At 61.1% G+C, this 55,793-nt stretch carries 54 protein-coding genes and 1 tRNA gene (2 of these 55 cut by a window edge); 34 read left to right on the forward strand and 21 right to left on the reverse strand.

Going from position 1 to position 55,793, the window contains the following annotated elements; all coding sequences use genetic code 11:
* Positions 1-205, forward strand: partial view of a type II toxin-antitoxin system RatA family toxin gene (locus ACLBKR_RS08130; RefSeq protein ID WP_113339521.1) — the 3' portion only. Its footprint begins 245 nt before the window's first position; 205 of the gene's 450 nt are visible here — the last part of the coding sequence; its start codon lies off the left edge, out of view; the stop codon is at positions 203-205.
* Positions 206-309: 104 nt separating this feature from the next.
* Here ACLBKR_RS08130 and ACLBKR_RS08135 read toward each other — a convergent pair whose 3' ends face one another.
* Both ACLBKR_RS08135 and ACLBKR_RS08140 read right to left on the reverse strand, forming a co-directional pair.
* Positions 310-807, reverse strand: a complete 498-nt coding sequence (locus ACLBKR_RS08135; protein ID WP_113448444.1) for a CinA family protein — start codon at positions 805-807, stop codon at positions 310-312.
* The gene (locus ACLBKR_RS08140; RefSeq protein ID WP_113448445.1) at positions 804-2,012 is read right to left on the reverse strand and encodes a bifunctional 2-C-methyl-D-erythritol 4-phosphate cytidylyltransferase/2-C-methyl-D-erythritol 2,4-cyclodiphosphate synthase; all 1,209 of its coding nucleotides are present in this window, start codon (positions 2,010-2,012) and stop codon (positions 804-806) included. The genes ACLBKR_RS08135 and ACLBKR_RS08140 overlap by 4 nt, the downstream gene beginning before the upstream one ends.
* Positions 2,013-2,198: 186 nt before the next feature.
* Here ACLBKR_RS08140 and dusB point away from each other — a divergent pair, with 186 nt between their 5' ends.
* The 9 genes from dusB (at position 2,199) to hflX (ending at position 13,683) form a co-directional block, all read left to right on the forward strand.
* Complete coding sequence (gene dusB / locus ACLBKR_RS08145) at positions 2,199-3,203, forward strand: tRNA dihydrouridine synthase DusB (RefSeq protein ID WP_113448446.1); 1,005 nt, start codon at positions 2,199-2,201, stop codon at positions 3,201-3,203.
* Positions 3,200-4,333 (forward strand): two-component system sensor histidine kinase NtrB, encoded by a 1,134-nt coding sequence (locus tag ACLBKR_RS08150; RefSeq protein ID WP_113339517.1) that lies wholly within the window; start codon positions 3,200-3,202, stop codon positions 4,331-4,333. Before dusB ends, ACLBKR_RS08150 begins: the two co-directional genes overlap by 4 nt.
* Positions 4,333-5,784: a nitrogen regulation protein NR(I) gene (gene ntrC, locus ACLBKR_RS08155; protein WP_112830076.1), complete on the forward strand. Its 1,452-nt coding sequence runs from the start codon at positions 4,333-4,335 to the stop codon at positions 5,782-5,784. The genes ACLBKR_RS08150 and ntrC overlap by 1 nt, the downstream gene beginning before the upstream one ends.
* A gap of 191 nt (positions 5,785-5,975) precedes the next feature.
* Positions 5,976-8,246, forward strand: a complete 2,271-nt coding sequence (locus tag ACLBKR_RS08160) for a sensor histidine kinase (protein ID WP_113448447.1) — start codon at positions 5,976-5,978, stop codon at positions 8,244-8,246.
* Positions 8,236-9,600, forward strand: coding sequence for a sigma-54-dependent transcriptional regulator (locus tag ACLBKR_RS08165; protein ID WP_112830074.1), 1,365 nt, complete (start codon positions 8,236-8,238; stop codon positions 9,598-9,600). Before ACLBKR_RS08160 ends, ACLBKR_RS08165 begins: the two co-directional genes overlap by 11 nt.
* 59 nt (positions 9,601-9,659) lie before the next feature.
* Positions 9,660-11,036 carry a Trk system potassium transporter TrkA gene (gene trkA, locus ACLBKR_RS08170; RefSeq protein WP_112830073.1) on the forward strand — a complete coding sequence of 459 codons (1,377 nt, stop codon included), beginning with the start codon at positions 9,660-9,662 and terminating at the stop codon, positions 11,034-11,036.
* Between the two features lie 30 nt (positions 11,037-11,066).
* Positions 11,067-11,930 carry a D-amino-acid transaminase gene (locus ACLBKR_RS08175; RefSeq protein WP_113339515.1) on the forward strand — a complete coding sequence of 288 codons (864 nt, stop codon included), beginning with the start codon at positions 11,067-11,069 and terminating at the stop codon, positions 11,928-11,930.
* Positions 11,931-12,035: 105 nt separating this feature from the next.
* On the forward strand, positions 12,036-12,287 hold the full coding sequence (gene hfq, locus ACLBKR_RS08180; RefSeq protein ID WP_099057781.1) for an RNA chaperone Hfq: 252 nt from the start codon (positions 12,036-12,038) through the stop codon (positions 12,285-12,287).
* On the forward strand, positions 12,283-13,683 hold the full coding sequence (gene hflX, locus ACLBKR_RS08185; RefSeq protein WP_414901751.1) for a GTPase HflX: 1,401 nt from the start codon (positions 12,283-12,285) through the stop codon (positions 13,681-13,683). The genes hfq and hflX overlap by 5 nt, the downstream gene beginning before the upstream one ends.
* A 30-nt stretch (positions 13,684-13,713) precedes the next feature.
* Here the strand turns inward: hflX and mazG are convergent, their stop codons facing one another.
* Positions 13,714-14,550: a nucleoside triphosphate pyrophosphohydrolase gene (gene mazG / locus ACLBKR_RS08190; protein ID WP_113339513.1), complete on the reverse strand. Its 837-nt coding sequence runs from the start codon at positions 14,548-14,550 to the stop codon at positions 13,714-13,716.
* 17 nt (positions 14,551-14,567) lie between these two features.
* Entirely contained in the window at positions 14,568-15,149 is a 582-nt protein-coding gene (locus tag ACLBKR_RS08195) for a nucleoside deaminase (RefSeq protein WP_113448449.1), read from the reverse strand.
* A gap of 275 nt (positions 15,150-15,424) precedes the next feature.
* Here ACLBKR_RS08195 and cysG point away from each other — a divergent pair, with 275 nt between their 5' ends.
* From cysG to ACLBKR_RS08220, 5 genes are all read left to right on the forward strand, one after another.
* Positions 15,425-16,864: a siroheme synthase CysG gene (cysG, locus tag ACLBKR_RS08200; protein WP_113448450.1), complete on the forward strand. Its 1,440-nt coding sequence runs from the start codon at positions 15,425-15,427 to the stop codon at positions 16,862-16,864.
* 1 nt (position 16,865) lies between these two features.
* Positions 16,866-17,180 carry a DUF2849 domain-containing protein gene (locus ACLBKR_RS08205; RefSeq protein WP_113425784.1) on the forward strand — a complete coding sequence of 105 codons (315 nt, stop codon included), beginning with the start codon at positions 16,866-16,868 and terminating at the stop codon, positions 17,178-17,180.
* An 8-nt stretch (positions 17,181-17,188) separates the two neighbouring features.
* A complete protein-coding gene (locus tag ACLBKR_RS08210; protein ID WP_414901342.1) occupies positions 17,189-18,859 on the forward strand; it encodes a nitrite/sulfite reductase in 1,671 nt (556 codons plus the stop codon).
* 10 nt (positions 18,860-18,869) lie between these two features.
* Complete coding sequence (locus tag ACLBKR_RS08215; protein ID WP_113339648.1) at positions 18,870-19,382, forward strand: DUF934 domain-containing protein; 513 nt, start codon at positions 18,870-18,872, stop codon at positions 19,380-19,382.
* Between the two features lie 175 nt (positions 19,383-19,557).
* Positions 19,558-20,370 carry a ferredoxin--NADP reductase gene (locus ACLBKR_RS08220; protein WP_112830287.1) on the forward strand — a complete coding sequence of 271 codons (813 nt, stop codon included), beginning with the start codon at positions 19,558-19,560 and terminating at the stop codon, positions 20,368-20,370.
* A 62-nt stretch (positions 20,371-20,432) separates the two neighbouring features.
* Here the strand turns inward: ACLBKR_RS08220 and ACLBKR_RS08225 are convergent, their stop codons facing one another.
* From ACLBKR_RS08225 to ACLBKR_RS08240, 4 genes are all read right to left on the reverse strand, one after another.
* Positions 20,433-21,056 (reverse strand): GntR family transcriptional regulator, encoded by a 624-nt coding sequence (locus tag ACLBKR_RS08225; RefSeq protein ID WP_113442820.1) that lies wholly within the window; start codon positions 21,054-21,056, stop codon positions 20,433-20,435.
* A 234-nt stretch (positions 21,057-21,290) separates the two neighbouring features.
* Entirely contained in the window at positions 21,291-22,229 is a 939-nt protein-coding gene (locus ACLBKR_RS08230; RefSeq protein WP_113467293.1) for a DMT family transporter, read from the reverse strand.
* Positions 22,230-22,286: 57 nt separating this feature from the next.
* Positions 22,287-22,958 carry a DsbA family oxidoreductase gene (locus tag ACLBKR_RS08235; protein WP_113339509.1) on the reverse strand — a complete coding sequence of 224 codons (672 nt, stop codon included), beginning with the start codon at positions 22,956-22,958 and terminating at the stop codon, positions 22,287-22,289.
* A 111-nt stretch (positions 22,959-23,069) separates the two neighbouring features.
* Positions 23,070-24,872: an extracellular solute-binding protein gene (locus tag ACLBKR_RS08240; protein ID WP_414901345.1), complete on the reverse strand. Its 1,803-nt coding sequence runs from the start codon at positions 24,870-24,872 to the stop codon at positions 23,070-23,072.
* 269 nt (positions 24,873-25,141) lie between these two features.
* On the opposite strand from ACLBKR_RS08240, the gene ACLBKR_RS08245 reads away from it, so the two are divergent.
* The gene (locus ACLBKR_RS08245; protein ID WP_112830062.1) at positions 25,142-25,777 is read left to right on the forward strand and encodes an invasion associated locus B family protein; all 636 of its coding nucleotides are present in this window, start codon (positions 25,142-25,144) and stop codon (positions 25,775-25,777) included.
* 109 nt (positions 25,778-25,886) lie between these two features.
* Here ACLBKR_RS08245 and hspQ read toward each other — a convergent pair whose 3' ends face one another.
* Both hspQ and ACLBKR_RS08255 read right to left on the reverse strand, forming a co-directional pair.
* Positions 25,887-26,216 (reverse strand): heat shock protein HspQ, encoded by a 330-nt coding sequence (gene hspQ / locus ACLBKR_RS08250; protein ID WP_113439032.1) that lies wholly within the window; start codon positions 26,214-26,216, stop codon positions 25,887-25,889.
* A 75-nt stretch (positions 26,217-26,291) separates the two neighbouring features.
* Entirely contained in the window at positions 26,292-27,215 is a 924-nt protein-coding gene (locus ACLBKR_RS08255; protein WP_113485978.1) for a DMT family transporter, read from the reverse strand.
* Positions 27,216-27,480: 265 nt separating this feature from the next.
* Here ACLBKR_RS08255 and ACLBKR_RS08260 point away from each other — a divergent pair, with 265 nt between their 5' ends.
* Both ACLBKR_RS08260 and ACLBKR_RS08265 read left to right on the forward strand, forming a co-directional pair.
* Positions 27,481-28,539 carry a hypothetical protein gene (locus ACLBKR_RS08260; RefSeq protein WP_113485953.1) on the forward strand — a complete coding sequence of 353 codons (1,059 nt, stop codon included), beginning with the start codon at positions 27,481-27,483 and terminating at the stop codon, positions 28,537-28,539.
* 17 nt (positions 28,540-28,556) lie between these two features.
* A complete protein-coding gene (locus tag ACLBKR_RS08265; RefSeq protein WP_113485955.1) occupies positions 28,557-29,597 on the forward strand; it encodes a TAXI family TRAP transporter solute-binding subunit in 1,041 nt (346 codons plus the stop codon).
* Positions 29,598-29,724: 127 nt separating this feature from the next.
* Here ACLBKR_RS08265 and glnA read toward each other — a convergent pair whose 3' ends face one another.
* A complete protein-coding gene (gene glnA / locus ACLBKR_RS08270; RefSeq protein ID WP_112830058.1) occupies positions 29,725-31,134 on the reverse strand; it encodes a type I glutamate--ammonia ligase in 1,410 nt (469 codons plus the stop codon).
* A 59-nt stretch (positions 31,135-31,193) separates the two neighbouring features.
* On the reverse strand, positions 31,194-31,532 hold the full coding sequence (locus ACLBKR_RS08275; RefSeq protein WP_006727717.1) for a P-II family nitrogen regulator: 339 nt from the start codon (positions 31,530-31,532) through the stop codon (positions 31,194-31,196).
* Between the two features lie 347 nt (positions 31,533-31,879).
* Here ACLBKR_RS08275 and ACLBKR_RS08280 point away from each other — a divergent pair, with 347 nt between their 5' ends.
* Positions 31,880-33,370, forward strand: a complete 1,491-nt coding sequence (locus ACLBKR_RS08280; protein ID WP_414901350.1) for an NAD(P)H-hydrate dehydratase — start codon at positions 31,880-31,882, stop codon at positions 33,368-33,370.
* Here the strand turns inward: ACLBKR_RS08280 and ACLBKR_RS08285 are convergent.
* The 3 genes from ACLBKR_RS08285 to uvrA form a co-directional block, all read right to left on the reverse strand.
* Positions 33,311-34,993 carry a Na/Pi cotransporter family protein gene (locus ACLBKR_RS08285; protein ID WP_414901352.1) on the reverse strand — a complete coding sequence of 561 codons (1,683 nt, stop codon included), beginning with the start codon at positions 34,991-34,993 and terminating at the stop codon, positions 33,311-33,313. The two genes, ACLBKR_RS08280 and ACLBKR_RS08285, sit on opposite strands and share 60 nt — an antisense overlap.
* Positions 34,994-35,155: 162 nt before the next feature.
* The gene (locus ACLBKR_RS08290; RefSeq protein ID WP_113425792.1) at positions 35,156-35,956 is read right to left on the reverse strand and encodes a DUF72 domain-containing protein; all 801 of its coding nucleotides are present in this window, start codon (positions 35,954-35,956) and stop codon (positions 35,156-35,158) included.
* Between the two features lie 23 nt (positions 35,957-35,979).
* Entirely contained in the window at positions 35,980-38,901 is a 2,922-nt protein-coding gene (uvrA, locus tag ACLBKR_RS08295; protein ID WP_414901355.1) for an excinuclease ABC subunit UvrA, read from the reverse strand.
* Positions 38,902-39,164: 263 nt separating this feature from the next.
* Here uvrA and ACLBKR_RS08300 point away from each other — a divergent pair, with 263 nt between their 5' ends.
* Positions 39,165-39,689 carry a single-stranded DNA-binding protein gene (locus ACLBKR_RS08300; protein ID WP_112830053.1) on the forward strand — a complete coding sequence of 175 codons (525 nt, stop codon included), beginning with the start codon at positions 39,165-39,167 and terminating at the stop codon, positions 39,687-39,689.
* 441 nt (positions 39,690-40,130) lie between these two features.
* On the opposite strand, the gene ACLBKR_RS08305 is transcribed toward ACLBKR_RS08300, so the two are convergent.
* The 3 genes from ACLBKR_RS08305 to ACLBKR_RS08315 all read right to left on the reverse strand — a co-directional run bounded on the left by ACLBKR_RS08305 (position 40,131) and on the right by ACLBKR_RS08315 (position 40,729).
* On the reverse strand, positions 40,131-40,265 hold the full coding sequence (locus ACLBKR_RS08305; protein WP_280519998.1) for a hypothetical protein: 135 nt from the start codon (positions 40,263-40,265) through the stop codon (positions 40,131-40,133).
* 60 nt (positions 40,266-40,325) lie between these two features.
* Positions 40,326-40,475, reverse strand: a complete 150-nt coding sequence (locus ACLBKR_RS08310) for a hypothetical protein (protein ID WP_244710368.1) — start codon at positions 40,473-40,475, stop codon at positions 40,326-40,328.
* A gap of 80 nt (positions 40,476-40,555) precedes the next feature.
* Complete coding sequence (locus tag ACLBKR_RS08315) at positions 40,556-40,729, reverse strand: hypothetical protein (RefSeq protein WP_162757809.1); 174 nt, start codon at positions 40,727-40,729, stop codon at positions 40,556-40,558.
* A gap of 200 nt (positions 40,730-40,929) precedes the next feature.
* Here ACLBKR_RS08315 and coaD point away from each other — a divergent pair, with 200 nt between their 5' ends.
* The 8 genes from coaD (at position 40,930) to hpaI (ending at position 47,675) form a co-directional block, all read left to right on the forward strand.
* On the forward strand, positions 40,930-41,424 hold the full coding sequence (coaD, locus tag ACLBKR_RS08320) for a pantetheine-phosphate adenylyltransferase (RefSeq protein ID WP_112830284.1): 495 nt from the start codon (positions 40,930-40,932) through the stop codon (positions 41,422-41,424).
* 31 nt (positions 41,425-41,455) lie between these two features.
* Positions 41,456-42,025, forward strand: a complete 570-nt coding sequence (locus ACLBKR_RS08325) for a peptidylprolyl isomerase (RefSeq protein WP_113448455.1) — start codon at positions 41,456-41,458, stop codon at positions 42,023-42,025.
* A 30-nt stretch (positions 42,026-42,055) separates the two neighbouring features.
* Positions 42,056-42,565 carry a peptidylprolyl isomerase gene (locus ACLBKR_RS08330; RefSeq protein ID WP_112830051.1) on the forward strand — a complete coding sequence of 170 codons (510 nt, stop codon included), beginning with the start codon at positions 42,056-42,058 and terminating at the stop codon, positions 42,563-42,565.
* A gap of 75 nt (positions 42,566-42,640) precedes the next feature.
* A complete protein-coding gene (queA, locus tag ACLBKR_RS08335) occupies positions 42,641-43,726 on the forward strand; it encodes a tRNA preQ1(34) S-adenosylmethionine ribosyltransferase-isomerase QueA (RefSeq protein WP_113448456.1) in 1,086 nt (361 codons plus the stop codon).
* A gap of 4 nt (positions 43,727-43,730) precedes the next feature.
* A complete protein-coding gene (gene tgt / locus ACLBKR_RS08340; RefSeq protein WP_113442814.1) occupies positions 43,731-44,861 on the forward strand; it encodes a tRNA guanosine(34) transglycosylase Tgt in 1,131 nt (376 codons plus the stop codon).
* Between the two features lie 130 nt (positions 44,862-44,991).
* Entirely contained in the window at positions 44,992-46,209 is a 1,218-nt protein-coding gene (locus ACLBKR_RS08345) for an MFS transporter (protein ID WP_162758834.1), read from the forward strand.
* Entirely contained in the window at positions 46,206-46,769 is a 564-nt protein-coding gene (recX, locus tag ACLBKR_RS08350) for a recombination regulator RecX (RefSeq protein ID WP_113439027.1), read from the forward strand. The genes ACLBKR_RS08345 and recX overlap by 4 nt, the downstream gene beginning before the upstream one ends.
* A 99-nt stretch (positions 46,770-46,868) precedes the next feature.
* Positions 46,869-47,675 carry a 4-hydroxy-2-oxoheptanedioate aldolase gene (gene hpaI, locus ACLBKR_RS08355; RefSeq protein WP_113339495.1) on the forward strand — a complete coding sequence of 269 codons (807 nt, stop codon included), beginning with the start codon at positions 46,869-46,871 and terminating at the stop codon, positions 47,673-47,675.
* A 47-nt stretch (positions 47,676-47,722) separates the two neighbouring features.
* Here the strand turns inward: hpaI and ACLBKR_RS08360 are convergent, their stop codons facing one another.
* Positions 47,723-48,961 (reverse strand): MFS transporter, encoded by a 1,239-nt coding sequence (locus tag ACLBKR_RS08360; RefSeq protein ID WP_414901362.1) that lies wholly within the window; start codon positions 48,959-48,961, stop codon positions 47,723-47,725.
* Between the two features lie 69 nt (positions 48,962-49,030).
* Between ACLBKR_RS08360 and ACLBKR_RS08365 the strand changes: the two genes are divergently transcribed.
* Complete coding sequence (locus ACLBKR_RS08365) at positions 49,031-49,471, forward strand: helix-turn-helix domain-containing protein (protein WP_414901753.1); 441 nt, start codon at positions 49,031-49,033, stop codon at positions 49,469-49,471.
* 187 nt (positions 49,472-49,658) lie between these two features.
* Here the strand turns inward: ACLBKR_RS08365 and ACLBKR_RS08370 are convergent, their stop codons facing one another.
* A complete protein-coding gene (locus ACLBKR_RS08370) occupies positions 49,659-50,588 on the reverse strand; it encodes an AraC family transcriptional regulator N-terminal domain-containing protein (RefSeq protein WP_414901755.1) in 930 nt (309 codons plus the stop codon).
* A gap of 83 nt (positions 50,589-50,671) precedes the next feature.
* Between ACLBKR_RS08370 and ACLBKR_RS08375 the strand changes: the two genes are divergently transcribed.
* Positions 50,672-51,499 carry an oxidoreductase gene (locus ACLBKR_RS08375; RefSeq protein ID WP_414901364.1) on the forward strand — a complete coding sequence of 276 codons (828 nt, stop codon included), beginning with the start codon at positions 50,672-50,674 and terminating at the stop codon, positions 51,497-51,499.
* Between the two features lie 78 nt (positions 51,500-51,577).
* Here the strand turns inward: ACLBKR_RS08375 and ACLBKR_RS08380 are convergent.
* A tRNA-Ser gene (locus ACLBKR_RS08380) sits at positions 51,578-51,667 on the reverse strand.
* Between the two features lie 330 nt (positions 51,668-51,997).
* On the opposite strand from ACLBKR_RS08380, the gene ACLBKR_RS08385 reads away from it, so the two are divergent.
* From ACLBKR_RS08385 to ACLBKR_RS08400, 4 genes are all read left to right on the forward strand, one after another.
* The gene (locus ACLBKR_RS08385) at positions 51,998-53,044 is read left to right on the forward strand and encodes a septal ring lytic transglycosylase RlpA family protein (protein ID WP_112831453.1); all 1,047 of its coding nucleotides are present in this window, start codon (positions 51,998-52,000) and stop codon (positions 53,042-53,044) included.
* A 56-nt stretch (positions 53,045-53,100) separates the two neighbouring features.
* Positions 53,101-54,258 (forward strand): D-alanyl-D-alanine carboxypeptidase family protein, encoded by a 1,158-nt coding sequence (locus tag ACLBKR_RS08390; RefSeq protein ID WP_113438221.1) that lies wholly within the window; start codon positions 53,101-53,103, stop codon positions 54,256-54,258.
* 122 nt (positions 54,259-54,380) lie between these two features.
* Entirely contained in the window at positions 54,381-55,073 is a 693-nt protein-coding gene (gene tmk / locus ACLBKR_RS08395; protein WP_112831451.1) for a dTMP kinase, read from the forward strand.
* Positions 55,070-55,793, forward strand: partial view of a DNA polymerase III subunit delta' gene (locus ACLBKR_RS08400; protein ID WP_112831450.1) — the 5' portion only. 305 nt of this gene lie beyond the right edge of the window; the window shows 724 of its 1,029 coding nt (coding positions 1-724); the start codon lies at positions 55,070-55,072; the stop codon falls past the right edge of the window. Before tmk ends, ACLBKR_RS08400 begins: the two co-directional genes overlap by 4 nt.

Consider the following 55,793-nt stretch of genomic DNA (forward strand, 5'->3'; position numbering starts at 1 on the left):
GTATATCGAGGGACCCTTCCGGTATCTCGACAATCGCTGGCGTTTCGAACCGGCTGACGACGGAGGCTGTTCCGTCAACTTCTTCATCGACTACGAGTTCAAGAACCGCATTCTCGGTGCCCTGATGGGCTCGATGTTCGATCGGGCCTTCCGCATGTTCGCCGAAGCCTTCGAAGCCCGGGCCGACAAGATCTACGCCGTTTGACGCCTTTCAGGGCGTTCTCGCGCTCCGTCGCTCACGGCTTCCTGTGTCGATTGTCCCGGATGCGTTCATCATCGACAGGAAGATCCTTTGGCCTGCCGTCCGTGTCAGCCGGCGACCGCGACAAGCAGTTCTAAGGCCGTTCGAACCGTGGCAAGCCGTATTTCCGTCCGGCCGATATCGCCGTAACGCATCTCGCGATGGACCAGCAGCCCCGTCTGGTTCTTGGCCGCCAGATGCACGAGGCCGACCGGCTTGTCCGCCGTGCCGCCGCTCGGTCCGGCAATACCCGTAACGGCGACCGCAATATTGGCCCCCGACCGTCGCAGGGCGCCGTCCACCATCTGCAGCGCCGTCTCACGCGACACGGCGCCGAAACGTGACAGGACTTCTGGGGATACGCCGAGCATGTCGGTTTTCGCCTGATTGGAATAGGTGACGAAACCGCGGTCGACGACTGTCGAGGAGCCGGATACCTCCGTGAGGGCGCCGGCGATCAGCCCGCCCGTGCAGGATTCGGCTGTCGCAAGCGTCAGTCCGCGCGCCGAGAAATCGCCGATGAGGCGCGTGGCTGAAACTTCGATATCGTCGGGAAAGATCGTCATTTCGACTTTTCTCCGTAGACTACCGTTGCCGTGGCGATGGCGGCAATGCCTTCGCCGCGTCCGACGAAGCCGATCTTCTCGTTCGTCGTCGCCTTGACGGAACAACGGTCGAGCGAGATCCCAAGCATTTCCGAGAGCGTTTCGCGCATGGACTGCCTGTGCGGACCGACCTTGGGGGCTTCGGCAATGAGGGAGATATCGGCGTTCATGATCGTTCCGCCGTTCTCGCGAACGATGCGGGCCGCATGCTCCAGAAAGATCCGCGATGGCGCGCCCTTCCACCGGGGATCGGATGGCGGAAAGTGATCGCCGATATCGCCGGCCCCACAGGTGGCGAGCAATGCATCCGTCAGCGCATGCAGCGCCACGTCGGCATCGGAATGGCCCTTGAGCTTCTGGTCGTGCGGGATGAAGACGCCGCAGAGCGTCACCCCGTCGCCGGGCTCAAGTTGATGCACATCGTATCCGTTGCCGGTTCGAACGTCGGGCAGGGCACTCGAAAGCCTCGCATCGGCCATGGCGATATCCCTTTTCACGGTGAGTTTGACATTGTCGGGAGAGCCTTCCGCCAGAAGGACCGGGATGCCGGCCCATTCCGCGATCGAGGCGTCGTCGGTAAAATCGCTGCGTCCGTCTGCGGCGGCCCTCTCATGGGCGTCGAGAATCAGAGGTAGCGCGAAGGCCTGGGGAGTCTGGGCGGCAAAAAGACCTGCGCGGGAGACGGTTTCGACGACATGTTTGTCGGCACTGCCCCGCTTCAAGGTGTCGGTGACAGGCATGACCGGCAACACGCCGCTCTCTCCGGAATCGAGCAGGGTCGCCACACGGTTGAGAAGCGCATCGTCCAAAAATGGGCGTACCGCATCGTGGATCATCACGTGACTGGCCTGAAGTTCGGAGAGGGCGCGCAGGCCCGCCAGCACGGATTGCTGACGGGTGGCTCCGCCTGTCACCGCGTGGACGGTATCTCCCTTGCGAAGGGAAAGTCGCACGTTTTCAAAGAGTTCCTGGTCATCCGGATGGATGACGGCAATGATGGGACCCGATCTCTCCCAGGAAAGGAATTTTTCCAGCGTATGGGCTATGACCGGCCTGCCGCCGATCCTGCGATATTGTTTCGGCCCCTCGACCGAGGCGCCAGCCCGTTCGCCGCGTCCCGCTGCCACGACAATGATACCGATAGAGGCAACTTCGCGTTGTTGCATTGCAGCGACCGACCTGTGTAAAAGAAGAACGACACAAAAAATTCGCAAGCGTGGTCTATCGGCTGGCCTTCGTTTTTTCCAGCATTTGCCCGAATTTTTATCGCGGCCCCACGGATTTCTCTTGGCAAGCGTGCAAACTCTGTCTAAAAATAGTGCAAATTCGAAGCGTGCCCGAAAGATAGTCATTTGAGTTCTGTTGCGCTGCATACGCCATTCGAGATCGGGTCGGTCGCGATACGCAATCGCGTGATTCTGGCTCCGATGTCCGGCGTCAGCGATCTGCCTTTTCGCCAGCTGGCATGGCGAAGCGGGGCGGGGCTCGTCGTAACCGAGATGGTGGCGAGTCGCGAACTTGCCCACAACGCAGCCGAATCCTGGTCACGCCTTCAAGGCGCCGATATCGATCCGCACATGGTTCAGCTTGCCGGTCGTGAAGCCTACTGGATGGGCGAGGCGGCCCGCATCGCCGAAGCCAATGGCGCCGACATCATCGATATCAATATGGGTTGCCCGGCCAAGAAGGTGACGGGCGGATATTCCGGTTCGGCGTTGATGCGCGACCCGGATCACGCCCTGTCGCTGGTAGAGGCGACGGTGAGGGCGGTCAGGGTTCCCGTGACGTTGAAGATGCGGTTGGGCTGGGACGAAAATTCCATCAACGCGCCCGAGATCGCCCGCAGGGCGGAGGATATCGGCGTGAGGATGATTACCGTGCATGGCCGGACGCGCATGCAGTTCTACGAAGGCAGGGCCGATTGGGATGCGATAGCGCGGGTGCGCGAGGTCGTATCTGTTCCGCTGGTGGCCAATGGCGATGTGGAGACGCGTGCGGATGCCTTGGAAATCCTGCGCCGGTCCGGAGCGGATGCGGTGATGGTCGGCCGGGCGTGTCAGGGACGGCCCTGGCATGCCGGATGGCTCGCCGGCAATTCCGGCCCGGAGCCTGCCGCCATTCCCGCTATTGTCCGCGAGCACTACGAGGCGATGCTCGTTCATTACGGGCGTGACGTCGGCGTAAGGCATGCACGCAAACACGTCGGTTGGTATATCGAGCGCTTCGCGCCCGGGGTTTCCGCCGCCATCAAGGGAGAAATCATGACGTCGAAAGACGCCGGTTTCGTATCGGAAACGCTTTTCAGCGTGCTGTCCGACGGACTATCCACCTCTGCCCGCCGACAGGAGGCCGCATGAACGCGAACAATGGCGGCAACGGGCTTGCGATGGCCGTGCTCAACGCCATCCAGAATCCCGTCGTGATGGTCGATGCGGAAGGGTTGATCGCCTTCGCCAATTGGGAGGCGGAAGCCTTTTTCGGCGCCAGCGCGGCGCATCTTTCCCGTTATCGGCTTTCCACCTTCATTCCGTTCGGCAGTCCGCTTCTGTCGTTGATCGATCAGGTGCGCGAACGTCGCGCTCCGGTCAACGAGTACCGGGTGGATCTGAGTTCGCCCCGCCTGGGGCAGGACAAGCTGGTGGATCTTTATGTGGCGCCGGTGGTGAACCAGCCCGGAGACGTGGTGATCGTCTTCCAGGAGCGCTCCATGGCCGACAAGATCGACCGGCAGCTGACCCATCGTGCGGCTGCCCGTTCGGTCACCGGCCTGGCCTCGATGCTCGCGCATGAAATCAAGAACCCGCTGTCCGGCATCCGCGGTGCCGCCCAACTGCTCGAGAGTTCGGTCACTGATGAGGATCGCGCTCTGACGCGGCTGATCTGCGACGAGACGGACCGTATCGTCTCCCTGGTCGACCGCATGGAGGTGTTTTCCGACGAACGACCTGTCGACCGCGTATCGCTTAACATCCACTCCGTGCTGGACCATGTAAAGGCGATTGCAAGGGCCGGTTTTGCCCGCAATATCCGCATCACCGAAAACTATGACCCGTCATTGCCGCCGGTCTACGCCAATCGGGATCAACTGGTGCAGGTCTTCCTCAATCTCATCAAGAACGCCGCCGAGGCGATCGGAGACCGGCCGGATGGCGAGATTCAGCTCACCACGGCCTATCGGCCCGGTATCCGTCTTTCGGTCGCCGGCTCGCGCGAGAAAATCTCCCTGCCGCTCGAATTCTGTGTGCATGACAACGGTCCCGGCGTGCCGGCGGACCTCTTGCCCCATCTCTTTGACCCTTTCATTACCACCAAGACCAACGGTTCCGGCCTCGGGCTGGCGCTGGTCGCCAAGATCATCGGCGGCCATGGCGGCATCGTGGAATGCGATAGCCAGGCGAACCGTACCACTTTCCGCGTGCTGATGCCCGTTTCCAGGGACATCCCGCTTGATGAAGAAACCCCGGCGAAATCCACAGGAAGTCTCTGATGACTGCAACGATCCTTGTCGCTGATGACGACGCAGCCATTCGCACCGTATTGAACCAGGCCCTGACCCGTGCCGGTTACGAGGTCCGGATCACCTCCAATGCCGCCACCTTGTGGCGTTGGGTGTCCGCAGGCGAGGGAGATCTTGTCGTAACCGACGTCGTAATGCCCGACGAGAATGCTTTCGACCTTCTGCCGCGCATCAAGAAGGCGCGCCCGGACCTGCCTGTGCTGGTGATGAGTGCCCAGAACACCTTCATGACGGCCATCAAGGCCTCGGAAAAAGGTGCCTATGACTACCTGCCGAAGCCCTTCGATCTGACGGAACTGATCGCCATCATCGGCCGGGCGCTGGCCGAACCGAAGAAGAAACCGGCCCGCCTCGACGACGATATGCAGGACGGCATGCCGCTGGTCGGCCGGTCAGCCGCCATGCAGGAAATCTACCGCGTTCTCGCGCGCCTGATGCAAACCGACCTGACGCTGATGATTACCGGTGAATCCGGTACCGGCAAGGAACTTGTCGCGCGGGCGCTTCATGACTACGGCAAGCGCCGCAACGGTCCCTTCGTCGCCATCAATATGGCTGCGATCCCGCGGGATCTCATCGAATCGGAACTGTTCGGCCATGAAAAGGGCGCCTTTACGGGCGCGCAGACGCGCTCGACCGGCCGTTTCGAACAGGCCGAGGGCGGCACGCTTTTCCTCGACGAAATCGGCGACATGCCGATGGATGCGCAGACCCGTCTTCTGCGTGTCCTGCAGCAGGGCGAATACACGACGGTCGGCGGACGTACGCCGATCCGTACCGATGTCCGGATCGTCGCCGCGACCAACAAGGACCTGAAGCATTCCATCAATCAGGGCCTCTTCCGCGAGGACCTTTATTATCGCCTGAACGTGGTGCCGCTGCGCCTGCCCCCCCTTCGTGACCGCGCGGAGGATATTCCCGATCTGGTGCGCCACTTCATTCAGCAGGGCGAAAAGGAAGGGCTCGATTCCAAGCGATTCGACAACGAGGCGCTGGAAGTGATGAAAGCCTATGCCTGGCCGGGCAACGTGCGCGAACTCGAAAACGTCGTTCGCCGTCTCATGGCACTTTACCCGCAGGACGTGATTTCGCGCGAAATCGTCGAGCAGGAACTGCGGTCCGATATCGCCGACAGCCCGATCGCCAAGGTCGGCGTGCCCGCCGGTTCCATGACGATTTCGCAAGCCGTCGAGGAGAACATGCGAACTTATTTCGCAAGCTTCGGCGATGCTTTGCCGCCCTCCGGCCTCTATGAGCGCGTGCTCACCGAGATGGAATATCCCCTAATTCTTGCAGCACTCACAGCAACGCGCGGCAATCAGATCAAGGCCGCCGATCTTCTCGGACTGAACCGCAATACGTTGCGCAAGAAGATCAGGGAACTGGGGGTCTCGGTCTATCGCAGTTCCCGCTCGGCTTGACAAAGCTGCAAGGCCCGTTGCAATTTCGCCACATTGCGTTGCTCAAAAGTCACGAAGCCTCGGCGTGCTCCGGTCCTGCCGGTTTGACAGGATCGGGATATCGGGGCGACGCGATGAGGTGATCGGCCTTTCCGGGCCGGTCCAAGGCGCAGCATCGATTTGGGCTCTGCAGACAGGGCGCGGGAGTTTTCATGGTCGGTCGAATGGCCGCGTCCGTAACGGAGAACGACGCCGCGACGGCGCATGAGCGTCGGGCGTCCTTTGCCTTGCCGGGCCTCGTGGTTGCCGGCGGGGCGCTGGCCTGCGCCGTGTTCACGCTACCCGTTCTGCTGGGTCTGACGCCCATCGAGCCGACCTCCGAGGTTCTGATTGCCTCGGCGATCGTCAATTCGCTGTTCATCGTCGGTCTGATGTTTCTCATCGGCCGCGAGGTGACGCGGCTCTTTAAGGCCCGTACGCGCGGCCGCGCCGCAGCCCGCCTTCATGTCCGCATCGTGGTGCTGTTCTCGATCGTTGCCATCACGCCGGCGATTCTCGTCGCGATATTCGCGAGTATCACGCTGAACGTTGGCCTCGATCGCTGGTTTTCGCTACGAACCCAGTCGATCGTCTCGTCGTCGATGAACGTCGCCCAGGCCTACATGCTGGAAAACGCCAGCTACCTTCAGGGCCAGACCATTTCGATGGCCAACGACCTGGAGCGCAATCGCGCCCTCTATTATCTGGACCGAACCGGCTTCGTTCAGCTTCTGACACGGCAGACGAAGGGGCGGGGAATGCTGGGCGCCTTCCTCGTTCGCCAGGACGGTTCGGCGATCACGCAGGCCGATATTGCCACTGACAAGCCGCTGCCGGCCATTCCGAAGGACGCTCTGGAAAGTGCGGCTGCCGGTCAGCCGACGCTCATCCCGCCGGGCGTGACCAACCTTGTCGGTGCGATCATCAAGCTCGAATCGATTTCCGGCACCTTCCTCTACACGATCCGCGCGGTTGATCCGAAGGTCATGTCGGCGATGCGGCTGATGGAAGAAAACACCGCCGAATACAAGGCGATGGAGGATGGCCGCACCACGCTGCAGATCGCCTTCGCCATTCTTTATCTCGGTTTCGCGCTGATCGTGCTGCTCGCGGCAATCTGGACGGCGATTGCCGTTGCCGACCGCATCGTCCGGCCGATCCGGCTGTTGATCGGGGCGGCCGACAACGTCGCTTCGGGCAATATGAACGTGATCGTTCCGGTTCGCTCCGCAGACGGCGACGTCGGCAGTCTGTCGCGGACCTTTAACAAGATGATTACCCAGATCCGCAGCCAGCGTGACGAAATCCTGGAGGCCAAGGACGAGGTGGACGACCGGCGGCGTTTCATCGAGGCCGTGCTCTCGGGCGTGACGGCGGCGGTCATCGGTGTCGAGGACAACGGCGTCATAACCATCGTCAATCCCTCCGCCGAATATTTCCTGGCAACGGCTTCCGAGGAGTTGATCGGCCAGAAGCTGAGCCTGGTTGCGCCAGAAGTGGACCGGGTCTTGGCGGAAGCCGCCGTTCGCCATCGCGGCGAATATCGCGAGCAGATCAATCTGATGCGAGGCGGCAAGGAACGGACGCTGAACGTTCAGGTCACGCGCGAGGAAACCCGCGGGTCCGAGGATTCCTACGTCATCACGCTCGACGATATCACCGATCTGGTCATCGCCCAGCGTTCCACCGCATGGGCCGATGTGGCGCGTCGCATCGCGCATGAAATCAAGAACCCGCTTACTCCGATCCAGCTCTCCGCCGAACGCCTGAAGCGGCGCTACGGCAAGCAGATTGTCGAAGACGATCGCGCGGTCTTCGACCAGTGCACGGATACCATCGTCCGGCAGGTGGAGGATATCGGACGCATGGTTGACGAGTTTTCCGCCTTTGCCCGCATGCCGAAGCCAGCCAAGCAGAGTTCCGATCTTCGAGACGTCCTGCGCGACGCCGTCTTCTTGCGCGAGATGGGCACCCACGGTATCCGGTTCATCCGCGAATTCGGCGATGAGCCACTGCAGGGCAGCTTCGATGCCAGGATGCTGGCGCAGGCCGTCGGCAATCTCATCAAGAATGCCGTCGAGGCGATTGAGGCCGTGCCGAGCGAGGACCTGCCGGATGGCGGCAAGATCATGGTGCGCTCGTCTTTCGATCACCAACAGGACCGTTTCGTTGTCGACGTGATCGACAATGGCCGCGGCCTTCCGGTGGAAAACCGGCACCGCATTCTCGAGCCTTACATGACGATGCGCGAGAAGGGCACAGGCCTCGGCCTCGCCATCGTCAAGAAGATTATTGAAGAACATGGCGGTCAGTTGGAGCTGCATGACGCTCCCGCCGATTTCGACCGGGGTAGGGGCGCGATGATCCGCATCCTTCTGCCGCGGCTCGAAGCGACGACCGCCATGGACAATGAAAGCGATAAGGAAAAGGTCTATGGCCTCTGATATTCTGGTAGTCGACGACGAAGAGGATATCCGCGAAATCGTATCCGGCATCCTCAGCGACGAAGGGCATGAAACCCGCACCGCCCACGATGCCGACAGCGCACTTGCCGCGATTTCCGACCGTGTGCCGCGCCTTGTCTTCCTCGACATCTGGATGCAGGGCAGCCGGCTGGACGGCCTATCGCTTCTGGACGAGATCAAGACACGGCATCCGGATCTTCCCGTCGTGATGATTTCCGGTCACGGCAATATCGAGACTGCCGTTTCCGCGATCAAACGCGGTGCGTTCGACTTCATCGAAAAACCGTTCAAGGCGGACCGGTTGATCCTGATCGCGGAGCGGGCGCTGGAAAACTCCAAGCTCAAGCGGGAGGTCTCCGAACTGAAGAAACGCACGGGCGACGCGGTCGAACTGATCGGCACCTCCGTCGCGGTCTCGCAGCTTCGCCAGACCATCGAGAAGGTGGCGCCGACCAATAGCCGCATCATGATCTTCGGCCCCTCCGGTTCCGGCAAGGAGCTGGTCGCGCGCATGATCCATAAACGCTCCAGCCGTGCGGGCGGCCCTTTCGTGACGCTGAACGCAGCGGCGATCACGCCGGACCGGATGGAAATCGCACTCTTCGGAACCGAGGGCACGCCGGGCCAGCCGCGCCGGATCGGCGCGCTGGAGGAGGCGCATCGTGGCATCCTCTATCTTGACGAGATCGGCGAAATGCCGCGCGAGACCCAGAACAAGATTCTCCGGGTTCTGGTCGAGCAGCAGTTCGAGCGGGTCGGTGGCTCCAAGCGGGTCAAGGTCGATGTTCGCATCATCTCGTCCTCGGCCTACAACCTCGAGGGCATGATCGCCGAGGGCCGCTTCAGGGAAGATCTTTTCCACCGGCTTGCCGTGGTGCCGATCAAGGTTCCGGCCCTGGCGGAGAGGCGGGAGGACATTCCCTTCCTGGTCGATATGTTCATGCGCCAGATATCGGAACAGGCCGGCATTCGCCAGCGGCGGATCGGCGAAGACGCCATGGCCGTCCTGCAGGCTAACGACTGGCCCGGCAATATCCGGCAGCTTCGCAACAATATCGAACGGCTGATGATTCTCGTGCAGGGGGACAGCCCCGACACGCCGATCTCCGCCGAGATGCTGCCGCAGGATCTCTCCGATATGCTGCCGAAGGTTTCGGCGCGCAACGATACCCACATCATGACGCTGCCCTTGCGGGAGGCGCGCGAGATGTTCGAGCGCGACTACCTGATCGCGCAGATCAACCGCTTTGGCGGCAATATTTCGCGTACGGCCGAATTCGTGGGCATGGAGCGGTCGGCGCTTCATCGCAAACTGAAGTCGCTCGGCGTATAAGACATGCGGCGGGCGGTTCCGGCGGATTTCCCGCACATCCGATCGCTTGAAGGGGCATCATGAAGGTCATCATCTGCGGGGCGGGACAGGTCGGCTACGGCATCGCTGAGCGACTGTCCCAGGAGGACAACGACGTCTCCGTCATCGACACCTCCGCGTCGCTGGTCACGCATATCACCGAGACGCTGGATGTCCGCGGCTATGTCGGCCACGGCGCCCATCCGGATATGCTGGCAAGGGCCGGCGCCGACCAGGCCGACATGATTATCGCGGTCACGCTTTACGACGAGGTGAACATCGTCGCTTGCGAGGTCGCGCATGCGCTCTTCAACGTGCCGACGAAGATCGCGCGCATCCGGGCGCAGAACTACATGCAGCCGGAATATGCGGATCTCTTCAGCCGCAAGCACATCTCGATCGACGTGACGATTTCTCCCGAGATCGAGGTCGGCAAGATGGTCCTGCGGCGCATTTCCTTTCCGGGCGCCACCGATATCGTCCGCTTCGCCGACGACCATATCGCCATGGTGGCTATCGAGTGCATGGAGGATTGTCCGGTCCTCAACACGCCGCTGCACCAGTTGAGCCAGCTGTTTCCCGATCTGATGGCAACTGTCACCGCGATCTACCGCAATGGTAGGCTGCAGGTTGCACAGTCGAACGATCAGTTGCTCGTCGGCGACCTTGCCTATGTCATTTGCCAGCGCGACCATACGCGCCGGACGCTCAGCCTGTTTGGGCACGAGGAACAGGAGGCAGGCCGCATCGTCATCGCGGGCGGGGGCAATATCGGCCACTACGTCGCCCGCACCATCGAGCAGATGCAGCCCAGGACGAGGATCAAGATCCTCGAAAACGATCGTGACCGCGCGCTGGCCATATCCGAGCAGTTGAAGAATACGATCGTTCTTCACGGGTCCGCCCTCGATCAGGCCATTCTCCAGCAGGCCGATATCCAGGATGCCGATCTGATGGTGACCCTCACCAACAGCGACCAGGTCAATATCCTCGGAGCCGCCATGGCCAAGCGCATGGGCTGCCGCTCCAGCATGGCGCTTATCAACAATCCGGGGTTCCAGGAACTGGTTGCCGGCATCGGGATCGACGCCCACATCAATCCACGGGCGGTGACGATCTCTCGCGTCCTCCAGCATGTCCGTAAGGGACGCATTCGTTCCGTCTATGCCGTGCAGAAGGGCATGGCGGAAGTGATCGAAGCGGAGGCGCTCGAAACGTCGCCTCTGGTGGGGCGCCCTTTCCGCGATCTCGACCTCCCGCCGGGCCTGAGAATTGGAGCGATCTATCGCGACAAGGCGGTGATCCGGCCCAACGGAGACACAAGGATCAAGGCAAAGGACAGGGTCGTACTGTTCGCATCCGCCGAAGCCGTACGCGACGTCGAACAGATGTTTCGCGTTTCCATCCAGTACTTCTAATATTCAAGTCTGTTTTTCCGGAAGGCCGCCATGCCGAGAATTGCCTATGTCAACGGTCGCTATGTTCCGCACAGCAAAGCATGCGTTCATATCGAGGACCGCGGTTATCAGTTCGCCGATGGCGTCTATGAGGTCTGCGAAATTCGTCATGGAATGATCGTCGATCTCACGCGGCATCTCGACCGGCTCGACCGGTCGCTTTCCGAGATCGGCATTCGTTTTCCGATGTCCCGTGCAGCCCTGGTGCAGGTCATCCGTGAGGTTGCCCGCCGCAATCACGTGCGCAACGGATTGTTTTATCTGCAGGTGACGCGCGGTGTTGCAAGGCGCGATCACGTCTTCCCGTCGGCCGATACGCCTCCATCGCTCGTGGTGACGGCCAAAAGCACCGATCCGTCGGTCATCGCGCGCAAGAATGCCGCCGGCATCAAGGCGATCACGCTGCCGGACAATCGCTGGGATCGGGTGGATATCAAGACCGTCGGCCTGCTGCCCAACGCGCTCGCCCGCCAGTCGGCGAAGGAGGCCGGTGCGCAAGAGGCGATCTTCGTCGATACCCGCGGCATGGTGACCGAGGGGGCTGCCACCAATGTCTGGATCGTCGATGCCGACGGCCACCTCGTTACCCGCCCGGCGGAACACGGTATCCTGCGCGGTATCACCCGCACAACGCTGATGGACGTGGCCGCGGTTCTGGGAATCTCGATCCGCGAAAGAGAATTTTCGCGCGAGGAAATGCTAGGCGCGCGCGAGGTCTTCATTACGGCAGCGACGAGTATCTGCTTTCCTATCGTCGAAATCGACGGTTTTTCCATCGCAAACGGCCATCCCGGGACGGTTTCGGAGAAAATCCGGAGCGCCTTTTTCGAGATTGCGGAAAAGACGGCGATTTGATACCAACTTCACGGTAAAGGGACAGGGACAGTCCCTACTCGGCTGATAAGCTTGAACAATAATTATACCGGTCAATGAACCGGCAAGAAAGAAAGAAGCGGCGCCATGGCGGAACGTTCTCAGAATCTGCAGGATCTATTTCTCAACACCGTCCGCAAGCAGAAGATTTCGTTGACCATTTTCCTGATCAATGGCGTCAAGCTGACGGGCGTGGTGACCTCCTTCGACAATTTCTGCGTTCTGCTGCGTCGTGACGGCCATTCGCAACTGGTCTATAAGCACGCCATTTCGACCATCATGCCGGGTCAGCCCATGCAGATGTTCGAAAGCGAAGACAACGCTTCGTCACAGGATTGAAGCCATAACCACTCGCGACACGAAAAACGACTCGATCATCCCGGACGATGAAAAGCACCGGGATGACATGTGTGCCGTGGTCATCGTTCCCGTTCTCAAGCAGGCGCGGGGCGGGGCAGGCGGCGACACAGCGGCTCCCACGCGTTCCAACGAAAGCCGGCTTGACGAGGCGATCGGCCTTGCACGGGCCATCGACCTGACGATCGCCGAAGGCATCATCGTGCCCGTCAACCAGCCGCGCCCGGCGACGCTTCTCGGAACCGGCAAGATCGAGGAAGTCTCGGCGCTTCTCGATGAGCACAATGCCGGCCTCGTGATTGTGGATCATCCCCTGACGCCGGTGCAGCAGCGCAATCTCGAAAAAGAATGGCGCGCCAAGGTCATCGACCGCACCGGCCTCATTCTGGAAATCTTCGGCCGCCGCGCTTCCACCAAGGAGGGCACGCTTCAGGTCGAACTCGCCCATCTTAACTACCAGAAGGGTCGTCTGGTCCGAAGCTGGACCCACCTTGAGCGCCAGCGCGGTGGTGCGGGTTTCATGGGCGGTCCGGGTGAAACCCAGATCGAAGCCGACCGCCGGCTGCTGCAGGACCGTATCGTCCGGCTCGAGCGCGAACTGGAACAGGTCGTTCGCACGCGCCAGCTTCATCGTGCCAAGCGCCGCAAGGTGCCGCATCCGATCGTGGCGCTGGTCGGCTACACCAACGCCGGAAAATCGACGCTGTTCAACCGTATCACCGGCGCGGGCGTTCTGGCCGAGGACATGCTGTTTGCGACGCTCGATCCGACGCTTCGCCGCATGAAGCTGCCGCATGGCCGCACCGTCATCCTGTCCGATACGGTCGGTTTCATCTCCGACCTGCCGACCCATCTGGTTGCCGCCTTCCGTGCCACGCTCGAAGAGGTGCTCGAAGCGGACCTGATCCTGCATGTGCGCGACATGTCCGATCCGGACAACCCGGCTCAGGCCGGCGACGTGCTGCGCATCCTCGATGATCTCGGCATTGACGAGAAGGAGAGGGCGGAGCGCATCATCGAGGTCTGGAACAAGATCGACCGCCTCGATCCCGAAAGCCATGACGCGATCCTGCAGAAGGCGCAGAGCCGGGACAACGTCATTTCCGCCTCAGCCATCTCCGGCGAAGGCGTCGACCGTCTGATGGACGTGATTTCCGAACGCCTTTCGGGTGTCCTGACGGAAACGACAGTCGTCGTTCCGGCGGACAAGCATGCGCTGATTTCCTGGGCCTATGAAAATGCCATCGTCGACAATCGCGAAGACCACGAAGACGGCACCGTCAGTCTCGACCTGCGCCTCACCGAACATCAGGCGCTGGAACTGGAGCGCAAGCTCGGCGGCGGCCCGAAGCGGGAAAAGGAAGACTGGGAGCGGTGAGGCGGCACTCCGCGGGTGCGTATTTGAGCGTCAGTCGAGTTGCCGCTCGATCGCCTTCGCCGCCTGCCAGAGTTCTTCCATACGCTCCAGAGTGGCATCCTCCAGTGTTTCAGAATTCTCTTTAAGAGAATTTTCTATATAACTGAAACGGCGCCGGAACTTGGTATTCGTTCCACGCAGTGCCTGTTCCGGATCGGCATCCACATGGCGTCCGATGTTGACGAGGGCGAAGATCAGGTCGCCGAGTTCGTCGGTGATCTTTTCCGGCTTTCCCTCCGCCAGCGCCTCGCGCAGTTCGGCGATTTCCTCCTCGATCTTGTCGAGGATCGGTTCCGGTTCCGACCAGTCGAAGCCGACCTTGGCCGCGCGTTCCTGCAGCTTCAACGCTTCGGTGAGTGCGGGGAAACTCCTCTGTACGTCGCCGAGATGACCGGCCTTTACGTCGTGTTCGGCCGTGCCGCGCAGCGCTCGCCGTTCGGCTCGTTCACGCTTTTCCTGCCGCTTGATCTCATCCCATTGGGCCTTCACGCTTTCCGGCGTGTCCGCGTCGGAGACGGCGAAGACGTGCGGATGCCGGCGGATCATCTTTCGCGTGATGGCCTCGACCACGTCACCGAACGAGAAAAGGCCTGCCTCTTCACCCATGCGGGCATGGAAAACCACCTGCAGCAACAGGTCGCCCAGTTCCTCGCAGAGATCGTCGGGATCGTTGCGCTCGATGGCGTCGGCAACCTCGTAGGCCTCTTCGACCGTATACGGCTTGATGGTCTCGAAGGTCTGCACGATATCCCACGGGCACCCGGTCTCGGGGTCGCGGAGCGCGGCCATGATCTCGATCAGGCGGGAAATGTCCCTGGACGGTTTCATGCTTTGGTCCTGCCGGCTCAGTTGAGCGGAATGTCGTTGTCCGATTTTCCGGACTGATACTGCCCGGAGAGGCGATCATAGACCGCGCGAATGCGCTTGGACTGTTCCGTCAGGCTCTCCCGTTCCGCCGTGTCCTTTACGGCCACCAGATCCGACAATGCATAGGAGTTCCAGAAGGCGTTCGACTTGCGATAGCCGCCGGGCTCCAGCCCGAAGACCTCCTTGAGGATCTTCAGGTCGTGCGGAATGGCGAAGGCGTCGCGGCTGTCCTCATGGCTGAAGAAGTAATAGAAATTGTCGAAACCGGCCCAGGTGATCGCCGACATGCACATGGTGCAGGGTTCGTGGGTCGAAAGGAAGATAAGATCCTTGGTCGAGGGGCGCTCGCCGAGTTCGTAGAAGCGCTTCAGCGTATGCACTTCCCCGTGCCACAACGGGTTTTCCAGTTCGTTGTTGGTTTCCGCAAGCACCAGCGACAAGTCGGATTTCCTGAGGATCGCCGCGCCGAAAACCTTGTTGCCGGCTGCAACGCCGGCCTCCGTTAGGGGAAGGATGTCGTGCTCGATGACATCGAGCAGGCGGGAAGTGATATCCGTCATATATGGCTGTGTCCCAATGGCTTGCTGCGGTGCGATCCTATCTTCGCCCAAAGGGGGTCGAAAGCAAAAACATCGGTTGTCGCCAGCTTTTTTCAGAGATGAAATTCTAATTAACCGATAGAAATTATGGATTTATCGCTCCGGTGACTTTTGCTCGCATCTGTCGAAAGCCTAGCAAAGAAATGTGCGGCGCCGAACGGCTGGGGATTTCTGTTTCTTCTATCTCCCGCCCAAAAAGGTGATATTGGCGCTCGCTAGACAACTGGATCGTGACGATGGGTGCAGGCCACAACAAGCTTTCGGTTTTCCCGACCTTCTTCAAGGTCGAGGATGCCGCTATCGCCGTTTTCGGCGACGGCGCGGAAGCGTTCGCCAAGGCGCGGCTGCTCAACAATACCAGGGCGCGCATCATTGCTCATACTGTCGATCCGGAAGCTGACTATGCGGATTTCCTGGCGCGGCACGCCATCGAGCGGGTGGCGCAGTCTTTCCATCCCGGACAGGTCGATGGGGCAGCTCTCGTCTTCGCCGCAACCGGTGACGCCGAGCAGGACCGAAGGATTGTTGTCGCGGCCCGTGCGCGCCGCATCCCGGCCAATGCGGTCGATCAGCCAGAATTCTGCGATTTCTACACGCCCGCCCTGGTCAACCGCGCGCCGATCGCGGTCGCCATCGGAACCGAGGGCGCCGGACCCGTCCTGGCGCAAATGATCCGCGCCGAAATTGACCGACGCCTGCCGCGGTCGCTCGGCCGCCTTGCCCGGTTGGCGGAAGAGTTTCGTGCCAGCGTCGAGCGTAGCGTTCCGCGCGGCACGATGCGGCGCAAGTTCTGGCGGCGGTTCTTCAGCGGCGATGTCGCCGACGCCGTCGGCGAGGGCAACATCGCCGATGCCCGCCGCAATGCGGAACGCTTGATCGCCGCGAGTGGCGGGCGCGAACCGGGTCGCGTATTCCTTGTCGGAGCCGGTCCGGGCGCCGAAGATCTCCTGACGCTGCGCGCGCACAGGCTGCTTATGGAGGCCGATGTCATCGTGCACGATGCGCTGGTGCCCCAGGCGGTCGTCGACATGGGACGGCGAGATGCGGACCGGATTGCCGTCGGCAAGCGCAAGGGATGCCATTCCAAGTCGCAGGAAGAAATCAACGACCTGTTGGTCGAGCTTGGTCGCGAAGGCAAGCGCGTCGTTCGCTTGAAGTCGGGCGATCCGCTGGTCTTCGGTCGTGCCGGCGAGGAGATGGCGGCGCTTCGCGCTGCAGGCGTAGCTTATGAAATCGTGCCGGGGATCACCTCGGCATTTGCTGCGGCTGCCGATTTCGAACTGCCGCTGACGCTTCGCGGGGTTGCTTCCTCGCTGGTCTTCACCACGGGGCATGATCTTCATGGCGAAACGCTGCCCGACTGGGCCCGTCTCGCTCTCTCGGGCGCAACCGTCGCGGTCTATATGGGTCGCAGCGTCGCAGCTTCCGTCGCCACAAGGCTGATGGCGGCGGGTCTTGCCCCGGATACCACCGTTGCTGTCGTCGAAAATGCCGGCCGTGCTCACAGTCGCCTGCTTCACGGCACGCTGGAGGAGTTGCCGGTGCTGGAAGGTCGCGCCGAGTTGACCGGCCCGGTGATGGTCATTATCGGTGACGCCGTCGCCGGCGGCAATTTCTCCCGTTCCGAACCGCTGCGCGGTAAGATCGCCAGCCTTTCCCCCTTCGAGAGGACCTGACATGGCCCAGAAAGTCTTGACCGCCAACCGCCTTGGCGACGGCATCGCCGTTTGGCTCGATGCCAACGGCCAGTGGACGGAAAAACTGCAGGATGCCTTCGTCGCGCGGCATGCCGAAGCGATTGCCGCGCTCGAGGAAGCCGGCCGACAGTCCTTCGCCAGCAATATCGTGCTTGACGTCAATGTCATCGATGTCGAGGAGAAGGACGGCGTGCTCTGGCCGTTGCGCCTGCGCGAACGTATCCGCGCCGAGGGTCCCACCATTGCCTATGCGGACGGCCATGGCCATGCCGATCCCGATTTCATTGCCGCCTGAGGACAGACATGTATCGTTACGATGAATTCGATCACGCTTTCGTTTCTGCTCGTGTCGAGCAGTTTCGCGATCAGGTGCAGCGTCGTCTGAGCGGTGAGATCGCCGAGGATGCCTTCCGTCCGCTGCGCCTGATGAATGGCGTCTACCTGCAGCTCCATGCCTATATGCTACGCGTTGCCATTCCCTACGGTACGTTGAATTCACGGCAGATGCGCATGCTGGCCCATATCGCCCGCAAGTATGACCGTGGCTACGGCCATTTCACCACGCGGCAGAATATCCAGTATAACTGGCCAAAGCTTTCCGATACGCCCGATATCCTTGCGGATCTCGCAAGCGTCGAGATGCACGCCATCCAGACTTCGGGCAATTGCATCCGCAACGTGACGGCCGACCATTTCGCCGGTGCTGCCGCCGACGAGGTCGCCGATCCGCGTCCCTATGCGGAAATCCTGCGCCAGTGGTCTTCGGTTCATCCCGAATTCTCCTTCCTGCCGCGCAAGTTCAAGATCGCCGTCACCGGTGCGCCGCGCGACCGCGCCGCGATCCAGGTGCACGACATCGGCCTTCACCTGAAGAAGGACGAGGCCGGCAATCTCGGCTTCGCCGTCTATGTCGGGGGCGGGCAGGGCCGCACGCCGCTGATCGCCAAGAAGATCCGTGACTTCCTCCCGGAAGAGGATCTGCTGACCTACGTCACGGCGATCGTCCGCGTCTACAATCTGCATGGACGTCGCGACAACAAGTACAAGGCGCGCATCAAGATCCTTGTTCACGAAACCGGCGTCGAGGAACTGACGCGCCAGGTCGAGGCGGAGTTCGACCAGATCCGCGATAGCGAGCTGAAGCTGCCCGACGCCGATATCCGCGCCATCGAAACCTATTTTGCTCCGCCGTCTCTGCCCGATCGGCCGGAGGGCTGGGAAGCGCTGGCGCGCGCGAAAAAGGCCGACGCGGCCTTTGCATCCTGGGCAAGCCAGAATGTCCAGCCGCACACCCATCCCGACTATGGCATGGTAACGATCTCGCTGAAGCCCATCGGCGGCACGCCGGGCGATGCATCGGACAGCCAGATGGATGTGGTCGCCGACATTGCCGATCGCTACGCCCAGGACGAGATCCGGGTCAGCCACGAGCAGAACCTCATCCTTCCGCATGTGGCGCTGGCCGATCTCTACAGCGTCTATCAGGCGCTGGAGGCATCCGGTCTCGCCACCGCCAATGCCGGCCTCATCACCGACATCATCGCATGTCCCGGCCTTGACTATTGCGCGCTGGCCAATGCACGTTCCATTCCGGTTGCGCAGGAGATTTCAAGGCGTTTCGGCTCTCCGGCCCGCCAGGCCGAGATCGGCGAGCTCAAGATCAAGATCTCCGGCTGCATCAATGCCTGCGGACATCACCATGTCGGGCATATCGGATTGCTCGGCGTCGAGAAGAAGGGTGCGGAACTCTATCAGATCACGCTTGGCGGTTCCGGCGATGAGAACACGTCGATCGGCGAGATCATCGGCCGCGGCTTCGAACCGGACAGGGTGACGGATGCTGTAGAGACGATCGTCGATACCTATCTCGGCCTGCGCCTCGATCCGAAGGAAACCTTCCTCGAAGCCTATCGTCGGGTCGGTCCGAAGCCTTTCAAGGATGCCCTTTACGGCGAAGCAGCCGAAGCCGCCTGAGGAATATGAAATGAGCAAGATCTGGAAGGAAACCGGTTTCGACGAAAACGACCGCTGGGTGATCGAGACCGAGGAGCGCAAGGCTGGAGACGGCGAGCGCCCGGTGCTTGGCCTCGAAGCGCTGATCGCGGCCGCCGACGAGACCAATGAGGGCGGTTTCGGCGTCCTCGTGGCGCCTGCCGACGACGTGAAGCGGCTGGAGCCTTATCTCGACCGTATCGATCTGATTGCTGTCGCATTTCCGGCGTTCAATGACGGTCGCGGCTTCAGCCATGCGACGTTGTTGCGTCAGCGGCTGGGCTTTGCCGGTGAACTGCGCGCAGTGGGCGATGTCCTGATCGATCAGATACCTCTCATGCTGCGGACCGGTTTCGACAGCTTCGCGGTCACCAACGCCGTGGCGTTGAAGCGGCTGGAAGAGGGGCGCCTGCCGGGGATTGCCCAGCGCTACCAGCCGGCTGCCCGGGCTTCGACCGTTGCCGGCGGCTTCAGTTGGCGTCGCCTGGGCACGGCCGGTGCATAAATATAGAAAATAGCCTATGTGATTGGCGGCCGTTTGATGGAAATCAAGGACGCCGCCATGTCCATCAGGCATGGCATCGGTATTGATAGTTCATACCGGTGCAATTGTGGAATGCGACGGTCTGGTTTATAGGCTGTCGCGACTGGATCGAAAGACGGATAGGATCGACAAGCCTATGAATGCTCCTGCCAAGACAGACAACGCCGAACTGATCGTGCCGGAAGGCGTGTATGCCGAGACCGTACTCAGCGTCACGCACTATACCGATCGTCTGTTCCGTTTCCGCATGACCCGTCCGGCCGGCTTCCGTTTCCGCTCTGGCGAGTTTGCCATGATCGGGCTTATGGTGGGCGAGAAGCCGATCTACCGTGCCTATTCGATCGCGAGCCCGGCCTGGGACGAGGAACTGGAGTTCTTCTCGATCAAGGTTCCGGATGGTCCGCTCACCCAGCATCTTCAGCGCATTCAGCCGGGCGACCGGGTTCTGATGCGCAAGAAGCCGACGGGCACGCTGGTGCTCGATGCGCTGACCCCCGGCAAGCGCCTCTATATGTTCTCCACGGGGACCGGTATTGCTCCCTTCGCAAGCCTGATCCGCGATCCGGAGACCTATGAGAAGTTCGAGGAAGTCATCCTCACCCACACCTGCCGTGAGGTTGCCGAACTGAAGTATGGTTTCGATCTGGTCGAGGAGATCAGGAATCATGAATTCCTGAATGAGATCGTCGGCGACAAACTCAAGCACTACGCCACGGTGACGCGTGAGGACTATCCGTTCCAAGGCCGCATAACCGACCTGATGGAGAGCGGCAAACTCTATTCCGATCTCGGCGTACCTCCGCTGGATCCGGCTGTTGATCGCGGCATGATCTGCGGTTCCTCCGCGATGCTGAAAGACACCAAGGCCCTGCTCGAAAAGGCAGGCCTGACCGAAGGCGCCAACAACAAGCCCGCGGAATTCGTTATCGAACGCGCTTTTGTCGGCTGATCGCCGAAAGAGATCGAGGAAAACAACGCCCGGCCATGAGCCGGGCGTTTCGTTTCATGGCATCAGTTTTCGCTGAGATAATCGATGAGCGCCAGCATTGCGCTTTCCGCCGCATTGCCGTCGCCCTGTTGCACAGCGCGGATGACGGCGACGTGTAGCGACACGGAGCGATCCATCTTGGTGTTGGTGGCTTTGGCGAACCAGAGGCGGCGTGAGTGGGACAGCAGGGGTGCCAGCGCCGAGATCAGGAAACTGTTGGGACAGGCGTCCTCGATGATTTCGTCGAACTGTTTGTCGGCGGTGAAGAAAGCGTCGAAATCGCCCGCCGCTGCTGCCGCCGTCATTGCCTTGGCGCATTCCACCAGGGAAAGTCGCTGGGCGTCGTCCGCGTGTTCCGTCACGAGCCTTGCGGCATAGGGTTCGAGCCGGCGTCTCACCGCCATGATCGCTTGGTGATCCTCGTTGTGTATTTCCGATATCTGGAGGCCGACCCGCGGCTTCACGACGATCAGACCCTGCCATTCCAGTTTCTGGATGGCCTCCCGCACGGGCGTGCGACCGAAGCCCGACAATTCGATCAGCTGCCGCTCGTTCACCAGCGCTCCCGGTGCAAGCTTCAATGTCACGATCTGCTGCTCGAGCGTGAGATAGGCAAGGTGACTTTGCGAGCCGGAAGGTTTCGGCATTTCATCCTCCGCTGATATATCAAATACTGCCATGTCGCAATCGGGACGGCAAGATGTCCTGATATATCAAGGTCATATGGGCACCGTCTTCAACAGCTTCTATCGTATTCCTGAGGCGGTGATGTATCGCTGGAATCCGGGGGTAAGGCGGATTTTAGCCCGGTTTAACGGCCTCTATTGCGGATCTCCGGCGCAGATAGCCATGTCTGGACCAACGGTCGGCCCGTAGACCGCCTATGACGAGGCTTCGTCTTCCGGCTTGATGGCCAGCGCCGCCTGGCTGTTTCCCGCGACCGGTGGCGGCAGGGCGACGCCCCGCGTGCGCTCCCGCGACAGCGTGAGCAGGCCGGAACCGATGATGAGTACGATGCCGACCAGCATGGGCCCATCGACATGATCGCCGAAGATCAGATAGCCGAACAGGATCGCCCAAAGCATCTGGCTGTATTGCGTCGGGCCGACAACGGCTGCCGGAGCGTAGAACGCGGCATACATCAAAAGGACATTGCCGAGAGCGCCAAGCAGACCGTAGCCTGCCAGCAGCAGCCATTCCTCGCCGCTTGGCCAGACGAAATAGGGGATCATGGCGATGCCGCAGACGAGGAGGGTCCCGAGCAGCCCTGCACCATAGAGCGAAATGTTCTTCTCCGAGGGCCCGATCGCACGGTAGATGACGATGGACAGCGCCCCGCCGAGGCCGGCGAACACCGCGCCGAGATGACCGATGGACAACTCCCGGAAACCTGGGCGCAGAACGACGAGTACGCCCAGAAATCCGATGATGACGGCGCTCCAGCGTTTGATCCCGACAGCTTCCTTCAGGAAGATCACCGACATGATGGTGACGAAGGACGGCAGCAGGAAGATCAGACAGAAGGCTTCCGCCATCGACAGGTGTGTGAAGGCGGTGACGCTGCCGATGGTGCCGAGCCCGGACGAGACGAAGCGCAGAAGCCAGAGCGGCCGGTTGGTCGTCTTGACCATATCCAGCCAGTGGTCGTTACGCTTCAGCAGGAAGGGCAGGGCAAAGAGACCGAAACAGGCACCAAAGAAGCCCGATTCGAGCGGCGAAATGCGTCCTTCGATAAGTTTGACGCTGGCATCGCTGACAGCGTACGCAGCAAAGGACGCGAAGGCAATGAGAATGCCTCGAAGAATAAGATCTGGGCGCACGGCGATTGAAGTCCCGGGGGAGGATGCGACCGTGCTTAGGATCGTTCCGGCCGCGCGTCAATTGAGTTTTGCAAGCGCTTCGGATTTCATTCTTGCGATATCGCGCAGGGCATTGGCGAGCACTTCTGGCGTCTGCGCGCCGCTGACCGCATATTGCTGGTCGAAGATAAAGAACGGTACGCCGTTAACGCCCATCTGCCGGGCCGCGTCGATTTCGCCCAGCACCTCCGCCCTGTCGGCATCGCTCGCCAGCAGTTGTGAGATCACGCCGCGGTCGAGGCCGGCCGATTCGGCGATATCGGCCAGGACGACGATGTCGCCGACATTGCGGCCTTCCTCGAAATTGGCCTTGAACAATGCTGAAACAACGCGCTCCTGAACATCGCGGCCTTCAACACCGGCCCAGTGGATCAGACGATGCGCATCGAGCGTGTTCGGGCCGACCTTGATAGCGTCGAAGTCGAAGGCTATGCCGACATCGCGGCCGAGCGCGCGCAGTTGCTCGTGAGCGCGATCCATATTGGCCTTGCCGCCGAGCTTTTTCGCAAGCTCGGCCTGCTGGTCGACGCCTTCCGGCGGATAATCCGGATTGAGCTGATAGGGGCGCCAGTTGATATCGACGCCGATCTCGTCCTGGACCTCGGCGATTGCGAGGTCCAGCCTTGCCTTTCCGAGGAAGCACCAGGGGCAGACAACGTCGGAAACGAGGTCGATGGTAATGCGCTGCATGGTGGTTCCTTTCCGGCGCCATGGGAATGATCGTCGCGAAGTAGGGCCATTCCATGCGCATTTCAACCAGTTACTCAGAGGTAACCAGCTTCCGCGCGGGGAGGGTCTCTCTTACTGCACCCGTGCGTCCCACCATACCGGCAATTGATAGCCGTAAAGCGGCGTTTTCTCCGGCCGGCCGATATGCGTCCAGCGGGCGACCCATTGCTCGCCGATGTGGTAGAGCGGAACCACATAATGGCCGGCGACGAGAAGCCTGTCATAGGCCCTGACGGCGGCCCGGAAATCCTCGGCGCTGCGGGCATTGACGAGAGCATCGATCATCCGGTCGATGTCCGGATCGGCAACGCCCGCATAGTTGAAGCTCCCCTGTGCATCGCGCGATGCAGATCCCCATCGGTTGATCTGTTCGGCACCCGGCGACAGCGACGAGGTGTAGGCCTTGACGATCATGTCGTAGTCGAAACTGTTGGAACGTGCCTGGTACTGCGCGTCGTCGACGGTGCGGATCGACATGGCAATGCCGATGAGGGACAGGGCGCGCTGATAGGCGATCGCCATCTTCTCCTGCCCTTCGTTCTGGGTCATCACTTCGAAAGCGAGTTGCCTGCCGGACGCATCCACCATTTTTCCACCCTTGATGGTGTATCCGGCCTTGGCGAGCAGGGTAACCGCCTCGCGCAGGACCTTGCGGTCTGCACCTGAACCGTCGGTCACCGGCATGGCGTATGTTCCGGCAAGAATGGCGGGATCGATCCGGTCTTTCGCCGGTCCGAGCAGTGCGAGTTCCCGCTCGTCGGCGGCATTGCCGAACGCCCCGAGCGCCGAATTCTGCCAGAAGCTCTGGCTGCGCTTGAAGGAACTGCCGTAAAGGTTCTTGTTCACCCATTCGAAGTCGAACGCGACAGAGAGCGCCTCACGCACGTTTTCGTCGGCGAAAAGCGGCCGCCGTGTATTGAAGACGAAGCCGAGCATGCCGGAAGGCAGTCCTGGCTGAAAGGTCTCCTTCACAACGCTGCCGTTTTGCGCTGCAGGAAAATCATAGGCCCGCGTCCAGTGGCCGGAGTCGCCCTCCGGATAGATGTCGATATCGCCTTTTTTGAAGGCTTCAAACAGGGTTGAATCCTGCAGAAAGTAAGTGACGGAGATTTCGTCGTAATTGTCGAAGCCGACCTTTGACGGAAGGTCCTTGCCCCAGTAGTTCGGGTCCCGCTCCCAGGTGATCTTCTCGCCGGGCTTGATCGCCTTGATCCTGTAAGGTCCGGAGGCGACCGGAATGGAAAGCGAGCTCTGGTCGAAAGTGGCGACATCGGTCGCATGCTTCGGCAGGATGGGCGACATGGCGATCATCAGCGGCGTTTCGCGATTGGCCTTGTCGTTGAAGGTGAAGCGGACGCTGTTTTCTCCGACCTTCTCCAGCTTGTCGACCACGGCCATGCGCCGGTTATAGGGCGGGCGACCCTTCTCCTGCAGCAGGTTGAAGGAGAAGATCACGTCCTCGGGCGTCACCGGCATGCCGTCGTGCCAGCGGGCCTTGGGATTGAGGTTGAACTGAATGTAGGTCCGGTCGGCGTCCATCTCGACCGTTTCGGCCAGCAGGCCGTAAAGCGAGAAGGGCTCATCGCTCGAGCGCGTCATCAGCGATTCGTAGAACAGGTTTCCGTATTCGGGATCCCATATGCCGCGCGCCGTGGTCCGCATGCCCTTGAGTACGAAGGGATTGAGACTGTCGAAGGTTCCGACGACGCCGTAATTGATCTTGCCGCCCTTTTTCACCTGCGCGTTGGCATAGGGAAAGTTCTGGTAGCCGGCGCTTAGCGCTGGTTCGCCGTGCATTGCTATGCCATGGACCGGTTCGGCCTGTGCCAGGCCGCAAAAGGGGAGAAAAATCAGACCGAATATCAGACGACGCACGCCGTTTCCTCTTTGCCGTAATCGAAGAATCTGCCGAAAACTACCATGAACACCACAAAACCAACACACCGGGCCCTGAAAATGGCATCAGGCTGCGGAGTGGGCCCAAAGAAGGACTGGATATTCCGCATCGCGCGATGTAACAGGTGGTCGCGACAACCAAGGTCATGTATTTGCCTCATTTGAACGACAGTTGACGGGCAGCACGGACCAGGGGGTACGCGGCGGGTCGCGGGCTCGATACCGGTTTTCAGGAGACGGATTAGGTTATGATGTTCAAAGCAAGCAAAGTTACGCGGACGGCTCTGTCTGCTCTGGTTCTGACGCTTGGCGCAGCTACGGTTCCGGCCGTCTCGCTTGCCCAGGAAGCCGCAGCTCCGGCAGCACCGTCCAGGTGGTTCAAGACCTGTACGAAGCAGGAGGAAGCGGACGTCTGCGTCGTCCAGAACCAGCAGACCGCCCAGAACGGCCAGCTCATCACCGCTGTCGGCCTGATCTCGATCGAAGGCAAGGTCAACCGCAAGCTCTTGCAGGTCACCGTTCCGTCGGCACGACTGATCCCGCCGGGCATCATGATGCAGATCGACGGCGCCAAGGGCACCAAGCTCGACTACACGGTTTGCCTGCCGGATCGCTGCACCGCTGAAATCCCGCTGACGGACGCTCTGATCGCGAGCCTGAAGAAGGGCAACGAAGTTGTCTTCACCTCGATCAATTTCCGCCGCGCACCGAACCCGATCAAGATCGCGCTCGAAGGCTTTACCGGCGCCTATGATGGCGAGGCCATGACCCAGTCGCAGGCCGAAGAGCGCCAGCGCCTGCTGCAGGAAGCCATGCAGAAGAAGCAGGAAGAGCGGAACAAGGCGATCAACGACGCCCAGAACGCTGCCAAGCAGGGCCAGTAAGCTAAAGCTTTGCTGGCTTCGGAATAAAAAAGGCCCGCGCAAAGCGGGCCTTTCGTTTTATGGGTTCTAACCCAGGGACTTGTCGCCGGACCTGCCGATGAACATATCGTCAATGGGCGAAGTTCTGACGGGGACGATAGCGTCCGGCTCGTTCCTGAACGAAGATCTGCTGCACATGCGGGTTGCGCAACGGTTCGTCGCTGGTGTCGCGCTCCAGGTTCTGTTCCGAAACATAGGCGACATATTCGGTGTCGGCGTTTTCCGCGAGCAGGTGGTAGAAGGGTTGATCCTTGCTCGGGCGCACTTCCGCTGGAATGGCGTTCCACCATTCCTCGGTATTGGCAAACTCCGGATCCACATCGAACACGACGCCGCGGAACGGAAAGACCTTGTGACGGACAACTTCCCCGATACCGAATTTAGCGTTTTGCTGTTTCATGGCTCCACTTCCTTTCCATTAATATCTGGGGAGAAATGGAGTGAAGATCAAGCCCCTGGCGTATGGCGCCGGGCGTCAGGCGGATTTGCCGATGGCGGTACGTCGCGGCGCGGTTGCAAGGATCACGCCGCCCATCACCAGCACGATGCCGACCGCGTGATAGCGTTCGAAGGTCTCTCCCAGGAAGACGACGGCCATCAGGATAGACATCGGCGGCATCAGGTAGAGCGTGATGCCTGCGACCGCCGGACCGAACACGCGAACGGTATGGGTGAAGCAGTAGAAGGCGGCGAGCGAGGCGAAGGCGATGATGCCGGCGAGCTTGGTCCAGTCGCTCGCGCTGTCCGGCAGAAGCCCGCCGTTGACAACTTCGTAAAGAGCGGGTGGCGCCAGCACCAGCGCGCCGGACAACGCCAGGAGACCGAACAACGGCAGGGACGGCATGGCTTTCGCAGCCGGATGGCGCAGCAGAAGGGAATAGATCGCGAATGCGACCGCCGCGACCAGTATACCGAGATCGCCGATATTGAAGCTGAAGTGACGCAATGCGTCTACGTCGCCTTTCAACACGATCACTGACACACCCGCAAAGGCGATCAGCATCCCGACGAACTCCCCCTGACGCATCCGGCGGCCATGAAGGAGCCATTGCAGCAGGATGATGAAGAGTGACGACGTGGTATAGATCAGCGTCGCATTCGAGGCCGTCGTGAGTGTCAGGGCCCAGTAGACGAAGCCGCCGCAGATACCCATGCCCAGAAAGCCGAGGACCAGCCACAGCCCCCTGTTCGCGCGCACGAAGGCGAGGCAGAGATCGCGCTCCGCGTAGACGAACGGAAAGATGATGGCCGCCGAGCCCGCCCACCGCAGGAAGGCGGTCGTGAAGGGCGCGATTTCACCCGTAATGCCGCGCCCGAAGATCAGGTTGGTCGAGAAGAATATCGGCGTCAGCAGAAAGAGAACCCAGTCGAATGGTCTCGCTGCGGGCACTTCGGACATGGACATGATTGGCACCGGGTGGAAGATCTGGCGGGGCGGAATTGCGGTTGCGCAGAAAGGAACGGTTTGGAGACTACAAAGCCTGCATCGAGTTGGAAAGCGGCGACTGGCGGCAATTTCACCCAGGCGGGCAAAGCTTGCGTGGGTCGGAAATTCACGCTACCCAACTGGCAATGTACCGGTTTTGAGCCTCGTTCGGATGCCGTAGCGGCGGGCATGGCTATTTGGAGCCGGCGGACAGAACCATTGCCGAACGGGAGATGTCGTGAGCAATCAGTGGGGCAGGGACAGGCAGCCTGTTGCGGCGCGCGGTGGATCGGCTGCCCCTGTCATTCTTGCCCTGGCGCTGGGTCTCGCGATCGGCGGTGCGGCAGGTTATGGTTCTCTGCGCTACCTCTCCGGAGACACCGCATCCCGGCTGGCCGCAGCCGAGGAACGCAATATGGCGCTCTCCGGCGACCTCGCGGATATCAGGCAGAAGTTGCAGCAGGCCCTCGCGGACAGGGAGAAGTCGGAAAACGCCATCGGCCCCGCCGATGGCGAGGCTGCCGAACTGCAGAAGAAGGTCGATCTCCAGCGCTCCGAACTCGACGCCATGACCGACGAGTTGGCGAGGATCAGCGACGCCTTGCAGGCGGAAAAGGACCGCGCGGCCTCTTTATCGGCTTCGCTCGGCGAGGAACGGACGAAGAGCCTTTCACAGGCCGCCGCTGTCGCGGAGGCGCAGAAGAATGCTGCGGACGCCAAGGCCCGGGCTGATGCCGAGATAGCCGATCTCCAGGCCCGCCTGAGCAAGCGGGAAAACGATACCAGCCGTGATCTTGTCCGCTTGCAGCAAGAGGAAATTCCACGCCTGAACCGGCAGATTGCCGAGTTGACGGCGCAAGCGACAGCAAGCGGGGCAAATGCAGCCAGAGCCTTGTCCCAACAGCAGATGCTGGAAAAGTCACTTGCCTCTGCCGAGGCCGAACTTACCCGCCTGCGCGCCGAACTTGGCGATGAACGGCGGAAGAATGCGATGCTTGCCGGTGAGATCGAACGGCTGAAACGGGAAACGTCGGTTGTGCCGGTTGAGAAACCTCAATCGCCCTCGGCTGCGACGGCCAGGCCGGAAGCGGCAGAAGGGGCGCGTGATCCGGATCTCGTCGAGGCAATTCTTGCGGACACGCCCGGCGTCGATCGGCTGACGCCCGCGGACAGGATACGTCTTCGCGACATGCTGGTTTCCGGCCAATGCGTAACGACCGCGCTTCGGGCGGTCTTTCCAAGCGTTCCGGTCGTTACGCTTCGAGACCTGATGCGCGATCTGAGGAGCAACTGCTGAACGGAGGAACTTCGCCCATGACATCGAGACTGCGTGCGATTCTTGCTGCCGTGGCGATATCGCTGACAACGAGCATGGCCTCGGCCGACAGCTTCGAGCGGAACATCATGACGGGCGGGCCGAGCGGCACCTATATTCGCATTGGCCGCGACATCGCCGGCCTCGGCGCAAGCTGCGGCTTGAAACTCAATGTCGTCGAGAGCGCCGGTTCGCTGGAGAATTTTGTCGGCGTCCGCAACCGTCGCAACACCCAGTTCGGCATCGTTCAGAGCGATGTTCTGGAGTATTTGAAGACCTTCGAAGCCAATGACCCCGAGGTGCAGCAGGCCGTGCGCGGCGTGCGCATCATGTTCCCTCTTTATAACGAGGAGGTCCATGTTCTCGCCAGAACGGATATCGCCGAACTCAAGGGGCTGGCCGGCCGCAAGATCGCCATCGGAAAGCCGGACAGCGGCACCTACCTGACCGCAACGCTGATGCTCGATATCCTGCAGGTGAAGGCGGCCGAACGGTTGACCATCAATCCCGACGAGGCGCTGCCGAAGCTGCTCGCCGGTGAGATCGACGCATTCTTTTATGTTGCCGGTGTGCCGGCGCAGCTTTTCACCAATGCCAACATCGACGCCGGCAAGTTCCATCTTCTGCCGATCAAGGATGCGCCGCTGCTCGCGACCTATACGCCGGTCACCGTTCCCGCCGCCACCTATGGCTTTCAACAGCAGCCGGTCGATCTGGTTGCGGTCAAGGCCGTGCTGATGACCTACGACTACGATCCGAAGAAGAACGCCTACCATCGCGACAGTTGCCGCTCCGTGTCCGATTTCTCGAACCTCATCCTGAACGGCTTGCCGAAACTGGAGGAGACCGGGCATCCGAAATGGAAGTCGGTTGACCTGACGGCGGTGCCGCCGGGCTGGCAGGTCGGAAGCTGCGTCAAGGTCGGTATGGCTCTCGACTACAAGCCCAATTGCTCCGCCCCGGCAGAAGCGGCTCCGAAGGCTCCGGATGCCAATGAGGAGTATCTCAATCTCCTCAAGCAGCGTCTTAAAAAGCAATAATAACCAATAGTGATTACTGCAAAATAGTTAGATTTTCTCTTCGATCATGAAAAAGGCGGCGGTTCGAATGAGCCGCCGCCTTTTCCTTGTGGGCTGCCGGTCCGCATTGCGCAGACCGGCGAAGATATCAGACCGAATAGTACATGTCGTACTCGACCGGATGCGGGGTCATTTCGAACCGCATGACTTCCTGCATCTTCAGTTCGATGAAGGCATCGATCTGGTCGTCGTCGAAGACGCCGCCAGCGGTCAGGAACTTGCGATCCTTGTCGAGGCTTTCCAGCGCTTCGCGGAGCGAACCGCAAACCGTCGGGATCTTCTTCAGTTCTTTCGGCGGCAGGTCGTAGAGATCCTTGTCCATGGCCTTGCCCGGATGGATCTTGTTCTTGATGCCGTCAAGGCCGGCCATCAGCATGGCCGCGAAACCGAGATAGGGGTTGGCGGTCGGGTCGGGGAAGCGGACTTCGACACGCTTTGCCTTCGGGTTCGAGCCGAACGGAATACGGCAGGAAGCGGAGCGGTTGCGAGCCGAATAGGCGAGCAGGACCGGAGCTTCATAGCCCGGGACCAGACGCTTGTAGGAGTTGGTCGAGGGATTGGTGAAGGCGTTGATGGCCTTGGCATGTTTGATGATGCCGCCGATGTAATAGAGGCAGGTTTCCGACAGGCCGGCATATTCGTCGCCGGCGAAGGTCGGCTTGCCGTCCTTCCAGATCGACTGGTGCACATGCATGCCTGAGCCATTGTCGCCGAAGATCGGCTTCGGCATGAAGGTTGCGGTCTTGCCATAGGCGTTTGCGACCTGATGCACCACATACTTGTAGATCTGCATCTTGTCGGCATTGCGCACCAGCGTGTCGAACTTGATGCCGAGTTCGTGCTGGGCTGCTGCCACTTCATGGTGATGCTTCTCGACGACGACGCCCATTTCGGCGAGCACGGTCAGCATTTCCGAACGCATGTCCTGGCAGCTGTCGATCGGCGGAACCGGAAAGTAGCCGCCCTTGACGCGCGGACGGTGGCCGAGGTTGCCGGTTTCGTAGTCGGTGTCGTCGTTCGACGGCAATTCGGTCGAATCCAGCTTGAAGCCGGTATTGTAGGGATCGGCCTTGTACTTGACGTCATCGAAGATGAAGAATTCGGCTTCCGGGCCGACGAACACAGTGTCGCCGATGCCCGAGGCCTTCAGATAGGCTTCGGCCTTCTTGGCGGTGCCGCGCGGATCGCGGTTATAGGCTTCGCCGGAGACCGGGTCGAGAATGTCGCAGATGATGACCATCGTCGACTGGGCGAAGAAAGGGTCCATGTGAACCGTTTCCGGATCCGGCATGAGCACCATGTCGGACTCGTTGATCGCCTTCCAGCCGCCAATCGAGGAACCGTCGAACATGACGCCGTCCGCGAACATGTCCTCGTCGACGCACGCCACGTCCATCGTCACATGCTGCAGCTTGCCCTTCGGATCGGTAAAGCGCAGGTCTACGAACTTGACGTCGTTGTCCTTGATTTGCTTGAGAATGTCATTTGCGGTCGTCATTTTTCGAATTCCTTGAGTGAGATGACGATATTAGGCCCCGGCCCGCAGGCGAGGGGCTATCAGATGGCGTCGATACCGGTTTCACCGGTACGGATGCGCACCACTTCCTCCACGTTGGAAACGAAGATCTTTCCGTCTCCAATTCGGCCGGTCTGGGCCGCGTTTCGAATTGCATCGATCACGGCTTCTACGTTTTCGTCGGCCAGTACAACTTCGACCTTCACCTTCGGCAGGAAGTCCACGACATATTCCGCACCCCGGTAGAGTTCCGTATGGCCCTTCTGCCGGCCGAAACCCTTGGCTTCCGTTACGGTAATACCCTGTAGGCCGACCTCCTGAAGCGCTTCCTTGACTTCGTCGAGCTTGAAAGGCTTGATGATCGCTTCGATCTTTTTCATGAGAAAATTTCTCTCCGCTTCCCTCATTAAAGCAGGCGACTCCCGCTCGCCCAGCCTGATGCACGTAACGTGCCAGTTTGGCCAGCGAATTTGGGAAAATCTCCCATTTTCCTGCGCTCCGGAGCCAAATCTTGCGCAATGTGGGGCAAAATACCAGCCCAATCGCATGGAATTCTGCTATTTTCCTTCGGAATTTTGGTCGCAGCCGCAGGCGTCGAAAATTCTCTGATGATTAAAGATGCAGTTCTGATTGAGTAATAAATAATCAATTGAACAAAATATACGCAATTGCTTTGCGGTTGATTGATATGGTTTTCCGGATGCGTGGAATCTGCTTTGATATTTGCATGGAAAATGAGCGCTATAGAAGCCTTTTGACGCCTGCCGCCATGGGCCGTGTCGATGCTGCGGCGGCTGCCTCGGGCATCGTTTCCTTTGGTCTGATGGAAAAGGCGGGCCATGCGGTCGCCGCAGCCGCCCTCAAGCTTTATCCGGGGGCGCTTCGCTTCGCGGTCCTGTGCGGGCCGGGAAACAACGGCGGCGATGGTTACGTCGCCGCCCGTGCCTTGCGGGAGGCAGGCGCTGATGTCGAACTTTATCACCTTGGCGACCCGGCACGTCTGAGGGGCGATGCGGCGACGGCGCATGCGCTTTGTCCGATAAAGGGATCGCCTCTGCATGCCTATGCCCCGACCGTGGGCGATGTCGTCATCGATGCCATCTTCGGAGCGGGACTTGCGCGCGACGTGCCGCAGGAGGTTGCCAGTGTGATCGTTGCCGTCGGCAACGCAGGCGTTCCCGTGCTCGCCGTCGATCTTCCCTCGGGTCTCGACGGGCGAACCGGCAGGGTGCTGGGGGCGGCCTTCCGCGCGGATCACACCGTGACATTCATGACGCGGAAGCCGGGGCACGTCCTCCTGCCCGGACGGCAGCTGTGCGGCCGCGTCGAGGTCCATGACATCGGTATCCCCTGGCGCATCGTCATGCAGCAGGCCGGGCAGGCATCCATGAACGCTCCGGCGGCCTGGGCTGCGGCCCTGCCGGCGCTTTCGGCGGAGGCCCACAAGTTCCGCCGGGGACATCTCACGGTTTTTTCCGGCTCCGCAACCGCGACCGGGGCCGCACGGCTCTCGGCGGAGGCGGGTTTGAGAAGCGGGGCAGGGCTGGTGGTCCTGGCATCCCCTGCCGATGCGCTGAATGCGAATGCGGCCCATACGACGGCTGTCATGGTAAACCAAGTGGAGGATGAGGCCGATCTGGCGGACTATCTCTCCGACGAGCGGCGCACCACCTTTGTCCTCGGCCCGGGCTTTGGTGTCAGTAAGAAGATCAGGACCTTCGCGCTTGCCTTGCGAAACCGCCGGCTGGTTCTCGATGCCGATGGCATCACCGCTTTCCGGGACGAACCACACGCGCTGTTCGAGGCATTCGGCACGGGCGAAACCCGCCTGGTGCTGACACCACATGAAGGCGAGTTTGCCCGTCTTTTTCCTGATGTCGCCGCAGACGATGCGCTGAGCAAGATCGACATGACGATTGCCGCGGCAAGACGTGCCAATGCCGCTGTCGTCTACAAGGGGGCGGACACGGTGATTGCCGCGCCCGATGGCCGGGCCCTGGTGAACGAAAACGCGCCCGCATGGCTGGCCACCGCCGGTTCCGGCGACGTGCTGGCAGGCATCATCGGCGGATTGCTGGCCCAGGGCATGCCGGCGTTCGAAGCCGCGGCCGCAGGTGTGTGGCTGCATGGCGAGGCCGGCGCGCGGCTCGGCGAGGGGCTAACGGCTGACGACCTCGCCGCCGCCATCCGGCCTTTGTCTCAGCCGGCTGTCCCGTAAAAGGCCCTTCTGCTCCAGCAGCGGATAAGCGATCGAGGCAAACAACGAGTTGATTTCCTTGAGGTCCCGCATGGTGTCGATGTGCAGGGAACTCGATTCGAAACTGGCGGCATTGCCGCTGCGCAGGCGCTGAAGATGCTGTTCCTCGCTGGTCCGGACAAGATTGCGCACGGCCTCCTTGCGATCCACGAGCTGGCGGGCGTGTTCGATGTCCCTGTTGACCAGCAGGTTGAAGGCGAGGCGGGCATTCTTCAGGACCTCGATGTGCATGGCCGACAGCTCGGCCCATCCTTCGCCGGAAAAGACGGTATCGCGGTCATGTTTCTTGCGGGCGCGGATCAACATGTTCTGCGAGATGATGTCTGCCGCCTGTTCGATCTTGATCGTCGCGCCGAGCAGGGTCTGACATTGCGCTGCCGACTGCTCGTCGAGCGCAGTCTGGGAGATGCGCGCGAGATAGAATTTGATATCGCGGTGGATAGTATCGATCTCGTCGTCGAGCGCCTCGATCCGCTGCATCTTCTTCATATCCCAATGTTCATAGAGATCGAAGATCCAGTTCAGCATGATTTCTGTCTTCTCGCAGACCGTAAGCACTTCGCGTGTCGCATTGCTGATGGCTTGCCGTGGATTGGAAAGATCGGCCGGATTGAGCGCCGAGAGCCGTGTGTGCTCGCCGCCCTCGACAGCCGGCGCCGCAAGCAGTCGTTCCAGCAAGCGGGCCACGATACCGCTGAACGGAAGTCCGAAGAGGAGGACGGCGGCATTGATGGCGAGATGTGTGTAAACCACCGCATCGCCAGGCTGGCTGGCAAGCTGTTCCGGATGGAGCACGAAGAGGAATTGCAGGGCGAGCGCCACCAGCGTGCCAAGGCCGCGGATCACGACGTTTCCGAGCGGCACGACGCGTGCATTGCCCTCGGCATTTTTCGTGAGGATGGCGCCGATCACCGCCGCGCCGAAATTGGCGCCAAGCACGAGCGGCACGATAAGCATCGGTGGAAGCAGATGCTTATCGGCCAGCGAAGCAAACAGCAGGATTGTCGCCACACTGGAGTGAAAGGCCCAGGCAAGCAGCGCGGCCAGAAGGAAGGCGGTGATCCAGTCCCTCGACAGATAGTTGAAGACGATAGGCAGGATCTCGCTGCCGCGCAGCGGGTCGGACGCTTCGCCGATCAACCGAAGCGAAAGAAGCAGCAGGCCGAGCCCGAACAGGATGCGGCCTGCCTGTCGCCAGTCCCGCGCCTCGGAGGCTCGAAAGGCGATGGTTCCGGTCAAAAGCAGGACTGGAATCAGCAACGAAAGGTCGTAGCGCAGGATCCTGACGACGAAGGCCGAGCCGAGATCCGCTCCAAGCAGCGTGGCGATGCCGATGGCCGATGTCACGTAGCCGCCCGCAACGAAGGAGGAGATGATCAGTGCGACCGCGGTTGCGCTCTGCAGCGCAATAGCGAAGAAGAAGCCGGCGACGCTCGCCGTGACGGGATTTCCGAGCGCAAGCCGCAATTTCTCCTTGAGAACATTGCCATAGGCCCGTTCGATCCCGGTCCGGACCATGCGGGTCGCCCAAAGGAGCAACGCGACCGCGCCGGCAAGATTGATGAAAACGGCAATACCCGACATGACACCTCGACGACGGAAGCTGCAGGCGACCATCATTGCCGCCTGCCGGCCAAAGAGGGGGAGTTTCAACCCTTCTCAGGCGAATGTGATCGCCCCTGCGACCGAACCTAGTCCAGATTCGTCATTGTCACAATTTGCCGCCGATTGGTGGTCTTGCAGGCTTCAATCCACCTTGGATTGAAGAAGGCGCGCGCCGTTCGGCGCGTTCACCTTGCCGCCGGTAATGAAGAAGGCGAACACGTCTCTCGGTTTTTTCTCGACGGCTTTTTCCGGAGCGATCACAGGCAGGTCGTCAGGAACGCCGCCCGCCGCATAGGTCTTGAACCGTTTTGCCCATTCGCCGATTTCCGTCTCGGGATAACAGCTCGTCGTCTCGTCTGTTCCCTTCTGCAGCCGTGAATAGACGAAATCCGCGGTGACATCCGCAAACATGGGATAATCGTGGTGGTCGGCGCAGACGGCGGCAACCCCGTATTTCGCCAGCAGATCCACAAATTCCGGCGTGCAAAAGCTGTCATGACGCGGCTCCACCACATGGCGTAGCGCGATGCCGTCGAGCGTCTTGGGCAGGAGTGCGAGAAAAGCCTCGAAATCCTCGGGCTCGAACTTTTTCGTACCCATGAACTGCCAGAGGATCGGTCCGAGATGCTTGCCGAGTTCGGCAATCCCCTGGGTCAGGAACTTCTCGATCGACGGCCCGGCTTCCGCCAGCACCTTGCGATTGGTGCAGAAGCGGCTGGCCTTCAGCGAGAAGACGAAATCCTCCGGCACCTCCGAAGCCCATTTCGCGAAGGTCGCGGGCTTTTGGCTGGAATAATAGGTGCCGTTCACCTCGATCGCCTTCAACTGGCGGCTCGCGAATTCGAGTTGCCGCTTCTTGGCGAGATCGGACGGATAAAATGTGCCTTCCCAGGGATCGAAGGTCCAGCCGCCGATCCCGGTGCGGATTGTGCCTGCCGACATGCGCGTCCTCCTCCCGGGTTTCCTTATTCCGCCGCCTGGCGCTTTTTCACCGGCCGACGCTCCAGCAGTTCCTTGAGGAACTGGCCGGTATAGGATTTCTCCGCCTTCACCACGTCTTCAGGCGTGCCTTCGGCAACGATCGTACCGCCGCCGTCGCCGCCTTCGGGACCGAAATCGATGATCCAGTCGGCTGTCTTGATGACCTCGAGATTATGCTCGATGACCACCACGGAATTGCCCTGGTTTACCAGTTCCTGCAGCATTTCCAGAAGCTTGGCGACATCATGGAAATGCAGGCCGGTGGTCGGTTCGTCGAGGATATAGAGGGTGCGGCCGGTCGAGCGCTTCGACAGTTCCTTGGCGAGCTTGACGCGCTGCGCCTCGCCGCCGGAAAGCGTGTTCGCCTGCTGTCCGACCTTGATGTAGCCAAGCCCGACATCGAAGAGCGCCTGCAGCTTGTCGCGTACCGCCGGAACGGCGGAGAAGAATTCGACGCCTTCCTCAACCGTCATGTCGAGCACGTCGGCAATCGACTTGCCCTTGAACAGCACGTCGAGGGTTTCGCGATTGTAGCGCTTGCCGTGGCAGACGTCGCAGGTGACGTAGACGTCGGGCAGGAAGTGCATTTCGATCTTGATGACGCCGTCGCCCTGGCAGGCCTCGCAGCGGCCGCCCTTGACGTTGAACGAGAAACGGCCCGGTTGGTAGCCGCGCGCCTTCGCCTCGGGAAGGCCGGCGAACCAGTCGCGGATGGGCGTGAAGGCGCCGGTATAGGTCGCCGGGTTCGATCGCGGGGTGCGTCCGATCGGCGACTGGTCGATATCGATCACCTTGTCGATGAATTCGAAGCCGTCGATCCGTTCGTGCTCGGCCGGGTTTTCGCGCGCGCCCATGACGCGACGGGCCGCCGCCTTGTAAAGTGTCTCGATCAGGAAGGTGGATTTGCCGCCCCCCGATACGCCTGTCACCGCGGTGAAGACGCCGAGCGGAATGGCGGCGGTCACGTTCTTGAGGTTGTTGCCGCGCGCTCCGACCACCTTGATCTGCTGGCCCTTCTTCGGCTTGCGCCGCTTTTCGGGCACAGCAACCCCAAGCTCGCCGGTGAGGTACTTGCCCGTCAGGGATTTTGGATTGGCCATGATCTCCGAGGGTGGCCCTTCGGCCACGACCTGGCCCCCATGAATGCCGGCGGCCGGTCCGATATCGACGACATAGTCCGCCGTCAGGATCGCATCCTCGTCATGTTCGACGACGATTACCGTATTGCCGATGTCGCGCAGATGCTTCAGCGTGTCGAGCAGGCGCGCATTGTCGCGCTGATGAAGGCCGATCGAGGGTTCGTCGAGCACGTAGAGAACGCCTGTCAGCCCCGAGCCGATCTGCGACGCGAGCCGGATGCGTTGGCTCTCGCCGCCCGACAGCGTGCCGGAATTGCGCGACAGACTCAGATAATCGAGGCCCACATCGTTCAGGAAACGCAGCCGTTCGCGGATTTCCTTGAGGATACGCACCGCAATTTCATTCTGTTTGTCGGTCAGCCTGGCGGGAAGTGCCTCGAACCAGCTTCCGGCAACCCGGATCGACATGTCGGTCACCTGGCCGATATGCAGGCCATTGATCTTCACTGCCAGCGCTTCCGGCTTCAACCGGAAACCGGCGCAGGCCGGGCAGGGGGCGGCGGACATGAAGCGCTCGATCTCCTCGCGCGCCCAGGCGCTGTCGGTTTCCTTCCAGCGGCGCTCGAGATTGGGAACGATGCCCTCGAAGGTTTTCGTTGTCGAATAGGAACGCGCGCCGTCGGCGTAGTGGAACTCGATCTTCTCATCGGTGCCGTGAAGAATGGCCTTCTGCGCCGCTTCGCTGAGGTCGGACCATTTGCTGGAGAGCTTGAAGCCGTAGGCCTTGCCCAGCGCCTCGAGCGTCTGGTTGTAGTAGGGCGAAGACGACTTGGCCCAGGGGGCGATCGCCCCATCGTTGAGACGCCGGTTGATTTCCGGCACGATCAGCGCTTCGTCGATCTTCTGCTGCGAACCCAGGCCGTCGCAGGTCGGGCAGGCGCCGAAGGGGTTGTTGAAGGAAAAGAGCCTCGGCTCGATTTCCGGTATTGTGAAGCCGGAAACGGGGCAGGCGAACTTCTCCGAGAACAGAACCCGTTCATGGGTTTCGTTCAGCGATTTGTTGGCCGAGCCGCCCGCCGCGGTTTCCTCCGCCGGCAGCGGCTTGTCGGCGAATTCGGCCACTGCCAGCCCGTCCGCGAGCTTGAGGCAGGTCTCCAGGCTGTCGGCAAGGCGGGTGGCGATATCGGCCCGGACAACGACACGGTCGACCACCACGTCGATGTCGTGCTTGTATTTCTTGTCGAGCGCCGGCACATCGGCGATTTCATAGAATTGCCCGTCGACCTTGACGCGCTGGAAACCCTTCTTCATCAGTTCGGCGAGTTCCTTCTTGTACTCGCCCTTGCGGCCACGGATCATCGGCGCCAGTATGTAAAGTCGGGTGCCTTCTTCGAAGGCGATGATGCGATCGACCATCTGCGATACGGTCTGGCTCTCGATCGGCAGGCCGGTCGCCGGCGAATAGGGAACCCCGACACGCGCGAAGAGAAGACGCATGTAGTCGTAGATCTCGGTCACCGTGCCGACCGTCGAGCGCGGATTGCGCGAGGTCGTCTTCTGCTCGATGGAGATTGCGGGTGAAAGGCCGTCGATCTGGTCGACATCCGGCTTCTGCATCATCTCGAGGAACTGGCGCGCATAAGCCGAAAGGCTCTCGACATAGCGGCGTTGTCCCTCCGCATAGATGGTATCGAAGGCAAGCGAGGACTTGCCCGAACCGGAAAGGCCGGTCATGACGATCAGGCTGTTGCGCGGGAGATCGAGGTCGATCCCCTTCAGATTGTGTTCGCGCGCGCCGCGGATGGAGATGCTCTTCAGTTCGCTCATGGACAAGGCTCGGATGGAAAAGGGTGTCTCGGGAGGAGAACAGTCCTTATTTAGTGATCTGTCGGCCCCTGTCGAGGCGGAAGGATGCTTTGTTGGCCGGAATGCGATTCTATTGACAGCATCTTAGTCGATCATTAGAACAAATAAAGAACATTTTCGCTGTGGATTACAGAGGATCGCGGCCCATTCCGGCGGGCGGATGGGATAAGGTGAAAATTGAATAGGTTTTAGGGCGCCGCTTTGGCGGCAGCAAGGTGAGTAATATGGCTGGTAGCGTCAACAAGGTAATATTGATCGGCAATCTCGGGGCTGACCCGGAAATCCGCCGTACCCAGGACGGTCGACCGATTGCCAACCTGCGCATCGCGACGTCGGAAAGCTGGCGTGACCGCAACACCGGCGAGCGCAAGGAAAAGACCGAATGGCACACGGTGGTGATCTTCAACGAAGGTCTCTGCAAGGTTGCCGAGCAATATCTGCGCAAGGGCTCGACGGTTTATGTCGAAGGTCAGCTCCAGACCCGCAAGTGGCAGGACCAGAGCGGCCAGGATCGCTATTCGACCGAAGTGGTGCTCCAGGGCTTCAATTCGAACCTGACCATGCTCGGCGGCCGCGGCGAAGGCGGCGGGCAGGGCGCTGCCCGCGGCGGCGACTTCGGCGGCGGCTATGGCGACGACTACGGCTCCCCCGCTCCCTCGCGCGGCGGCCCCTCCGGCAACCGCGGCGGATCGAGTGCGCCCTCCGGCGGCGGCTTCTCCCGCGACATGGACGACGACATTCCGTTCTGAGAATGTCTGGAGCCGGTCGCGACAACGTCAACGTGACCCAGCGGCGTGATGCACCGCTTCGGCAGTCTTGTGCATGGACGGCCGGAACATTGGATATGTTGTTCCGGGTTCGATTGTGTTGAGGGGTGCTCTACCGTCGAGACACTCTTAAAGGCGTCTCGTCTTCCCTGAGCCGAACTCGCTTTTGTAACAAAGCAGAACCGCTGTGCGTTCGGGATTTCATCGAACCGTTGAGAGAGCAAAGCAAAGGCTGGATCCGAAAAGCTTGCTCTCCTGCCAGATGCGCAGGAAGATCATTATTATCAACGCCGGAATGCAAACTCATAGAGCAACGGTGCTTGACGCTTAACACCGTTGCTTTTTCCTTGGAGGTCTTTGAAACTCTTCGCGCCGCTCGTGTGGATCCGACGGCTCAGGGAGCGCGAGATTTACGCGCTCAGCTCAGAACGCCCTGTGGCGTTCGATCAATGCCTTGTAATCGTCGCTTTCACGCCGAAGGGCGGTAACTGTCGAAGCGACCGAGGCAACGAACATGCCGCTGATCAAGGCGGCAAGAACTGTCAGCGTTATGAACATGATCTTCCTTTCTTTTCTCTGCGGCGGTTGAACGTTTAACGCGAATGTTCCAGTTTCGGATCAATGCCCGAAGCTGTGGTAACGCGCGGTCATCGGCGGACCGAACTGCGCCTGGCTGCTGTCGGCCATGTAGAAGGTCATGGAGGTGGCAACCATTGCCGTCATCATCAACATCCAGACCACATTGATCAGTGTTACTTTGTCGGGCATAGTCGTTATCCTTTCGAAACCGGCAGATTTGCCGTGACAATGCGCTGGCGGAATATCGGTTCCGTAGCGACTGGTTAGTGTTAATAGAGAGGTGCGTCTGAAACGCGCCTTAACGGCTCGTTCATCTGGCGTTCATCTTCGTTGCAGCGTTGCGACGAGGCCTCGCCGGTCGCCAGAAAGGCGCGAAGAGCGAGAACTGCCATTTCCAGCAGGTAGGAGGTGGCGATTGCGAGGAAAGTCACGACAGCGAGCATGGAAAAGGGACCTCAGATGGCTGGTTCCTGTGAACCAGTATCGCCATCATGCTCCCGTCCGGCTGAAGCCGCCTTGAATGCCGCATTCAGCGGCTGTTCATCTTCGCGACCTGTTTCCGAAGCTCGGGGAGCCGCGGCCAAATCACTTGCGGCGGGCGCTCTTCCGTGACAAAAGGCGTCGAGACAATGATCGGGCTGCCATGACGACCGCTTTTTATCCAGGTTCCTTCGATCCGATGACCAATGGTCACCTCGACGTGCTGGTCCAGTCGCTGAACGTCGTGTCGAAAGTGATCGTCGCGATCGGCATCCATCCCGGTAAGACGCCGCTGTTCAGCTATGATGAACGGGCCGAGCTGATCCGTCGTTCCCTGACGGATGCGTTGCCGGATCGGGCGGCGGATATCGATGTCGTCTCTTTCGACGGTCTCGCGGTGGACGCGGCGCGGCGCAACGGTGCCACCCTGCTTGTCCGCGGCCTGCGCGACGGCACCGATCTCGACTATGAAATGCAGATGGCCGGCATGAATTATCAGATGGCACCGGACCTGCAGACAATTTTCCTGCCTGCCGGGACGGCTTCCCGGCCCATTACCGCCACATTGGTTCGCCAGATCGCCGCCATGGGTGGCGATGTCAGCGCTTTCGTGCCGCCGGCGGTTTTGGCTGCCCTGAAATCGAAGCTCGGGCGCTGAGGCCCCTCTTGTTTTAGTCTGTGGAGTGACCATGAAACTCTTTCGTATTGCCGCCGCGCTCGTCGTGGCCTTCGCGACCGCTGGCGCGGTGAAAGCTGCTTCCAGCGACGATTATCTGACCATTCAGTTGAAGGACGGTCCGGTCGTCATCGAACTTCTTCCGGACGTCGCGCCGAAGCATGTCGCGCAGATCAAGGAACTCGCGAAGAAGGGCGAATACGACAATGTCGCCTTCCATCGGGTCATCGACGGCTTCATGGCCCAGACCGGCGACGTTCAGTTCGGCGACATGAATGATGGTTATGACGCAAGCCGCGCAGGCACGGGCGGTTCCAGCCTGGCGGATCTGCCGGCCGAGTTCTCCAGCGTTCCCTTCGAACGCGGCACCGTCGGCATGGCGCGCGCGCAGGACCCGAATTCCGCCAATTCGCAGTTCTTCATCATGTTCGCCGATGGCGGCTTCCTGAACGGCCAGTACACGGTCGTCGGCAAGGTCGTGGCGGGCATGGAATACGTCGACAAGATCAAGCGCGGTCAGGGCGGAAACGGCGAAGTCTCCGATCCGGATCGCATGATCAAGGTAACTGTCGGCAGAAACTGAGGGCCGAGGCCCACAACAGGGAGTAAATCAATGGCCGAGATCAAGGATCCGGAAAACACCATCATCATGGAAACCACGAAGGGTCGCGTCGTGATTTCCCTTTTCCCGGACCTGGCTCCCGGCCACGTCGCGCGGATCAAGGAACTGGCGCGCGAGGCCGCCTATGACGGTGTTGTCTTCCACCGCGTCATCGAGGACTTCATGGCCCAGACGGGCGACGTGCAGTTCGGCAAGCAGGGCTCCGACAGCTTCAACCCGGCTCGCGCCGGCATGGGCGGCTCCCAGAAGCCCGACCTGAAGGCCGAGTTCTCCGCCACCCCGCATGTGCGCGGCACCTGCTCGATGGCCCGTTCGCAGAACCCGAACTCCGCCAACTCGCAGTTCTTTATCTGCTTTACCGATGCCCCCTGGCTCAACAAGCAGTATTCGGTCTGGGGCCAGGTCATCGAAGGCATGGACGTCATCGATCAGATCAAGCGCGGTGAGCCTGTGCGCGATCCCGACTCCATCGTTTCGATGAAGGTTGCCGCTGACGCCTGATCGTCGGGAAAATCGGAGCCCGCCTCGGCGCTTTGCGCCCGGGCGGGTTTTCGCGTTTGATGAAATAGTGTTGCCATGCGTGTAGACGAATTCGACTTCGACCTTCCGGAAGAGAGTATTGCGCTGAGGCCCGCAAGCCCGCGCGATCATGCGCGCCTGCTGGTCGTGCGTCCCGATGGCGTTCCCATGTTGGAAGACCGGAACGTTTATGATCTCGACTCCTTCCTGAAACCCGGCGACGCGCTGGTCTTCAACGATACCAAGGTCATACCGGCACAGCTCGAAGGCGTTCGTTTGCGGGAAGGGGCGGAGCGCACGCCCGTCTTCTGCACCCTGCACATGCGCGTTGCCTCCAACCGCTGGCGGGCGTTTGCCCGTCCCGGCAAGCGCATCAAGGCCGGCGACCGCATCGAGTTCGGACACAGCGGCGAGACCTGCCTGCTCGGGACGCTTGCCGCGACAGTCTCGGAGAAGGGCGAGGCGGGCGAAATCGAGCTGGCCTTCGATCTGTCTGGTCCCGATCTCGACCAGGCGATTGCGGCGGTCGGTCATATTCCGCTGCCGCCCTATATCGCCGCCAAGCGGCCGGAAGACAGCCAGGACCGCAAGGACTATCAGACCATCTATGCGCGGGAAGAAGGTGCGGTGGCGGCACCCACCGCGGGTCTCCATTTCACGCCGGAGCTGTTCGAGAAGCTCGATGCCGCGGGCATTGAACGGCATTTCGTCACCCTGCATGTCGGCGCCGGCACCTTCCTGCCGGTCAAGGCAGACGACACCGCCGACCACAAGATGCATCACGAGATCGGCCATGTGCCGGCGAGGACCGCCTCCGCGCTGAATGCGGTCCGGCAACGCGGCGGGCGCATCGTTTGCGTCGGCACGACGTCGCTGCGGCTCCTGGAAAGCGCTGCGACCGAAGCGGGCGAGGTGCGTGCCTGGTCCGGCGCGACCGATATCTTCATCACTCCGGGCTATCGTTTCCGCGCCGTCGATGTCCTGATGACGAATTTTCACCTGCCGCGTTCGACGCTGTTCATGCTGGTTTCCGCCTTTGCCGGGCTCGACACCATGCGGGCGGCTTATGCCCATGCCATCGAAACCGGCTACCGTTTCTATTCCTACGGCGATTCCAGCCTGCTGTTCCGGAAAGACCCCTGAACCGATGCACGAGAAGTTCCAGTTCACCCTCAAAGCCACGTCCGGCAAGGCGCGCCTCGGCGAGATATCCATGCCGCGCGGTGTGATCCGCACGCCTGCCTTCATGCCGGTCGGCACGGTCGGCACCGTCAAGGCCATGTATCTCGATCAGGTCAGGGAAGGGGGCGCCGACATCATTCTCGGCAACACCTACCATCTGATGCTCAGGCCGGGTCCCGAGCGGGTCGCCCGGCTCGGCGGCCTGCATGAACTGATCCGCTGGCCGCACCCCATCCTGACCGATAGCGGCGGTTTTCAGGTCATGTCGCTGTCGGGGCTTCGCAAGCTCGACGAACAGGGCGTCACCTTCAAGAGCCATGTCGACGGCTCGATCCATCACATGTCGCCGGAACGTTCGATCGAGATCCAGGGCCTGCTGGACAGCGACATCCAGATGCAGCTCGATGAATGCGTCGCGCTCCCGGCCGAGCCCAAGGAGATTGAGCGCGCCATGGAGATGTCTCTGCGTTGGGCCGAGCGCTGCCGCGTCGCCTTCGGCGAGCAGCCGGGCAAGGCGATGTTCGGCATTGTCCAAGGTGGCGACGTTCCGGAACTACGCATCCGTTCGGCGGAAGGGTTGAGAGAGCTCGATCTCAAGGGTTATGCCGTCGGCGGTCTCGCGGTCGGCGAGCCGCAGGACGTCATGCTTGAGATGCTCGACATCACCCTGCCGGTGCTCCCCACGGAAAAGCCGCGTTACCTGATGGGCGTCGGCACCCCGGACGACATTCTGAAATCCGTGGCGCACGGCATCGACATGTTCGACTGCGTGATGCCGACCCGTTCCGGCCGCCACGGTCTTGCCTTCACCCGGCGCGGCAAGGTCAATATCCGCAACGCCCGCCACGCCGAGGACATGCGGCCGCTGGACGAGGAATCGAACTGCCCGGCGTCCCGCGATTATTCCCGTGCCTATCTTCACCACCTCATCCGCTCCAACGAGGCGCTTGGCGGCATGCTGCTGTCGTGGAACAATCTCTCCTATTATCAGGAGTTGATGCAGGGCATCCGCAAATCGATCGAAGAGGGCCGTTTTGCGGATTTCATGTCGGAGACCATGGAAATGTGGGCCAGGGGCGATATAGAGGCCCGCTGAGCGCGCTTTCGGAAAAGCGATTGACGGCCCTGGCGTTCCAGCCGCAGGGCGTGACGGGTTCCGGCACGGCGTCGCACGGAAATGCCGGACCTGCGGGGGGCTTGCCCGCGACCGCGCTTTGTGCGACGCAATGCAGAAACATTCGGTCTCCGACTTTCTCCATTCCGGTCCTCCCTCCATGCCTATTCTTGCGCCTCCGGCGCTGATCTTCTTTTGTAATTCGGTCCTTTTCATTTCGCTGTTCACCCGCCTTCCGAATATCCAGGCGGCGATGCAGGTGAACAAGGCGACGCTCGGCCTTGCCCTTCTCGGCGGTGCGCTCGGCACCGTACTTGCTCTGCCCATTGCCGGCAGGGTCAACAACCGGTTTTCGCCGCGGCGCACCGCCGCGCTCAGTCTGATGATCCTCAGCGTCGTCACGCCGCTGCTGGCGATGGTGCCCTATGCCGGTTTCGTTGTCTGCTTCGTCTTCTTCGCGTTCATCCGCACCATGCTCGACGTTGCGCAGAACATGATCTCGACCGGCATCGAGCAATCGAGCGGTGTCAAGGTCATCTCCCGCAGCCACGGCTTCTGGTCCGTCGGCCTGCTTCTGGGAACGATGGCGTCAGGCTGGGCGGCGGGGCAGGGCATGACACCCTTTGCCCATCTGGCCGTAATCGGCTTGCTGGTCTTCGCCTGCGCGCTCATCGTATTGCGGATCACGCCGGACGCGATGAGCGCGCAGGCGAAATCGGGTAGCGCGGCGCCGGTCTTCATCCGGCCGACCCGCGCCATCCTTCTGGTCGCGCTGATGCTGTTCGGTCTGGCCATCATCGAGGGCGCGATCTATGACTGGGGCATGTTTCTGATCCGCGAACGCGTGACGACCGACCCGGCAAGGGCAGGGCTTCTCTTTGCCTTCTTCACCATTGGCATGGGGGCCACCCGTCTTGCGGGCGACTGGCTGCGCGGGATCTTCCGGCCCTCGTTGCTGTTGCGCGCTTCGGCCGTTCTCGTCGCCGTGGGGCTCGGCATTATCCTCAACTTTGAAAATGAGTGGCTGGCGGCGATTGCGCTGGCTTTGATCGGTTGCGGTGTTGCCTTCAATTATCCTTTGGCGGTCTCCACTGTCATCTCTATGCGCAGCGTGAATTCCCCGGCGGAGAACCTTGCAGCACTGTCCATGGTGATGCTGGTTGCGACCATCGGCGTTCCGCCTTTGCTCGGCAGTATCGCCGAACTTTATGGCATCTCGACCAGCTTCGTGGCGATCCTGCCGCTGACGCTGCTGGCCTTCCTGATGGCGCCCGTGTCGGAGGGACGCGGGCTGCGGGAAGACGGCAATATCGGACAAGAGGCCCGATGAGCGGCACGGACGACGAGCAGACGGAAATGACGGAGCCGACCCCGCGCATGCTGGCCTGGGTGAAGAATTCCGCTGCTTATCGTTTGTCGCGCAAGATGATGACCGAGCACGAGCTTTCCACCGCGATTGCCCGCAAGGCGCGTCAGAAGTTCGAGGGCATTTCCGAAGCGCAGATCAAGGCGCTGTCGCTTGCCGCCGTGGAATTCGGCCGGCAGATACGCGCGCTGGACGATCTATCCTATGCCGAGGTAAGGGTGCGTTCCTCGACTGCTGCCGGTAAGTCGCGGCGTATCATTGCGCGCAGGCTCGCGGAAAAAGGCGTCGACCGCCAGATCATCGATAATGCGCTGGTCGATACGGATGATTTCCGCGCAGCGCTTGTCTTCGCGCGCAAGCGCGCGTTCGGCCCGTTTCGTCGTGTCGAGTTCGACGAGAAGCGCAAGGCCAAGGAACTCTCGGCTTTCGCGCGCAACGGCTTCAGTTTCGAATTCGGCAGCAGGATCATGGGAATGTCGCACGAGGAGGCTGAGGACTTCCTGGCAGAGTGGACCTCGGCCTGAATTCGCAGGCTGGTGTTCGTTTCCCCGAATAGGAACCGTGACGGGAAAGGTGTAGACCGTCTTCGGGCCGATGCGACAACCAGATTCGAGGATATTCCCATGCCTGCGCCGAAAAATCATTTCAAACAGGCTCTTAAGGAAAAGCGCACGCAGATCGGTTTCTGGCAGGCGCTTGCCAATCCCTATACCGTGGAGATATCCGCAGGCGTCGGTTACGACTGGCTTCTGATCGATGGAGAACACGCTCCCAACGATATCCCGACGATGGTCGCGCAATTGCAGGCGATGAAGGGGTCGAAAAGCCACGCGGTAATCCGCCCGCCGATCGGCGAGACCTGGATCATCAAGCAGTTGCTCGATATCGGCGCCCAGAGCCTGCTGGTGCCCATGGTGCACGGCAGGGAACAGGCGGAGGCGATGGTACGGGCGGTCCGCTATCCGCCCCACGGGGTACGCGGTGTCGGCGCGGCGATCGCCCGTGCCTCGGATTTCAACCGCATCGAAGACTACGTTCAGACCGCCAATGACGAGATCTGCCTTCTGCTGCAGGTCGAGAGCCGCGCCGGCCTTGCCGCGCTTGACGACATTGCCTCGACCGAAGGCGTGGACGGTGTCTTCATCGGTCCGGCCGATCTGGCTGCAGACCTCGGATATCTCGGCAATCCCGGTGCGCCGGAGGTGCAGGAGGAGGTCGAGAAAGCGATCCTGAAGATCCAATCGCACGGCAAGGCCGCCGGCATCCTCATCGGCGATCTGGCGCTGTCGAAGCGTTACGTCGAACTCGGCGCGACCTTCGTCGCCATCGGCAACGACGTGACGCTCTTCGCGGAAGCCGCAGCCAGACTGCTCGCCGACTTCAAGTCGACCGAGGCCGCGAAGGGCACGGCCGACGCGAAGGTTTACTGAGCCTGTTGCACAGGATAAGTGCTGGCCGGCGGCGCTGGTGATGGTGGTCAACGCGAACGTTTGTCGGGATTGTAAACTCCAAGCGCGACGGCGATGGCGACGAGCATCATCATTCCGGCCACCAGGAAAGTAAGTCGCATCCCCGCCGCAATGGCTGAACCGGTCGCTTTGGCGAATTCTTCGGTCCCGACTCCGACGGCGAAGACGGCCCCCATCAGCGATGCGCCCGCGATCAGGCCGATATTGCGCGACAGGTTAAGCGTCCCGGAAACCGTACCGCGTCGATCCTTCGGTACGTCCGCCAGCGCAGCCGTGTTGTTGGCGGATTGAAAGAGCTGGTAACCTGGCGTCAGGACGGCGATGGACAATAAATAACCGGCAACGCCTGTCATGTTGGGCAACAACGCCAGCATGAACGCCCCGACAGCCAACAGCATCAGCCCAATGGCAAGCACGCGGTTGCTTCCCCAGGAATCGACGAGCCGGCCGGATGGAATCCCGCTGAAGATGGAGATCATCGGACTGACCGCCATGACAAACCCGACATGGCCGGCCGTCAGGCCGAGACCGAGGCTGAGATAAAAGGGGCCGACCACCAGCGTCGTCATCATGACGGCGGCAACAAGTATATTGACGACGAGGTTGGGCACGAGGCTCCGATTTATCCCCGACCACAGGCTTGCAGACGGCGCTTTTCCCTTAATCGTATGGTGCGGCAGAGTCTTGATGGCGAGGACCAACGCAAGAACCGCCAATGGTATCTGCACCCAGAAAATGCCGCGCCATCCTGTTATCGGGATCAGCAGGCCGCCGAGCGTCGGGCCAAGTGCCGTCCCCAGCGCAGATACCGTGCCGAGCAGGCCCATTGCCCGCCCGATACGGGCCTCGCTCGCCGTCTGGCGCATCAGAGCCATGGCGAGCGTCATGAGGAAGGCGGCACCGACGCCTTGCAGCGTCCGCGCGCCGATCAGCAGCCACAGGTTCGGCGCGAGCGCGCAGAGCAGCGACGCTGCAGCGAAGACGATCAGACCGACCACGAGCATCGGTTTCAGCCCGTAAGTGTCGCCAAGCCGGCCGGCGACGACGACCGAAACCGTGAGCGCTGCGAGATAGGCGACAACGACCGCCTGCACCTGTGAGAAAGGCGCTGAAAATGCCTCCGCCAGCATGGGCAGCGCGATATTGACGATACTGGTGCCGAGTGATGCCAGCAGCATGGCAAGCGCCAGCGTGGTCGTGATTCCCGATTGCGCGTTCGTCGATGAGCGCGGTTTTGTCTGTTCCATCCTATTGTCCTCTTGCTTGAAATTCGGTTCGGGAGCAGGCTGCCACTTCAAGTCAACTTGAGGTCAAGCATGAAATTTCTGGATATAGGAGAGGTCGCGGCGCGAAGCGGAATGAAACCCTCCGCGCTACGCTACTATGAGGAGACCGGACTGATTTCCTCGGTTTCCCGGCACGGACTGCGGCGGCAGTTCCCGCCGGAAGTGCTGCTGCAACTTAAGCTCATCGCTATGGCAAAGTCGGCGGGTTTTTCGCTTGAGGAAATTGCCGGCATGTTCGGCCGAAACGGCATGCCGGAATTGCCGCGTGACGTGTTTCGCGAAAAGGCCGCTGAAATCGATCGGCAAATCCACGAATTGTCCGCGTTGCGTGACACGCTCCGCCACGTCGCCGATTGCCGGGCGCCTTCACATATGGAGTGCCCGAGCTTTCGGCGATTGCTGGATGCGGTGGGCAAGCCCGAAGGAAAGCGCCATCAAGCGGGGAGAAGGGCATATCGTTCGCAATTGTGAACTGCTGAACGGGGGGCATCGACAGATGAACATGCGAGTCATGACATTGTGGTCAACCTTTGATCCCCAAGCCTTAGCCAATTCGAATTGCGGCATGGTGGAAGCCGAACGCCACCTGTCCACAGCCTCAAACCGTTCAAGGTGGCCGAGCCACGTTCCTACCGATGGCGCTTTTGGCGAAGACACGTCACGAGAGTTCGCCTAGATGCTGTCGTACCCATCTGGCCTCCTCCGACGCTGTGCGCTGGAAATGTCGTTTGAAATCCCGGCTGAACTGAGCGGCACTGGCGTACCCGACCGCCCCCGCAACCTCGGCGATCGATTTGTCCCGCCGGGCGATCATCAGCCTTGCCTCGTGAAGCCGCATCGCCTTCACATACTGAATGGGACTGCTGCCGGTCAGGGCTTTGAAGTGAACGTGGTAGGATGGCACGCTCATGCCCGCCTCGTTCGCCAGCGCGGCAACCGAGATGCCGGAACCGTAGTTCTCGCGCAACCAGGCGAGGCTCCGCACGATCCTGCCGGATGTGCCCTGCTGTTGCAGGGCCGCAATCATCGCACCGCCCTGCGGCCCGACGAGAACCCGGTAATGTAACTCGCGCAGGATGGCAGCCCCGAGAACGGCGGCTTCAAGCGGATCATTGAGCGCCAGCAGCAGACGCTGCACGACATCCTCGATATCGCGCTCCATTCTGCTCGATACGAGTCCTCGTGCCTTGGCGATCTCCGGTCCGGGCTGCGCTTCCGCCACTGCCGAGGCGATCTCGGCGGCCAGCGCCATGTCAAACTCAACATAGACCGCCAGCAAGGGATATTCCGGACTGGCTGCGGATTCCATCCGAAAAGGAACCGGCACCGACACGGCCAGATAATGTTCCGCGTCATAGCGGTAGACCTCACCGTCGAGCATGCCCTGCTTGCGGCCCTGCAACACGAAAACCGCCCCCGGCTTGTAGAGCACGGGCACATCGTGAAGCACTGCCTCGCTCCTGAGGATGCGAACTCCGTTGAGGCGTGTCGGGTTGTAACCGTGGTTCGGCGCAAGCGACGCGGCCAGCGCCGCCAGCGCGGGGCGTTCAGGAGAGCTTTTCCCGAGCGTCATAGGATCTGACAAGATGTTCATAGGTATTGCGATGGTTTCTCGCCGTTCCGAAGATTATTCATCAAAACGATAGAGCAAACAGGATCGAGAGAGCAATCATGCCGCGCAAGACTTTTTTCATTACTGGGGCCAACTCCGGCTTCGGCCTCGCAATCGCGACGTCCGCAAGCCGTCAAGGTCATCAGGTGGTCGGCGCCGTCCGCACCGAAGACGCGCGCGCCTTTCTCGCGAGCCACCTGCCGACGGTCCGATCCGTTCTGTGCGATGTAACGGAATTCGACCGTATTGCCGACATCGCGCAGCAGGTCGAGGAGGATTACGGGCCCGTGGACGTGTTGATCAACAACGCCGGATACGGCCATGAGGGGACTCTCGAAGAGTCGCCCCTGGAGGAGATGCGGCGTCAGTTCGATGTGAACGTCTTCGGCGCCGTCGCGGTCGCCAAGGCGTTCCTTCCGCGCTTCCGTGAAAGACGCGGCGGGTTCATCGTGAACGTGACCTCGATGGGCGGCATGATTACCATGCCTGGCATTGCCTATTATTGCGGAAGCAAGTTCGCCCTTCAGGGGATATCCGAAGTCATGCGCGCGGAGATGGCGCCGTTCGGCGTGCATGTCACCACGCTTTGCCCAGGCTCCTTCCGAACCGATTGGGCCGGGCGCTCGATGGTTCGAACCGAACGTTCGATTGCGGACTATGACGCCCTGTTCGATCCGATCCGTGAGGCGCGCAAGGCCAGGAGCGGGAAGCAGCCCGGCGATCCGGAAAAGCTCGCTGCGGCGGTTTTGGCGCTGGTCGAATCCGGCAACCCGCCGCCGCAACTCCTGCTCGGCAGCGATGCTGTCCGTCTCGTGTCAGACAGAATCGAACGTCTGAAGCAGGAGATCGAGGACTGGAAGCCACTCAGCGTTTCAACCGACGGCTGACCCCATCGGCCGTTGCTCTACGGCAAAAAGGAAAAACCGGCAGCGTGTGCTGTTGAAAGCAGGCCGGATGAACCAAGGTGGCGGATGGGGTGGGATTCGAACCCACGGTAGGCTCTCACCTACGCCGGTTTTCAAGACCGGTGCCTTAAACCGCTCGGCCACCCATCCGGACGTTCGCGTTATGCGCAAAGCCACGGCACTTGGCAAGCCGGATTTACATCCGGCTCGAACGAACGGCGGCGCGAACCCATTTGCGATCCGTGACGAGCCCGCGGTGGAAGAGGTGGCCAGTAACAGTCCGGGTTATCGGCCTGTTTTATTTACCGGACATTTACCATGAATGCAGAATGGCGGCGCAACTCACAGATTTTTCGCAATTCCGCCACGTTGTCAAAGCTTTCTTCTTACCGTTGCAGATAGCCAGTCGGGTGGAAACGGCGTTTCTTCCCGGCAGCGGCAGGGGACGCCGCGGCGAGACTTGTTGAATAAGTGGGACACATGAAAATCAGGACAGGCGGCGGATCTTTGGTCATCGGAGCCAAATGGCTCGCTTTGTCGCTTCTTTGCGTTTCCATTGCTTCATGCTCCACCACCGACGGCGGAAAAAAGCCGAAAAAGCACGGCAAGGAATACTTCTCCGAATCGGAATACGGCGTGAAGGCGAGCCCGCGTCTCGTCGCCAGCGGCCCGGTGCCCAAGGGCGGCGGTCGCTATATGGTCGGCAAGCCTTACACGGTGAAGGGCAAGGTCTACGTTCCCAACGACAATCCGGATTATGACAAGGTCGGCGTCGCTTCCTGGTACGGCTCGGCCTTTCACGGTCGCCTGACGGCGAACGGCGAGCTCTACGACCAGTACTATCTTTCCGCCGCGCATCCGACGCTGCCATTGCCGAGCTATGCGCGTGTGACCAATCTCGAAAACGGCAATTCCGTCATTGTTCGCGTCAACGACCGTGGCCCGTTCCATTCGGATCGCATCATCGACCTCTCCAACAAGACTGCCGATATGCTCGACATGGCCCATAGCGGCACCGGCAAGGTTCGCGTGCAGTATGTCGGTCCGGCGCGCATGGATGGCAACGACATGCCGTACCTGATGGCGTCCTACAGCAAGAAGGGGGATCGCTTCCCCAGCGTCAATCCGCAGGGCCAGATCGCCAGCGGCGTCATGGTCGCTTCCGCCCAGAACTCCATGCCGCAGAGCATGACGCTGCAGGCTCCGGCGATCCAGACGAGCCTCGCCGGTCCGACGCCGTCCGGCAAGCCTGTTCCGGCTGCAACGGCCTCCGTTGCGGCGGCTGCGGCTTTCGACCAGTTCGTGCTCCTGCCTGAGATCGGCCCCATGCCCTATCCGCGGCCGCTCGATGGCCACTATCTGCGCCTGCCTGCCGGTGTCCCCGCGGCCGCCTATGCGGAAGGCTCCGTCGTTCCTCGTTCTGCGCTTGCCTTCGACGCCATTATGGTGCGCAATGACGGCCTGACGGAAGCATCGATTCTCGCTTCGGTCAGACGCGGCGGCACGAAGCTCTCGGGCGGTCGCTGAGCGCTATCGTCGAGTATGCCTGCCGCAGATGCAGGCAGGAGCAGCAGAAGAGGACCATGCGACAGAGCCTTGCCCTTGCCGTCCTCCTGCTGGGCTTCTTCCTTCCGATCGGCGTCATGGCGCAAAAAGCGCCGCTCCAGACCTTCGAAACCAAGGCCACGCAGGTCCTGATGGTCGAGGCCTCGACGGGCACGGTGTTGCTCTCCAAGGGGGAGGATCAACCGTTCCCGCCCGCGTCGCTTGCCAAGATGATGACGCTGGAAGTGGTCTTCGACGCCCTGAAGCGTGGCGAGATCGGCCTCGATACGGTCTATCGGGTGTCGGAGCATGCCTGGCGCACCGGCGGCGCTCCCTCGCGCACGTCGACGATGTTCGCCGCGTTGAAGTCGGATATCCGCGTGGAAGACCTGATAAAGGGGATCGCCGTTCAGATGGCCAATGACGGCTGCATCATCCTTGCCGAGGGCATGACGGGAAGCGAGGAAAAATTCGCCGAACGCATGAATGAGCGGGCAAGGGCACTCGGTTTGACGGGCAGCCATTTCGCCAACTCGACGGGCCTTCCCCATCCGGACAACCGGACGACCTTGTCGGACATGGTGCGCCTGGCGCGTCATCTGCAGGCGACCTATCCGGATTTCTACCGGTTGCTGTCGCAGCCGGAATTCGAATGGAACAGGATCCTCCAGCGCAATCGCAATCCCATGCTGGCATCCGGCGCCGACGGCCTTGCCACGGGCTTTGCGGAGGGTGCCGGCTATTCCATCGTGACGTCGGCGCAACGCCAGGGCAGGCGGCTTTTCCTGGCAATGAACGGTGTCGCCAGCGATAAGGAACGCACCGAGGAAGCCAACCGGTTGCTGGATTGGGGGTTCACGACCTTCGAGATGCGCAGCCTGTTCAAGGCGGGAGAAACCGTCGGCGAGGCGAGCGTCTATGGCGGCGACAAGGGCAAGGTGGCTCTCGTGACACCGATTCCGGTCGATGTTTATGTGCCGGTCAACAACCCCGAACGGCTGCAGGCGCGGATCGTCTACCAGTGGCCCTTGCGGGCTCCGGTCGTGGCGGGTGCCGATGTCGGCAGGCTCACGATCTATTCGGGAGAGCGCCGCCTGCGGGAGCTCGCATTGAAGAGCGCCGAACCCGTGGGCGAGGGGAGCTTGCGGCAGAAGGCCTTCGACGCCCTCTTCGAGCTCATGTTCTTCTGGCTCTGACCGGACAGGGATTTTTGCAGGCCGGTTTGCAGGCCGGTTTGCAGTTTAACTGGTATGGCGATTGCGCTATTGAGGCATAGTCTACCTATATTAGCTTTTATTCGCGAAGGGCGGAGCAGAGAGTGTCGACCGGTAAGGGATTGTTCGTGAGTTTCGAGGGCGGAGAGGGGGCCGGCAAGTCCACCCAGATCCGCCGGCTCGCCGACGCGCTCCGTCGCCGCGGCCTCGATGTCATCACCACGCGCGAGCCTGGCGGGTCGGCTGGAGCGGAGGCTTTGCGCCATGTCTTGCTCTCGGGCGCCGCCGAGGCCTATGGCGTGCGGATGGAAGCGCTTCTTTTCGCCGCCGCACGCAACGACCACGTCGAGACAGTGATCCGGCCGGCGCTTTCCAAGGGGTTTGTCGTGCTGTGCGACCGGTTCATGGATTCGTCGCGTGTCTACCAGGGGGTGACAGGCAATCTGGAACAGGATTTCATCGATGCGCTGGAACGGGTCGCCGTCGACGGCGTCGTGCCGGACCTGACGCTGATCTTCGACCTGCCGGCTTCCGTCGGGCTCGAACGTGCGCGCGGGCGGCTGCAGCCGCATCTCGGCAGCGCCAGCGAGCCGGACCGCTTCGAGAAGGAAGAGGTCGAGACCCATGAAAAGCGGCGCCAGGCCTTTCTCGATATCGCCGCCGCCTTTCCGGAGCGTTGCCGCGTCATCGATGCCCAGCGTCCCGTCGCCGATATCGGCGAACAGGTGCTCGGCCTGATCGAGCCGCTCCTCGCGCGCCCGTCGCCCGTCGTCACAGAGCAGGTCGGCGCCCAATGAGTGAAGAACGCTACGGCGTGCTGGAAGGCGCCATCGCGCCGGCATTGAACACGAAGCTCTTTGGCCATGCGGAAGCGGAGGATTTTCTCGCCAGGACCTACAGGTCGGGCAAGGGTCACCATGCCATCCTGATCGAAGGGCCGGAAGGAATAGGCAAGGCGACGCTTGCCTTCCGCTTTGCCAACCACGTTCTCTCCCATCCCGATCCGCTGAACGCGCCGGAGCGGATCGCCGATCCCGATCCTCAGTCATCCGTCAGCCGGCAGATCGCGGGCGGCGCCAGCCACAATCTGCTGCACCTGACGCGGCCGGTCGACGAGAAGACGGGCCGCGCCAAGAGCGCGATCACGGTCGATGAGGTCCGGAGGGCAGGGCACTTCTTCTCGCAGACCTCGGGTACCGGCAACTGGCGCATCGTCATCATCGATCCGGCGGACGATCTCAACCGCAACGCTGCGAACGCTATTTTGAAGATCCTTGAGGAACCGCCGAAGCGGGCGATGTTCCTCGTGCTTTCCCATGCGCCGGGACGCCTTTTGCCGACGATCCGTTCCCGCTGCCTGCCGCTGAAGCTTGGCGCGCTTTCGGAGGATGCCATGCGCCTGGCGCTTGGCCAACTCGGTCTTTCGATCGGCGAGGCGCAGGCGGGGGCCGTCTTGTCGTTGGCCAAGGGAAGCGTGGCCCAGGCGCTTAAGATCGTCAACTACGGCGGTGCGGATA

The sequence above is a fragment of the Paenirhizobium cremeum genome (assembly GCF_047553425.1).
Classification (GTDB): Bacteria; Pseudomonadota; Alphaproteobacteria; order Rhizobiales; family Rhizobiaceae; genus Allorhizobium; species Allorhizobium cremeum.

What these genes read in the sequence shown, in the direction of transcription:
- queA (WP_113448456.1), top strand. Translation starts at nt 42,641, where the DNA reads ATGCGTGTAGACGAATTCGACTTCGACCTTCCGGAAGAGAGTATTGCG.
- ACLBKR_RS08290 (WP_113425792.1), bottom strand. Translation starts at nt 35,956, where the DNA reads ATGTCGGCAGGCACAATCCGCACCGGGATCGGCGGCTGGACCTTCGAT.
- ACLBKR_RS08160 (WP_113448447.1), top strand. Translation starts at nt 5,976, where the DNA reads ATGGTCGGTCGAATGGCCGCGTCCGTAACGGAGAACGACGCCGCGACG.
- ACLBKR_RS08150 (WP_113339517.1), top strand. Translation starts at nt 3,200, where the DNA reads ATGAACGCGAACAATGGCGGCAACGGGCTTGCGATGGCCGTGCTCAAC.
- ACLBKR_RS08195 (WP_113448449.1), bottom strand. Translation starts at nt 15,149, where the DNA reads ATGACGGATATCACTTCCCGCCTGCTCGATGTCATCGAGCACGACATC.
- ACLBKR_RS08310 (WP_244710368.1), bottom strand. Translation starts at nt 40,475, where the DNA reads ATGCCCGACAAAGTAACACTGATCAATGTGGTCTGGATGTTGATGATG.
- ACLBKR_RS08275 (WP_006727717.1), bottom strand. Translation starts at nt 31,532, where the DNA reads ATGAAAAAGATCGAAGCGATCATCAAGCCTTTCAAGCTCGACGAAGTC.
- ACLBKR_RS08140 (WP_113448445.1), bottom strand. Translation starts at nt 2,012, where the DNA reads ATGCAACAACGCGAAGTTGCCTCTATCGGTATCATTGTCGTGGCAGCG.
- ACLBKR_RS08255 (WP_113485978.1), bottom strand. Translation starts at nt 27,215, where the DNA reads ATGTCCGAAGTGCCCGCAGCGAGACCATTCGACTGGGTTCTCTTTCTG.
- uvrA (WP_414901355.1), bottom strand. Translation starts at nt 38,901, where the DNA reads ATGAGCGAACTGAAGAGCATCTCCATCCGCGGCGCGCGCGAACACAAT.
- mazG (WP_113339513.1), bottom strand. Translation starts at nt 14,550, where the DNA reads ATGAAACCGTCCAGGGACATTTCCCGCCTGATCGAGATCATGGCCGCG.
- hfq (WP_099057781.1), top strand. Translation starts at nt 12,036, where the DNA reads ATGGCGGAACGTTCTCAGAATCTGCAGGATCTATTTCTCAACACCGTC.
- ACLBKR_RS08325 (WP_113448455.1), top strand. Translation starts at nt 41,456, where the DNA reads ATGAAACTCTTTCGTATTGCCGCCGCGCTCGTCGTGGCCTTCGCGACC.
- ACLBKR_RS08315 (WP_162757809.1), bottom strand. Translation starts at nt 40,729, where the DNA reads ATGCTCGCTGTCGTGACTTTCCTCGCAATCGCCACCTCCTACCTGCTG.
- tgt (WP_113442814.1), top strand. Translation starts at nt 43,731, where the DNA reads ATGCACGAGAAGTTCCAGTTCACCCTCAAAGCCACGTCCGGCAAGGCG.
- ACLBKR_RS08235 (WP_113339509.1), bottom strand. Translation starts at nt 22,958, where the DNA reads ATGCAGCGCATTACCATCGACCTCGTTTCCGACGTTGTCTGCCCCTGG.
- ACLBKR_RS08215 (WP_113339648.1), top strand. Translation starts at nt 18,870, where the DNA reads ATGAGCAAGATCTGGAAGGAAACCGGTTTCGACGAAAACGACCGCTGG.
- ACLBKR_RS08300 (WP_112830053.1), top strand. Translation starts at nt 39,165, where the DNA reads ATGGCTGGTAGCGTCAACAAGGTAATATTGATCGGCAATCTCGGGGCT.
- ACLBKR_RS08390 (WP_113438221.1), top strand. Translation starts at nt 53,101, where the DNA reads ATGCGACAGAGCCTTGCCCTTGCCGTCCTCCTGCTGGGCTTCTTCCTT.
- ACLBKR_RS08345 (WP_162758834.1), top strand. Translation starts at nt 44,992, where the DNA reads ATGCAGAAACATTCGGTCTCCGACTTTCTCCATTCCGGTCCTCCCTCC.
- recX (WP_113439027.1), top strand. Translation starts at nt 46,206, where the DNA reads ATGAGCGGCACGGACGACGAGCAGACGGAAATGACGGAGCCGACCCCG.
- ACLBKR_RS08375 (WP_414901364.1), top strand. Translation starts at nt 50,672, where the DNA reads ATGCCGCGCAAGACTTTTTTCATTACTGGGGCCAACTCCGGCTTCGGC.
- ACLBKR_RS08265 (WP_113485955.1), top strand. Translation starts at nt 28,557, where the DNA reads ATGACATCGAGACTGCGTGCGATTCTTGCTGCCGTGGCGATATCGCTG.
- ACLBKR_RS08210 (WP_414901342.1), top strand. Translation starts at nt 17,189, where the DNA reads ATGTATCGTTACGATGAATTCGATCACGCTTTCGTTTCTGCTCGTGTC.
- ACLBKR_RS08225 (WP_113442820.1), bottom strand. Translation starts at nt 21,056, where the DNA reads ATGCCGAAACCTTCCGGCTCGCAAAGTCACCTTGCCTATCTCACGCTC.
- glnA (WP_112830058.1), bottom strand. Translation starts at nt 31,134, where the DNA reads ATGACGACCGCAAATGACATTCTCAAGCAAATCAAGGACAACGACGTC.
- ACLBKR_RS08365 (WP_414901753.1), top strand. Translation starts at nt 49,031, where the DNA reads ATGAAATTTCTGGATATAGGAGAGGTCGCGGCGCGAAGCGGAATGAAA.
- ACLBKR_RS08330 (WP_112830051.1), top strand. Translation starts at nt 42,056, where the DNA reads ATGGCCGAGATCAAGGATCCGGAAAACACCATCATCATGGAAACCACG.
- hspQ (WP_113439032.1), bottom strand. Translation starts at nt 26,216, where the DNA reads ATGAAACAGCAAAACGCTAAATTCGGTATCGGGGAAGTTGTCCGTCAC.
- ACLBKR_RS08280 (WP_414901350.1), top strand. Translation starts at nt 31,880, where the DNA reads ATGGAAAATGAGCGCTATAGAAGCCTTTTGACGCCTGCCGCCATGGGC.
- ACLBKR_RS08285 (WP_414901352.1), bottom strand. Translation starts at nt 34,993, where the DNA reads ATGTCGGGTATTGCCGTTTTCATCAATCTTGCCGGCGCGGTCGCGTTG.
- ACLBKR_RS08175 (WP_113339515.1), top strand. Translation starts at nt 11,067, where the DNA reads ATGCCGAGAATTGCCTATGTCAACGGTCGCTATGTTCCGCACAGCAAA.
- ACLBKR_RS08205 (WP_113425784.1), top strand. Translation starts at nt 16,866, where the DNA reads ATGGCCCAGAAAGTCTTGACCGCCAACCGCCTTGGCGACGGCATCGCC.
- trkA (WP_112830073.1), top strand. Translation starts at nt 9,660, where the DNA reads ATGAAGGTCATCATCTGCGGGGCGGGACAGGTCGGCTACGGCATCGCT.
- cysG (WP_113448450.1), top strand. Translation starts at nt 15,425, where the DNA reads ATGGGTGCAGGCCACAACAAGCTTTCGGTTTTCCCGACCTTCTTCAAG.
- ACLBKR_RS08305 (WP_280519998.1), bottom strand. Translation starts at nt 40,265, where the DNA reads ATGTTCATAACGCTGACAGTTCTTGCCGCCTTGATCAGCGGCATGTTC.
- ACLBKR_RS08360 (WP_414901362.1), bottom strand. Translation starts at nt 48,961, where the DNA reads ATGGAACAGACAAAACCGCGCTCATCGACGAACGCGCAATCGGGAATC.
- ACLBKR_RS08385 (WP_112831453.1), top strand. Translation starts at nt 51,998, where the DNA reads ATGAAAATCAGGACAGGCGGCGGATCTTTGGTCATCGGAGCCAAATGG.
- ACLBKR_RS08165 (WP_112830074.1), top strand. Translation starts at nt 8,236, where the DNA reads ATGGCCTCTGATATTCTGGTAGTCGACGACGAAGAGGATATCCGCGAA.
- coaD (WP_112830284.1), top strand. Translation starts at nt 40,930, where the DNA reads ATGACGACCGCTTTTTATCCAGGTTCCTTCGATCCGATGACCAATGGT.
- ntrC (WP_112830076.1), top strand. Translation starts at nt 4,333, where the DNA reads ATGACTGCAACGATCCTTGTCGCTGATGACGACGCAGCCATTCGCACC.
- ACLBKR_RS08220 (WP_112830287.1), top strand. Translation starts at nt 19,558, where the DNA reads ATGAATGCTCCTGCCAAGACAGACAACGCCGAACTGATCGTGCCGGAA.
- ACLBKR_RS08135 (WP_113448444.1), bottom strand. Translation starts at nt 807, where the DNA reads ATGACGATCTTTCCCGACGATATCGAAGTTTCAGCCACGCGCCTCATC.
- ACLBKR_RS08245 (WP_112830062.1), top strand. Translation starts at nt 25,142, where the DNA reads ATGATGTTCAAAGCAAGCAAAGTTACGCGGACGGCTCTGTCTGCTCTG.
- hpaI (WP_113339495.1), top strand. Translation starts at nt 46,869, where the DNA reads ATGCCTGCGCCGAAAAATCATTTCAAACAGGCTCTTAAGGAAAAGCGC.